At 45.9% G+C, this 57,671-nt stretch carries 50 protein-coding genes and 1 riboswitch (2 of these 51 running past the window's edge); of the genes, 35 read left to right on the top strand and 15 right to left on the bottom strand.

The annotated features are described in order from the left end of the window. Positions 1 to 458: the 5' portion of a ZIP family metal transporter gene (locus MHB43_RS27735; protein ID WP_221820769.1), read on the bottom strand. Its footprint begins 274 nt before the window's first position; the window shows 458 of its 732 coding nt (coding positions 1-458); its start codon is at positions 456 to 458; its stop codon lies beyond the left edge, outside the window. A 256-nt stretch (positions 459 to 714) separates the two neighbouring features. Between MHB43_RS27735 and trxB the strand changes: the two genes are divergently transcribed. Together trxB and MHB43_RS27725 are read left to right on the top strand one after the other, a co-directional pair. Then, the gene (gene trxB, locus MHB43_RS27730) at positions 715 to 1,656 is read left to right on the top strand and encodes a thioredoxin-disulfide reductase (RefSeq protein ID WP_036668032.1); all 942 of its coding nucleotides are present in this window, start codon (positions 715 to 717) and stop codon (positions 1,654 to 1,656) included. Between the two features lie 62 nt (positions 1,657 to 1,718). Next, positions 1,719 to 1,949 (top strand): glutaredoxin family protein, encoded by a 231-nt coding sequence (locus MHB43_RS27725; protein ID WP_076212704.1) that lies wholly within the window; start codon positions 1,719 to 1,721, stop codon positions 1,947 to 1,949. 139 nt (positions 1,950 to 2,088) lie between these two features. Here the strand turns inward: MHB43_RS27725 and MHB43_RS27720 are convergent, their stop codons facing one another. After that, entirely contained in the window at positions 2,089 to 2,286 is a 198-nt protein-coding gene (locus MHB43_RS27720; RefSeq protein ID WP_017692236.1) for a hypothetical protein, read from the bottom strand. A gap of 147 nt (positions 2,287 to 2,433) precedes the next feature. After that, positions 2,434 to 3,600 (bottom strand): ROK family protein, encoded by a 1,167-nt coding sequence (locus MHB43_RS27715; RefSeq protein ID WP_339179462.1) that lies wholly within the window; start codon positions 3,598 to 3,600, stop codon positions 2,434 to 2,436. Between the two features lie 198 nt (positions 3,601 to 3,798). Between MHB43_RS27715 and xylA the strand changes: the two genes are divergently transcribed. The 9 genes from xylA to MHB43_RS27670 all read left to right on the top strand — a co-directional run bounded on the left by xylA (position 3,799) and on the right by MHB43_RS27670 (position 21,199). Beyond that, on the top strand, positions 3,799 to 5,115 hold the full coding sequence (xylA, locus tag MHB43_RS27710) for a xylose isomerase (protein WP_036606941.1): 1,317 nt from the start codon (positions 3,799 to 3,801) through the stop codon (positions 5,113 to 5,115). 692 nt (positions 5,116 to 5,807) lie between these two features. Further along, complete coding sequence (gene xylB / locus MHB43_RS27705) at positions 5,808 to 7,301, top strand: xylulokinase (protein ID WP_339179459.1); 1,494 nt, start codon at positions 5,808 to 5,810, stop codon at positions 7,299 to 7,301. A 221-nt stretch (positions 7,302 to 7,522) separates the two neighbouring features. Then, on the top strand, positions 7,523 to 8,239 hold the full coding sequence (locus tag MHB43_RS27700) for a glycosyltransferase family 2 protein (protein WP_339179457.1): 717 nt from the start codon (positions 7,523 to 7,525) through the stop codon (positions 8,237 to 8,239). A gap of 1,082 nt (positions 8,240 to 9,321) precedes the next feature. Then, positions 9,322 to 10,392 carry a glycosyltransferase gene (locus MHB43_RS27695; RefSeq protein ID WP_405132478.1) on the top strand — a complete coding sequence of 357 codons (1,071 nt, stop codon included), beginning with the start codon at positions 9,322 to 9,324 and terminating at the stop codon, positions 10,390 to 10,392. A 247-nt stretch (positions 10,393 to 10,639) separates the two neighbouring features. Next, positions 10,640 to 11,266, top strand: a complete 627-nt coding sequence (locus tag MHB43_RS27690; RefSeq protein ID WP_339185455.1) for a bifunctional 4-hydroxy-2-oxoglutarate aldolase/2-dehydro-3-deoxy-phosphogluconate aldolase — start codon at positions 10,640 to 10,642, stop codon at positions 11,264 to 11,266. A gap of 169 nt (positions 11,267 to 11,435) precedes the next feature. Further along, positions 11,436 to 12,362: an alpha/beta fold hydrolase gene (locus tag MHB43_RS27685; protein WP_339179452.1), complete on the top strand. Its 927-nt coding sequence runs from the start codon at positions 11,436 to 11,438 to the stop codon at positions 12,360 to 12,362. 228 nt (positions 12,363 to 12,590) lie between these two features. Further along, complete coding sequence (locus MHB43_RS27680; RefSeq protein WP_339179450.1) at positions 12,591 to 14,984, top strand: S-layer homology domain-containing protein; 2,394 nt, start codon at positions 12,591 to 12,593, stop codon at positions 14,982 to 14,984. Between the two features lie 392 nt (positions 14,985 to 15,376). Then, positions 15,377 to 16,504: a transglutaminase domain-containing protein gene (locus MHB43_RS27675; RefSeq protein WP_339179448.1), complete on the top strand. Its 1,128-nt coding sequence runs from the start codon at positions 15,377 to 15,379 to the stop codon at positions 16,502 to 16,504. A gap of 162 nt (positions 16,505 to 16,666) precedes the next feature. Then, positions 16,667 to 21,199: a collagen binding domain-containing protein gene (locus tag MHB43_RS27670; protein ID WP_405130838.1), complete on the top strand. Its 4,533-nt coding sequence runs from the start codon at positions 16,667 to 16,669 to the stop codon at positions 21,197 to 21,199. Positions 21,200 to 21,325: 126 nt separating this feature from the next. Here the strand turns inward: MHB43_RS27670 and MHB43_RS27665 are convergent, their stop codons facing one another. From MHB43_RS27665 to MHB43_RS27655, 3 genes are all read right to left on the bottom strand, one after another. Then, a complete protein-coding gene (locus tag MHB43_RS27665) occupies positions 21,326 to 21,967 on the bottom strand; it encodes a class D sortase (protein ID WP_339179439.1) in 642 nt (213 codons plus the stop codon). A 269-nt stretch (positions 21,968 to 22,236) separates the two neighbouring features. Continuing rightward, a complete protein-coding gene (locus MHB43_RS27660; RefSeq protein ID WP_192135801.1) occupies positions 22,237 to 23,718 on the bottom strand; it encodes an amino acid permease in 1,482 nt (493 codons plus the stop codon). Positions 23,719 to 23,835: 117 nt separating this feature from the next. Further along, positions 23,836 to 24,051: riboswitch (Lysine riboswitch) on the bottom strand. A 147-nt stretch (positions 24,052 to 24,198) separates the two neighbouring features. Then, a complete protein-coding gene (locus MHB43_RS27655; RefSeq protein WP_047841582.1) occupies positions 24,199 to 25,341 on the bottom strand; it encodes a virulence factor in 1,143 nt (380 codons plus the stop codon). 242 nt (positions 25,342 to 25,583) lie between these two features. On the opposite strand from MHB43_RS27655, the gene MHB43_RS27650 reads away from it, so the two are divergent. Next, positions 25,584 to 26,003 carry a hypothetical protein gene (locus MHB43_RS27650; protein ID WP_339179435.1) on the top strand — a complete coding sequence of 140 codons (420 nt, stop codon included), beginning with the start codon at positions 25,584 to 25,586 and terminating at the stop codon, positions 26,001 to 26,003. A 47-nt stretch (positions 26,004 to 26,050) separates the two neighbouring features. Here the strand turns inward: MHB43_RS27650 and MHB43_RS27645 are convergent, their stop codons facing one another. Next, on the bottom strand, positions 26,051 to 26,749 hold the full coding sequence (locus tag MHB43_RS27645; protein WP_036668013.1) for a response regulator transcription factor: 699 nt from the start codon (positions 26,747 to 26,749) through the stop codon (positions 26,051 to 26,053). Positions 26,750 to 27,094: 345 nt separating this feature from the next. On the opposite strand from MHB43_RS27645, the gene MHB43_RS27640 reads away from it, so the two are divergent. The 6 genes from MHB43_RS27640 to MHB43_RS27615 all read left to right on the top strand — a co-directional run bounded on the left by MHB43_RS27640 (position 27,095) and on the right by MHB43_RS27615 (position 35,864). Further along, positions 27,095 to 29,941 (top strand): ATP-binding protein, encoded by a 2,847-nt coding sequence (locus MHB43_RS27640; RefSeq protein WP_339179432.1) that lies wholly within the window; start codon positions 27,095 to 27,097, stop codon positions 29,939 to 29,941. Between the two features lie 384 nt (positions 29,942 to 30,325). Beyond that, on the top strand, positions 30,326 to 31,672 hold the full coding sequence (locus MHB43_RS27635) for a cytochrome ubiquinol oxidase subunit I (protein WP_124118119.1): 1,347 nt from the start codon (positions 30,326 to 30,328) through the stop codon (positions 31,670 to 31,672). Further along, positions 31,669 to 32,703, top strand: a complete 1,035-nt coding sequence (locus MHB43_RS27630) for a cytochrome d ubiquinol oxidase subunit II (RefSeq protein WP_339179429.1) — start codon at positions 31,669 to 31,671, stop codon at positions 32,701 to 32,703. Before MHB43_RS27635 ends, MHB43_RS27630 begins: the two co-directional genes overlap by 4 nt. Next, entirely contained in the window at positions 32,700 to 32,909 is a 210-nt protein-coding gene (gene cydS / locus MHB43_RS27625; RefSeq protein WP_405130837.1) for a cytochrome bd oxidase small subunit CydS, read from the top strand. The genes MHB43_RS27630 and cydS overlap by 4 nt, the downstream gene beginning before the upstream one ends. Before the next feature lie 67 nt (positions 32,910 to 32,976). After that, the gene (locus MHB43_RS27620; RefSeq protein ID WP_221820792.1) at positions 32,977 to 34,023 is read left to right on the top strand and encodes an MBL fold metallo-hydrolase; all 1,047 of its coding nucleotides are present in this window, start codon (positions 32,977 to 32,979) and stop codon (positions 34,021 to 34,023) included. A 215-nt stretch (positions 34,024 to 34,238) separates the two neighbouring features. Further along, on the top strand, positions 34,239 to 35,864 hold the full coding sequence (locus MHB43_RS27615) for an ABC-F family ATP-binding cassette domain-containing protein (protein ID WP_062836460.1): 1,626 nt from the start codon (positions 34,239 to 34,241) through the stop codon (positions 35,862 to 35,864). Positions 35,865 to 35,978: 114 nt separating this feature from the next. On the opposite strand, the gene MHB43_RS27610 is transcribed toward MHB43_RS27615, so the two are convergent. Next, a complete protein-coding gene (locus tag MHB43_RS27610) occupies positions 35,979 to 36,167 on the bottom strand; it encodes a hypothetical protein (RefSeq protein WP_017692261.1) in 189 nt (62 codons plus the stop codon). A 290-nt stretch (positions 36,168 to 36,457) separates the two neighbouring features. On the opposite strand from MHB43_RS27610, the gene MHB43_RS27605 reads away from it, so the two are divergent. Beyond that, on the top strand, positions 36,458 to 37,345 hold the full coding sequence (locus tag MHB43_RS27605; protein WP_076212666.1) for a cation diffusion facilitator family transporter: 888 nt from the start codon (positions 36,458 to 36,460) through the stop codon (positions 37,343 to 37,345). A 91-nt stretch (positions 37,346 to 37,436) separates the two neighbouring features. Here MHB43_RS27605 and MHB43_RS27600 read toward each other — a convergent pair whose 3' ends face one another. Together MHB43_RS27600 and MHB43_RS27595 are read right to left on the bottom strand one after the other, a co-directional pair. Continuing rightward, complete coding sequence (locus MHB43_RS27600; protein ID WP_339179422.1) at positions 37,437 to 37,955, bottom strand: hypothetical protein; 519 nt, start codon at positions 37,953 to 37,955, stop codon at positions 37,437 to 37,439. Positions 37,956 to 38,328: 373 nt separating this feature from the next. After that, the gene (locus tag MHB43_RS27595) at positions 38,329 to 38,493 is read right to left on the bottom strand and encodes a DUF1328 domain-containing protein (protein ID WP_017692264.1); all 165 of its coding nucleotides are present in this window, start codon (positions 38,491 to 38,493) and stop codon (positions 38,329 to 38,331) included. 219 nt (positions 38,494 to 38,712) lie between these two features. On the opposite strand from MHB43_RS27595, the gene MHB43_RS27590 reads away from it, so the two are divergent. The 11 genes from MHB43_RS27590 (at position 38,713) to MHB43_RS27540 (ending at position 51,165) form a co-directional block, all read left to right on the top strand. Next, complete coding sequence (locus tag MHB43_RS27590) at positions 38,713 to 39,222, top strand: DUF948 domain-containing protein (RefSeq protein ID WP_076212664.1); 510 nt, start codon at positions 38,713 to 38,715, stop codon at positions 39,220 to 39,222. Positions 39,223 to 39,290: 68 nt separating this feature from the next. After that, positions 39,291 to 39,824, top strand: a complete 534-nt coding sequence (locus tag MHB43_RS27585; protein ID WP_221820798.1) for a hypothetical protein — start codon at positions 39,291 to 39,293, stop codon at positions 39,822 to 39,824. 94 nt (positions 39,825 to 39,918) lie between these two features. Beyond that, positions 39,919 to 40,263 (top strand): general stress protein, encoded by a 345-nt coding sequence (locus MHB43_RS27580; protein WP_076212661.1) that lies wholly within the window; start codon positions 39,919 to 39,921, stop codon positions 40,261 to 40,263. 533 nt (positions 40,264 to 40,796) lie between these two features. Next, positions 40,797 to 41,966 carry a PP2C family protein-serine/threonine phosphatase gene (locus MHB43_RS27575; RefSeq protein ID WP_221820800.1) on the top strand — a complete coding sequence of 390 codons (1,170 nt, stop codon included), beginning with the start codon at positions 40,797 to 40,799 and terminating at the stop codon, positions 41,964 to 41,966. Further along, positions 41,963 to 45,688 (top strand): response regulator, encoded by a 3,726-nt coding sequence (locus tag MHB43_RS27570; protein ID WP_339179413.1) that lies wholly within the window; start codon positions 41,963 to 41,965, stop codon positions 45,686 to 45,688. The genes MHB43_RS27575 and MHB43_RS27570 overlap by 4 nt, the downstream gene beginning before the upstream one ends. 86 nt (positions 45,689 to 45,774) lie before the next feature. Next, positions 45,775 to 46,647: a protein-glutamate O-methyltransferase CheR gene (locus MHB43_RS27565; RefSeq protein ID WP_074096446.1), complete on the top strand. Its 873-nt coding sequence runs from the start codon at positions 45,775 to 45,777 to the stop codon at positions 46,645 to 46,647. 16 nt (positions 46,648 to 46,663) lie between these two features. Next, positions 46,664 to 48,340: a response regulator gene (locus tag MHB43_RS27560; protein ID WP_339179410.1), complete on the top strand. Its 1,677-nt coding sequence runs from the start codon at positions 46,664 to 46,666 to the stop codon at positions 48,338 to 48,340. A gap of 86 nt (positions 48,341 to 48,426) precedes the next feature. After that, on the top strand, positions 48,427 to 48,765 hold the full coding sequence (locus MHB43_RS27555) for an STAS domain-containing protein (RefSeq protein ID WP_036606989.1): 339 nt from the start codon (positions 48,427 to 48,429) through the stop codon (positions 48,763 to 48,765). An 18-nt stretch (positions 48,766 to 48,783) separates the two neighbouring features. Further along, positions 48,784 to 49,236, top strand: a complete 453-nt coding sequence (gene rsbW, locus MHB43_RS27550) for an anti-sigma B factor RsbW (RefSeq protein ID WP_076212654.1) — start codon at positions 48,784 to 48,786, stop codon at positions 49,234 to 49,236. After that, on the top strand, positions 49,233 to 50,006 hold the full coding sequence (locus MHB43_RS27545) for a sigma-70 family RNA polymerase sigma factor (RefSeq protein WP_047841571.1): 774 nt from the start codon (positions 49,233 to 49,235) through the stop codon (positions 50,004 to 50,006). Before rsbW ends, MHB43_RS27545 begins: the two co-directional genes overlap by 4 nt. 130 nt (positions 50,007 to 50,136) lie before the next feature. Then, positions 50,137 to 51,165, top strand: coding sequence for a magnesium transporter CorA family protein (locus MHB43_RS27540; RefSeq protein ID WP_405132477.1), 1,029 nt, complete (start codon positions 50,137 to 50,139; stop codon positions 51,163 to 51,165). Positions 51,166 to 51,182: 17 nt separating this feature from the next. Here MHB43_RS27540 and MHB43_RS27535 read toward each other — a convergent pair whose 3' ends face one another. The 4 genes from MHB43_RS27535 to MHB43_RS27520 form a co-directional block, all read right to left on the bottom strand. Next, the gene (locus MHB43_RS27535; protein WP_221820807.1) at positions 51,183 to 51,548 is read right to left on the bottom strand and encodes a DUF5665 domain-containing protein; all 366 of its coding nucleotides are present in this window, start codon (positions 51,546 to 51,548) and stop codon (positions 51,183 to 51,185) included. A gap of 84 nt (positions 51,549 to 51,632) precedes the next feature. Continuing rightward, positions 51,633 to 52,040, bottom strand: a complete 408-nt coding sequence (locus MHB43_RS27530) for a YtxH domain-containing protein (protein ID WP_076212649.1) — start codon at positions 52,038 to 52,040, stop codon at positions 51,633 to 51,635. A gap of 64 nt (positions 52,041 to 52,104) precedes the next feature. After that, on the bottom strand, positions 52,105 to 52,362 hold the full coding sequence (locus tag MHB43_RS27525; protein WP_017692278.1) for a GlsB/YeaQ/YmgE family stress response membrane protein: 258 nt from the start codon (positions 52,360 to 52,362) through the stop codon (positions 52,105 to 52,107). 134 nt (positions 52,363 to 52,496) lie between these two features. After that, the gene (locus tag MHB43_RS27520; protein WP_221820809.1) at positions 52,497 to 53,198 is read right to left on the bottom strand and encodes a phosphatase PAP2 family protein; all 702 of its coding nucleotides are present in this window, start codon (positions 53,196 to 53,198) and stop codon (positions 52,497 to 52,499) included. Positions 53,199 to 53,375: 177 nt separating this feature from the next. On the opposite strand from MHB43_RS27520, the gene MHB43_RS27515 reads away from it, so the two are divergent. Beyond that, positions 53,376 to 54,395 carry an asparaginase gene (locus tag MHB43_RS27515; protein ID WP_339179405.1) on the top strand — a complete coding sequence of 340 codons (1,020 nt, stop codon included), beginning with the start codon at positions 53,376 to 53,378 and terminating at the stop codon, positions 54,393 to 54,395. A gap of 138 nt (positions 54,396 to 54,533) precedes the next feature. Further along, the gene (locus MHB43_RS27510; protein ID WP_036607001.1) at positions 54,534 to 55,259 is read left to right on the top strand and encodes a pirin family protein; all 726 of its coding nucleotides are present in this window, start codon (positions 54,534 to 54,536) and stop codon (positions 55,257 to 55,259) included. Positions 55,260 to 55,407: 148 nt separating this feature from the next. Here the strand turns inward: MHB43_RS27510 and MHB43_RS27505 are convergent, their stop codons facing one another. Then, positions 55,408 to 55,632, bottom strand: coding sequence for a DUF1128 domain-containing protein (locus MHB43_RS27505; RefSeq protein WP_017692283.1), 225 nt, complete (start codon positions 55,630 to 55,632; stop codon positions 55,408 to 55,410). A gap of 158 nt (positions 55,633 to 55,790) precedes the next feature. Here MHB43_RS27505 and yyaC point away from each other — a divergent pair, with 158 nt between their 5' ends. The 3 genes from yyaC to MHB43_RS27490 all read left to right on the top strand — a co-directional run. After that, positions 55,791 to 56,348 carry a spore protease YyaC gene (gene yyaC / locus MHB43_RS27500; RefSeq protein WP_405130836.1) on the top strand — a complete coding sequence of 186 codons (558 nt, stop codon included), beginning with the start codon at positions 55,791 to 55,793 and terminating at the stop codon, positions 56,346 to 56,348. A gap of 60 nt (positions 56,349 to 56,408) precedes the next feature. Continuing rightward, entirely contained in the window at positions 56,409 to 57,200 is a 792-nt protein-coding gene (locus MHB43_RS27495) for an alpha/beta hydrolase (protein ID WP_339179400.1), read from the top strand. A gap of 434 nt (positions 57,201 to 57,634) precedes the next feature. Next, positions 57,635 to 57,671: the 5' portion of a DUF6483 family protein gene (locus MHB43_RS27490; RefSeq protein WP_339179396.1), read on the top strand. It continues 668 nt past the right edge of the window; 37 of the gene's 705 nt are visible here — the first part of the coding sequence; its start codon is at positions 57,635 to 57,637; its stop codon lies beyond the right edge, outside the window.

Genomic DNA, 57,671 nt, shown 5'->3' with positions numbered 1-57,671 from the left:
AAGAGGGCCACCAAGAATCCTTCCGGTGCATTCTGCAATCCGATGGAAAAGGCAATGAGATTGCCCAGGCTCTCATCTGAGCTTGCATAGCTGACACCAACGGATAACCCTTCCGGCAGGTTATGCATGGTGATGGCTGCAATAATCATGAAGGCTTTGGTTTCAATTTTAAAAGGCATTTTCTCGGGATTCTCCAGATCGACGTGTGGAATCTTCATCTCCAGCACCAGTAGAACCAGGCTACCAAGCAAAATACCAAATGCGAGTACAAAAAGATTTGATTGGCCAAGTGCTTCCGGAATGAGGTTATACACTGAAGCCGAGGTCATAATACCTGCAGCGTAGGCCAGCAAGATATCACGCAGACGGTGTGATATTTTGCGCATAAATAAAATCGGTACGGCCCCTAGGCCGGTAGACATGGCTGATATAAAACTGCCAATGAGTGCATCGTTCATGCTTCCATTTTCCCTCCTGATGAAGACTTCTTCATAATCGCTGCCGAGCATTGACACCGTACATAAAAGAGATCATAATGAACAACAGATTAGAATGATTATAAATTAGAATTCCGTTTCTGCATAGGATAATTCTCATTTCGCAGGCAGGACTTGTGGACATGATATGGGCTTTTCGTTCTAGTGTATGCAAAAGCCTAAGCTTTTGATGCTCGAGGGCCTAACCTTTTTGCAGAACCCGGGGGAGGAACTATACATGTATAAATCAATTATTATTGGAACAGGCCCTGCAGGGCTGACAGCAGCAATCTATCTGGCACGTGCCAACTTGAACCCACTCGTTATTGAAGGACCACAACCTGGTGGCCAACTGACAACAACGACTGAAGTGGAGAACTTCCCAGGTTTCCCTGATGGGATTATGGGTCCTGAACTGATGGACAACATGCGTAAACAAGCTGAGCGCTTCGGTGCTGAATTCCGCACAGGCTGGGTGAACAACATCGACATGAGCGAGCGTCCATTCAAGATTCAAGTTGAAGGTATGGGTGAACTCGTATCGGAAACATTGATCCTGTCTACAGGCGCATCTGCTAAATACCTCGGTATCCCTGGCGAAGAAACAAATGTAGGCCGCGGTGTCAGCACATGTGCAACATGTGATGGATTCTTCTTCCGTAACAAAGAAATCATCGTCATCGGCGGTGGTGACTCTGCTCTTGAGGAAGCAAGCTTCCTGTCCCGTTTCGGTTCCAAAGTAACGTTGGTACACCGTCGTGAAGAACTGCGTGGCTCCAAAATCATGCAGGATCGTGCACGCAGCAACGAAAAAGTAGAAATGGCTTTGAACCGTACACCACTCGAAGTACTTGCTGGCGACAACGGCGTAACCGGACTGAAAGTGTTGAACAATGAAACAGGTGAAGAAGAAGTGATTCCGGCAAGCGGCGTATTCGTAGCGATCGGTCACACACCAAACACTGGTTTCCTTGGCGGACAGATCACTACGGACGAACACGGTTATATCCTGACTACACCAGGTACATCCGAGACAAACATCCCAGGCGTGTTCGCATGTGGTGACGTACAGGATACACGTTACAAACAAGCGATTACAGCTGCAGGTAGCGGATGTATGGCTGCCATGGACACAGAGAAATACATTGAGAGCTTGGAGCACAGCGCAGTTGTTCTGTAATAGAATGAGCTGATCCCAACCAAACTATAGATTAATATAAAACCATATGAGGTGAATTAAACATGGAAAACGTAATTGTATATACATCAACGAACTGCCCGAACTGCAAATCCGTAAAAACGTTCCTGGCTGACAAAGGTATCTCTTATGAAGAGCGCAACATCGAAACTAGCGATGAATATGCACAACAAGTATGGGATATGGGCGTACGCGCCGTGCCATTGACTGTCATTGGTGAACATCGCATTCTGGGTATGAACAAAACCCAATTTGCCAAAGCATTGGACGCTTAAATCAGGCTGATTATCTGAATCATCATGTGTTGAAAGAAATTTTCGATTCATATGCAATTCCGGTTTTCGCGAGCCGTTAGGATATAGAAAGAACCGTACCCGGAAGGGTACGGTTTTTTGTGCAAACGCAGAATATGATCTAGAAAAAAATACTCATGAAAGTCTGAAATACAACATACACCAGCAATCCTGACAGCATGTACATGAAACCAGCCTTCTTTTTGCTCTGGAACAATCGGAGTATGCCAAGGCTGAACAAGGGCGCAAGCACAATCAGGAACAGGAGTACGGTGACAAACATTTGCGCCGAGATATCTGAAGTATCCACGTAGGTCACGCTTTTTTTCACTCCGTTTCGTTATCGGAATTAACACAGCTTGATTCACACAGCCATGACAAAAATCACATAACCCCATTATACATCTGGATTTCTTTAACAAAAAGGGAGGAAATGGGGCGAAATGATGTCAATTTTCATCTGTTATTAGACAGACACCCTAATTTTTCCTAAAAACTGGGATATCGCAGAGTAAGCGGCACCAACGCGGGTGGAACGGCTGCCCAGAGCTGCCCATTCAATCTGCAAACTGCGGCGGTGATAAGGTAATGTACGTTCCTCGACAACTTGTTTTAACGCTGTTTCAATCCAGGGACCTGCTTCAGAGAGCGGACCGCCAATGATAATACGTTCCGGGTTGAAACTGTTAACGATATTGGTAATGCCAATCCCCAGTTTGCGCCCAATCGTGTTGTATAATTCCTGAACAGCCTCGTGGCCTTGCTCGGCATAATGAATAAGATCGCGTGTAGTATGAGCAGGTAATTTTAGCTGATGATCCGGGTGCTCGTAAGCTTTTTCCGATGCGTATAACTCCCAGCAACCACGATTACCACAGGAGCAGGGCAGACCTTCCGCTTCAATGGACATATGGCCTGTTTCTCCTGCGTAGCCCCACGCGCCTTTGTATAATTCACCATCTACCATGATGCCTGAACCAATCCCCATGCCTGCACTGATGTAGATCATGTGACGGACACCGATACCTGCCCCAAAATTCAACTCTCCATGGGCACCAGCATTGGCTTCATTATCGATGGTTACTGGTAGTCTAAATTCTTCTTCAAGAGTGGAGCGAAGAGCTACCTTCTCCCACCCCAGATTGGGTGCAAACAGGACCGTCCCTGCCTCATCGACCATGCCGGGTACTCCGATGCCAATGCCAATGACACCGTGAGGCGAAGGAGGAGCTGCTTCAATGAGCTGTTTTGCTGCCAATTTCAATTGCTCCAGTACAGAGGACACGTCATGATGTTCCAAGGTCATTGCGTACTCTGTCATGATGTGTCCTTCCAGATCTGTTAGCACGCCTTTCAAATGAGTCACACTGAGTTCCAGACCGACTGCATAGCCTGATGTCCCTCGAAACAGCAGCATGAGTGGTTTACGTCCGCCGCTGGATTCACCAGGGCCAATCTCCTGCACCAGGTCATCACTGATCAGATCAGCAACCAGATTGGATACCGTTGCTTTGTTCAGCCCCGTAACCTCGGACACTCGCGCACGAGAAAGAGGGGCATGGCGCCGGATCGTATCCAGAACGATCGACTTGTTTATTTTTTTGACCAGCATCTGGTCTCCGGTAATTTTCATATGGTTAAGGCACTCCTATTCTTCTGATAAAAGGGTTCTGACCCACATCCGAAACAAGTTATTCGACTATTATAGCGTAAACAAACATGTAAAAAACAATTTTATTTTACTTTGTTTAACCAATAGACAAAGTAAATTCGATGTGATAGGATAACGGTGTAAACGATTTCTTAAAACTATTGAGGAGGCATTTTACACATGGCCTATTTTGAATCCGTTAATAAAATTGCATTTGAAGGTAAAGATTCCAAGAATCCTTTTGCTTTTAAACATTATAATCCGGAAGAAGTGGTAGCCGGCAAATCGATGGAAGAACATTTCCGTTTTGGCATGGCTTACTGGCATACATTAACTGCAGGCGGCAGTGACCCGTTCGGTGCGGAGACAGCTGTTCGTTCGTGGGATAAATACTCGGGTCTGGACCTCGCGAAAGTACGCGTGGAAGCGGCATTTGAATTTTTGGAAAAAATGAATCTCCCGTTCTTCTGTTTCCACGATGTGGACATTGCACCAGAAGGCAACAACCTGCGTGAGTTCTACAGCAACATTGATACAATCGTTGATCTGATTGAAGATCATATGAAATCCAGCGGCAAAAAACTGCTCTGGAACACGGCAAACATGTTCTCGAACCCACGCTTCATGTTTGGTGCAGCATCCACTTGCAACGCAGACGTGTATGCTCACGCTGCAGCACAGATCAAAAAAGGTCTGGAAGTGGGTAAACGCCTGGGCGCTGAAAACTATGTATTCTGGGGCGGTCGTGAAGGTTACGACACATTGCTGAACACAGACATGCAACTGGAGCAAGACAACATTGCTCGCATGTTCCACATGGCTGTAGACTACGCGAAGGAAATTGGCTTTGACGCACAATTCCTGATCGAGCCTAAACCAAAAGAGCCAACAAAACACCAATATGATTATGATGCAGCAACTTCCATTGCTTTCTTGCAAAAATACGGTTTGGACAAACACTTCAAACTTAACCTGGAAGCGAACCATGCTACACTGGCTGGTCATACATTCGATCACGAAATCCGCGTTGCTCGTACAAACGGCATGCTCGGTTCCCTCGATGCGAACCAAGGCGACATGTTGATCGGTTGGGATACGGATGAGTTCCCGGTTGATATGTACGATGCTACGTTGACAATGTATGAAGTATTGAAAAACGGCGGTATCGGCCGTGGTGGTGTGAACTTTGACGCGAAAGTACGTCGTGGTTCCTTCGAAGCAGACGATCTGTTCCTGGCACACATCGCAGGTATGGACACGTATGCAAAAGGTCTGAAAGTAGCAGCGAAGTTGATTGAAGATCGTGTATTCGATGACTTCATCGAAAAACGTTACAGCAGCTTCAGCGAAGGTATTGGCGCAGATGTGGTTGCAGGTAAAGCGACACTGGCTTCCCTTGCTGAGTATGCACTCAACAACGAAAGCCCACGCAAAAATCAATCCGGACGTCAGGAATTGCTGAGAGCACAACTTAACCAGTACATCCTGGCTGACTAATAGCGCATAAGGCAGGGTTGGTGCACGTCGGCCACCGATGGTTATTCAACTCATATGTGTTGGACATTAGTATCCAAGCTTGCCTATGCACAAGATTAGCTTGTACCATGGAACGCCTGAACAAGCATGACATTCGGACCGTCCCCGACTTTCCCTTGGGAAGACGGGGGCGGTTTTTTGGTTAAACAAACAACACGATTTTTAAGATTTTTGATATAAATGTTTCTTTAAGATGGTGCATGCAGAACGAAGTGAGCAGAAAGGACCCGAGGAAGCGGAGCGTGCGCATTTATCACCGGATTTCTCCCTTGCTAAAGGGTATAAAGGAAATCCGGGGGTAACGGCGATCTGAGGGTTTTCTGATCACGAAGTGACCATATGAGCATCAAGGATTTCATTTATAACCAATGACGAATCAAGGTCATTGGATCAATCTTTTCGCTATAAGAACGAGTACGTTTTACTCGTTTCATATCCATGTGTGTCCAGTATCATGCATGCAAAACGGAGTGAGCAGAAAGGACCCGAGGAAGCAAAGCGGTCGCATTTATCCCCGGATTTCACCCTTGTTAAAGGATATAAAGGAAATCTGGGGGTAACGGCGATCTGAGGGTTTTCTGATCACGGAGTGACCACATGAGCATCAAGGGTTTCATTTATACAGTCCTGTTACAAACGAGAGGAGTTAACCTATGAGTTACGTAATCGGCGTCGATCTTGGAACCAGTGCGGTCAAAACCGTGTTGGTCAATCGTGAAGGTAAAGTGGCATTTGAAGCATCCGAGGCATACCCGTTGTACCAGCCCAAGGCTGGATACAGCGAACAAAATCCCGAAGATTGGGTAGAGCAGACGATTGTTTCCTTGCGCAAGTTGCTGGAAGTGTCTGGCGTGCAGCCTTCGGAAATCGAGGGGTTGAGCTTCTCCGGTCAGATGCACGGACTGGTGTTGGTGGATGCAGAAGGTAAACCGCTGCGAAATGCAATCCTGTGGAACGATACACGCACAACGGCGCAGTGCCGCCGGATCGAAAAAGTACTGGACGGCAAGCTGTTAAGCATTGCCCGGAACCGTGCACTGGAAGGCTTTACCTTGCCGAAAATTCTGTGGGTTCAGGAGAACGAGCCTGAATTGTTACAGCAAGCATCCTTGTTCCTGCTGCCAAAAGACTATGTGCGTTATCGCCTGACGGGTGATTATGCTATGGATTATTCCGATGCAGCGGGAACTTTGCTGCTGGACGTTGCAGGCAAGCAGTGGAGCAACGAGATTGCAGATGCATTCGACCTGCCAATCTCCCTATGTCCACGTCTTGTGGAATCGTTTGAGGAAGTGGGCACGTTGCTACCTGAGATTGCGGATCAAACGGGTCTGGCGGCTGCGACGAAAGTATACGCAGGTGGTGCGGATAATGCTTGCGGTGCGATTGGCGCAGGTATTCTGAGTGAAGGACAGACGATGTGCAGCATCGGAACTTCCGGGGTTGTGCTTTCCTACGAAGAGCGTAAAGATCTCGACTTCGAAGGCAAAGTACACTTTTTTAATCACGGGGAGAAAGATGCCTTCTATATTATGGGTGTAACACTTGCCGCAGGATACAGCTTGTCCTGGTTCAAGGATACGTTTGCAGCGGACAAATCGTTTGATGTGCTCTTGCAGGGCATTGATCAGATTCCGGCGGGCAGCAACGGATTGTTGTTCACACCATATATCGTTGGGGAGCGTACACCTCATCCGGATGCGAATATCCGTGGCAGCTTCATCGGTATGGATGCAGGACATAAGCTGGAGCACTTTGGACATGCGGTGATGGAGGGCATTACCTTCTCGCTGCGCGAGTCCATTGATATTCTGCGTGGTGCAGGCAAAACCGTCAATGAAGTCATCTCCATTGGTGGTGGTGCTAAGAACGAAGCCTGGTTGCAAATGCAGGCTGATGTCTTTAACGCCACGATTGTGAAGCTGGAGAGCGAACAGGGTCCTGCGATGGGTGCAGCGATGCTGGCTGCCTATGGCTGTGGCTGGTTCCCGTCCTTGCAAGAATGTGCAACAGCGTTTATTCGTCCAGCGAAGTCCTATGAGCCGAACCCGGAAACGGTTGCCGTCTATGATGGACTGTTCGCACTGTACCAGGAAGTCTATGGACAGACTCGTAGTCTCAATGATCGTTTGGCTGAATACCGTTAATTCATTTATTTCACTACATTAATCTTATGATTACATTTACAAGCATCCGCGAAGGCGGGTGCTTTTTTGTCGTTCATCAAGATTAACCCCATGAAAGGTTTCTTTGGCCTGCATATCCGCATTCCGGCTCTGCATAGATTGGAAATAGAGGATTGTGATTCGTCCAGGCATCGTGTGTCCGACATTTTAATAGGTAGAAGCTTGAGCATGGGGGTGAAGTTTTGGATGGACATGAGGAACATGGAAGACCACATATTACCTTGTCGATGATCGTTCGTAATGAAGAGAATCGTTATCTCAGGCAGGCACTGGAGAGACATCGTCCCTGGATTGATCGCGCAGTAATCATTGATGACGGAAGCACGGATGGAACGGTCGCGCTGTGCAGGGAACTTCTGGACGGTATTCCACTCGTATTAGTGGAGAACGCTGCTTCACGTTTTGCAGACGAGGTAAGCCTAAGAAAACAACAATGGGAAGAGACGGTGGGAACCGATCCGGAGTGGATTTTGAATTTGGATGCAGATGAGATTCTAACCAGTGACTTTGGGGTGGTACGGGATCTGCTGCTCAGTGGCAATGAAGATGCGATCTATTTCAGATTGTTTGATATGTGGAGTGAGACGCATTACCGGGAAGATGAGTTCTGGCAGGCGCATGCCTATTATCGGCCATTTCTGATTCGATATCACCCGGGGATGAGCTATGAATGGAAGGAGACACCCCAGCACTGTGGTCGTTTTCCGTTAACGATCCAGCATTGGTCCTATGGATGTCATGCTCCCCGGGTGAAGCACTTTGGTTGGGCGCGGGAAGAAGACCGTATACGTAAGTATGAACGCTATCAAGCACTGGACCCTGAAGCAAGATACGGTTGGAAGGAACAGTACGAATCGATATTGGATCAAGAGCCACGACTGTTGGCATGGTTCGAATAAGGAGAGGGGGAGTGAGTACATTGAAGAAAGACCCTTTACGCAAATCGCAAGAAGAATCCCAACCTCAAATAGAGCCGAATTCACATGAGAAAGATAATCAGAAAGAGAATCAAAGAGAGGAGCAACCTGAGAGCCAGAAAGAGAGCCAGAGTAATCATCGACCGCCCAGACGTTCTGATCAATCGCAGGAAACCCATCAATCGGAAAAGCTTGAAGAGCTTAGCCAGGAAAGAATACTGATCGCCAGCCCGGTTCGCCAGACCACTCCGGTGCTCCGTGAATTTCTGGATTCACTGCATGCACTGGAACGAACCACAGTGAAGACGGATTATCTGTTTGTTGACGATAACGTGGAAGAAGCCGCATCGAATATATTGCGTGAATTTGTGCTTCAGCATGAAGGGACGGTTATTCAAGCAGATGAACAGGGCAGTGGTAGTTCTGACAACAAAGGGGTGTACAGCAAAGATGAGGGGGGACACTATTGGCAGGATGAGCAGATTTGGCGTGTAGCCGGTTTGAAAAATCGCATATTGCAATATGCACGCGACAATCACTACGATGCGGTTTTCCTGATTGATTCTGACTTGGTGCTGCATCCGCGGACGCTGGAGCAACTTGTATCGAGTGGCAAAGACATTGTATCCAATATCTTTTGGACCCGCTGGCAGCCGGATGCCAGGGAAATGCCGCAGGTATGGCTGCAAGATGAGTATGCTTTGTTTCGCCGCGGTGGCAAAACATTAGACGGAACCGAGACGGAGGACGAGGGCACGCAAACGACTGCTTTTCTAACTCAGCTACGGATCCCGGGTTGTTATGAAGTTGGAGGGCTGGGGGCATGTACCCTTATTCGCAAAAATGTTCTGGCAGCTGGAGTTTCATATGACCAGATTCCCAATGTATCCTTCTGGGGCGAAGATCGTCATTTCTGCATCCGTGCTCAGGCACTGGGTTTTCGTTTATTCGTCGATACTCATCTCCCGGCGTACCACATCTATCGTTTGTCCGAACTGCCGGGGGTATCTGCATTTAATCGCAGGGCCAGACGAGGGGAGGAGACGATCAGTATTACCTTGTGTATGATTGTGAAAAATGAAGAAGCTTCCCTCGCCAGATGTCTGGACTCGGTCAACGGCATTGCCGATGAGATTGTAATCGTGGATACCGGTTCGACGGATCGTACTCGTCAGATCGCTTCCAGATATACGGATCGTATCGTTGATTTTGAATGGGTGGATGACTTTGCAGCAGCACGAAACTTTGCCTTCGATCAGGCGAAGAGTGAATATATTCTGTGGCTGGATGCCGACGATGTGTTCGAACCGGAAGATCGGGCGAAACTGATCGCCTTGAAACGTTCGCTCGACCCGGATGTTGATAGTGTCACAATGGATTATAATCTGTCATTCACAGCAGATGGCAAGGTAGCCTACAGCCTGCGCCGGAATCGTCTGGTCCGTCGGGATCGGCAATTTCGCTGGATTGGCGCGGTCCATGAATATCTGGCTGTAGCGGGCAATCTGCTGCATAGTGATATAGCGGTTACCCACAAGAAAGATAAGGTGTATACCGATCGTAATCTGCGGATTTATCGCAAAAGGGAACAGGCCGGAGAGGAATTCGGGCCGCGTGACTTGTACTATTTCGGTAATGAGCTGAAGGACCATGGACAGCATGAGGATGCGGTGAAGTACTATGAGAAGTTTCTGGATACCGGACTGGGCTGGGTGGAAGATCAGATTGCTGCTTGCCAGAAAATTGCGGATTGTGAAGCTGCACTTGAACGTCCGGAGCAGGAAGTCACGGCGTTGTTCCGATCATTTGCCTATGATTTGCCAAGAGCCGAGATTTGCTGTCGATTGGGTGGTTATTTTGCCGACCGTGAAGATTATCGCAAGGCCTTGTTCTGGTATGAACAGGCGACTTGTGCTGTACGTCCTGATGATCCTATGGTAGTGCTGAATGAAGCAGCCTGGACCTGGATGCCGCATCTGCAACTATGTGTGTGTTATGACCGGATGGGTAACCGTGCCAAGGCCCGGGAACATAATGATATCGCACTCGCCTATCATCCAACACATCCGAGCATGTTATATAACGATCGATACTTTAAAGATTTGGAGAAGGATAACGTGTTGGAAAATGCCTAGTATTTTCGGCCGAAATCTGCCTCTTTCGTGGAGTTAATGGGTGAATCAGCCCATGTTCCATGGAGAGGTTTTTTGCATTGTGATAAAAGTACATCATAGAGTTGGTGACAGACGCATTCACATTGAAAAATGGATTAATGTATTTCATCCAGGGGAGGATATGCTTTACAATAATGAATAACGGAAAAGCGGTGACCATGATTGCCTGTCTTCGGCTGCCGAATTGATGAAGCAAGGGGAACTGGATATGAATCTGACAGAAGTTCTATTGGAGTCGAGGCTGGTCGCGATTGTACGCGGTATAAGCCGTGAAGCGGCAGTAACAGCTGGACAAGGTATGACAGGTGGTGGAATCCGACTGATGGAAGTCACACTGAATACACCTGGAGCACATGATATTATTGCAGACTGGCGTGGGCGGCATGAAGGAAAAGCTTTTGTTGGAGCGGGTACGGTACTAAATGTGCAGATGGCGAAGGAAGCAGTTGCTGCAGGAGCACAATTTCTGGTGTCTCCCAATGTCGATCTGTCTGTCGTTGAATATGCTGTAGAACATGGTGTCGAGATCTGGCCTGGAGCCATGACACCTACGGAGATTGTCGCTGCCCATGAAGCGGGAGCACGAGTTGTAAAGCTGTTTCCGATGGCGAGTCTGGGCATACCGTATCTGCGGGAGATAAAAGCTCCACTGAATCATATTCCACTGCTGGCAACAGGTGGTGCCACACTGGAGAATATTGCTGACTACTATGCAGCAGGCGCTGCTGCAGTGGGTCTGGGAAGTGCACTTTTACCACGAGAAGCTCTTGTAGCAGGAGATCATGAGCAGCTTGCAGCATGTGCACGAAGATTTGTGGAAGCAGCTAAAGCCTAGAATTTTAACGTCAGATGAAGGATATGTATATTTGGGTATATATATGATGGTTCCTTTAAATTAGTTGTTGGATCAATCTTTATCATAAAAACCCATGTCGTTTAACGTGCCGTTCACTCTATTGTTTTATGATGGATGTATGCCAGAATTCGGAGAGGAGAGATGCCCTGTGAAAGCTAAAACAATGATAGGCGGCATGCTCGCCGTGGCCGCAGTAACGGCAGGTGGATTATGGAAGGCAGCGGTAAAGAGCCAGACACCTAAGAAGATTCCAATCACACTAACACCCCCAATGCCATTTGAGGATGTGACCTTTGACAGTGGGGGTGGTCGCGTGCATGGCTGGTTCATTCCGGCCAGAGCGGACATTCCGAAGCCATGGCCGCTCGTTATTATTGCACATGGCTGGGGCTCCAATCGCTCCCGTGTTCTTCGTTATGCACGGCCGATCTGGGAAGCAGGATATGCCCTGTTTATGTATGATGTCCGCAGCCACGGAGCCAGTGATCCGGTTCGTGCTGCATCTGCCTATTTGTTCCGGGATGATCTGCTGGCGGCATTGCAGTATACGACCGCACGACCGGAGATCGATCCGGATGCCATCGGTGTGCTTGGACATTCTTTGGGCGGACTGGGCACGATTCTTGCGGTGACGGAAGGCATTCCTGTATCAGCAGTGATTACGGACTCGATGCCATCGCAATTTGAAGTAATCGTCAGTTCAGAGTTGAGACGCCGACGTCTGCCCTTGTTTCCACTGGCCCAGTTAATTCCGAGAATCTGGTTCTGGCGACTGGGTGAATCTCTGAAATCTTATCGTCAGCGTGATCCGGTGATGATGCTGAACGAACGGCGCAGGGGGATGCAACTGCCAATGCTTATGGTGCACTCCAAGGGGGATAATTTCATTCCCCCGAGTGAGCTTGAATATTTTATGTCCAAAGCCGATCCGCCTGTTGAACATCTATGGGTCAACAGCGGAGGACACAGTTGTTCCGAGGAAGATCCCGCCTTCTGGGACAACGTTATTCCCTTTTTGAAAACCCATGTCCAAGGTCGGTCAAAGTCAAACGATTCCACTATTGCGAGCAGTTAAACCAGGTAGAATCAGGCCTACATAAGAGTGCAGGCTAACAAAGAGAACGCCAACGTGGTTGGCGTTTTTTTGCTGTTATGAGCAATATGCAGAAATTCACATTTGTAAAATTGCCCCGAAAACGACCATTAAAAAGGAAGCTTATGGTATCATAGGATAGACTGGCAATATTCATGCGAGGTTATTTGCTATGCATCTTTGTATGAAATTGAAGGGAGAGGTCCAGATTTGAGTTTGAATTGGAAGTTTAATGTACGTTTCAAAATGTTCACAGCGAAAGCTGCAACGGCAGCGATGGCAACACTGTTACTTGCTTCGCAAACACCAGGTTTTGCAGGCAGTGCATCAGCCGCGCAAGCAGAACAGTTGACTGAAGCGACAACGGGGGAAAATGAACAACTAGACGCAACGAGCAATGACGTGCCCGAGGGAGCAAAAATCTCATCCAGGCAAGCCAGTGAAAATATACTGAAGCTATTTCCTTTGTTAAAGAAAGCAACGATCTCATCTGCACGATTCGATTCACCTAATTCTTATCCACCGCCAGACTACAAGGCATGGGAGATCGGGTTCCAGATTACGCAAGGCAATCATACGTCAGGATTCAATGCAACCGTACATGCAGGCACAGGGGAAGTGTTAAGTGTACATTTGCCGTCGGATGTCATGGATAAATATGTCACGGCATCGGATGTTAAGCTAACCAAAGCTGAAGCCGAAGAGAAGGCCGTGAACCTGTTGTACCAAGCCATTCCAGGTCTGAAAGATACAGAGTATGCTCCGCTTGGAGATCTGTATTCTTCTATTGAACAACAGTCATTATTCGGCAGAACAGAGTATCGATACGGTTACCAGTTGAAGCATGACGGGTTATTATCTGACGCAGAGACAGTCTACATAAATGTGGATGAAAGTGGTTTGGTGACAGGTTACTCACGAGGTACTACCTCAGCTAAGTATCCTTCATCGAAACCGGCAGCTTCGGAAGAGAAGGCGAGACAGCAGTTTGAAGAACAGTTCGATGTGGAGCTGGCCTATATCTCCAAAGATCGTCTGTCTTCCAAACAAGGTCAGCAGTATTATCTTGGCTACACACCAAAGACTATCAGTATCGTTCCGATTGAAGCCAATACGTTGGAACGGATTAATACATTAACCGGTAAAGCTGTAGATGAAGATTCTTTGCAGCAGGATACGAAGCTGAAAGGCGATGTAACTCCGTTTGTCCCGGCCAATGGTACGAGGTTAAATGTACAGCAGGCCGCCAATCGGGTGGCTACGAACTTTGATATTCCCAAGGGTTACAAGCTGGAGCACAGCCAGTTAAGCAAGGGATTATATGCAAGCCCGAACAATCAGGTATGGAGTCTTAGCTGGAGCGATCGAAGTGCCAATATGTCCTATATGTTCATGCGGGATATCTCAGCACAGGTAGATGCAGTTACTGGACAGATCTACAGTTATACGATGATGCAACGAATGGGACCACAGATGGAGCAGGAGAAGACAACTGAAGAGAAGGCAGGCAAAGGGGTAACCCGAAAGCAGGCTGAGAAACTGGCGATGGACACGGTCATTGCGTTAGTTCCAGATGCAACGGAACAGTTCCACCTATCTAACGTTATTGAGGTAGATGATGCGCGTACCTTTATGTTCCAGCGTTATCTGAACGGAATTCCGGTTAAGGATGATACGGCACAAGTACAGGTGCTGAACAACGGAACGATTAACGAATTCTATACGCGTATTGCCGCAACGCCTGAACAACTGCCAGCAGAGAAAGAGCCAGCCATTAGTTACGAAGAGGCAAGGGCAATCTATCTGAAAGAGTTCAAGCTGGTTCTGGCGTACTCTCGTTACGGTGGATGGGGTATGAACAGCGGTGAAGTCATCCCGGTGGGAGTTAACCTAGCTTATATGCCTACACGAGATGAAAATTCGATCTATGGCAACTATGAAGTGCTGGATGCTAACACAGGAAAATGGATGTTGTTATACGGGGATACAAGCTCTGCAACCAAGGCGGATCCTACGGATATTTCCGGTCATGTCGCCGAAGCAGCTCTACGCAATATGACACAGCATGGCGTATTGCTTGCGGATGAACAGGGACGCGTATTCCCGGATCGTGTGATCACCCGGGGAGATTGGTTTAACTATCTGGCAAGAGCGATTAATCCAAATATGGATCTGTACTACAGTGGTGACGGAGATGACAAGTTATACGCTGATGTGACACCTGACAGCCCGTATTATAAGGCAGTTCGGGCATTAATCGATCAGCGCTGGCTTGCCGGAGCGGACCCTGAACAGAATTTGAATCCGCAGGAAGAGATGACACGTGAAGAATTGGCAGTGCTGCTTGTACGTATTTTACGCTATGAGAAGCTGGCCGGATTCTATACGTTGCCATCAGATCTTCCCAACATTGCGGATGCCAGTGCCATTACGAGTAAGGGAGCGGTTTCCCTGAGTCTGAAGCTGGGATTGCTTCCTTCGATTGAAGGACGATTCATGCCTGCACGAAAAGTGACGGTAGCTGAAGCGTCACAGGTATTGGAACGGCTGGCGAAGCTTCAAGGTAAAACAGATACGTTTATGAGTGGTAATCGCCTGTATTAGACGAGGAATTACTCATATCGTGCCCAAGCGGATCATAGGATGAAAATAACGGGTAATCGTGATTGATTGAACTGAAGATCAAAGGGACCTTCCATAGAAGGTCTCTTTTGATTTAATTTTTACAAAAATTATATCATTTTAACTAACATTTACACGATAACGGAGAGGTCAGAAATAACTTGAGGAAGCGAAGCGTGCGCCTTTATCACCGGATTTTTCCTTTTGAACAAAGGATCAAAAAAATCTGGGGATAACAGCGATCGGAAAGTTGTTCTGACCTCGGAGTGTTAGTGTAAATATTCTTTAGTTGAAATGATATAGAAGAATGACGACAGAGCCTTTTGTGATACAATAGGGCGTGAGAACTTTGCAAAGAAGGGTGGGTTCCTTTCATGGGTAAGAACGGGAAACGAATTATCACCATACTGCTGGCAGGCTGTCTGATTGCTGTAGCATTACCACGTACGGTTGATCTGGATCAACTATACGCTGCATCAGGAACATCAGATATATCCACGGCAACAGATTTGCGCCAGACCTTGCTTACCGCAATGTCACAGCGAACGGAGGAACTTGTTTTTACATACAAAGGCAATGTGAAAGGCCTCAAAAAACAATTACAAACCTCCATCGATGAGGCAATGAAGAGTGACCCTTATATCCAATATACCGTTAAAAGTTATGCATTCAATTATAAAGGCTCCAATGTGTCGGCCGAGGTGCATGTGACGCTCTCCTATCGGGAGACCAAGGAGCAGACCGATTATGTGAATCGTAAAGTCACAAACGTGTTGAAAGAAATCATCAAACCCGGCATGACGGATCATGAGAAGGTCAAGGTCATTCATGACTGGATTGTGCTTAACCTTTCCTACGATACCTCTCTGAAGAAATATACGGCCTATGACGGGCTTGTTACAGGCAGTACCGTCTGTCAGGGATATTCACTGTTGGCATATCGGATGCTGGAGCGAGTAGGTATCGATAACCGGATTGTGGAAGGTACAGCGGGCGGGCAGCTTCATGCCTGGAATATTGTGAACCTGGACGGCAAGTGGTATCACATGGACACCACCTGGGATGATCCTACCCCTGACCGCAAAGGTAAGGTGAGCCACAGCTATTATTTGCTGAGTGATGATGAGATGGCACGTGACCATATCTGGACAGGCAAAAGCAAGTACCCCGCTGCGCCAGCCCCATATCGAGAAGCTTTATTAAAGCTGGTGAAGGCCGGAGATAGCAAAAAAGCCGCATATCAGAAGCTGTACCACGCTCTGGACTATTCCCTGTATGATGAACAGGATGCCGTCAAAGGCCATGCTGCGCTGAGGACCAAAGTTCAGAGTAAGCTGAAGGAAGGCGGAACCTCGCTGACATTCAGGTACAAGGGTACGGAGGCTGGACTGATTGAAGATTTGCAGGATTTGTACCAGCTTGGCATGAAATCGATATCTTATTATGTGTCCAAAATGGAAGGTACTACGGATTTGCGCGTCAAAATTAACTGGACACTATAACAACCGTTTGAACAGGATGCTCCGCTTGAGGAGTGTCCTTTTTTTGTCGTGTTTTGTCTAAAATAACGATAATTTGGAGAATGTCTATTTTTTATATATGTCTCTTTGCTATTCTAATCTTCGGCGTATGCCAACACTACGTACGAGGAGGATATGCAAACAATGAGGAAAAAAGTGAGCATAGTGATCATTGCTCTGTTACTGGTCACGCAAATGATGCAGGGTTGGATATTTACACCAACAATGCATGCTCAGGATGAATTAACTAATTTGCCAGCCAGTGCAATCAGCGATACAGCATCAGAAGAAGGTTTGGCAGGTTCGGAAGAGGTCAACAACGTTGACGTTGCTGCCACTCCGGAAGAAGAGGGGGAGGGAAACCTCAACCAGAGCAGTTTAGCAGTGGCAGCTGCAGGTCCGGTAATTACAGATCAATTGATTACCAGTGTGCAGATGTACAATCAGGAGCCAGAATATGATGAAGTAACTGGAGCGATCATAACGAAAGGTGATCCAGTCGAGGATACTAGGCCGAGCATCAAGGATGAGGTAGCCGTTATCTTTTCTTGGGCTTTCCAAGATGATACTCATTCTTATGGAGCGGGTTCTACGTATACATTTGACCTTCCAGATAAACTCAAGATTGAGTCACCATTAACAGGGTATCTGGATGGTGGAGTTGGCGAATACATTGTGAATCCCGATGGTCAGGTTACCTTTACGTTCAACGATCAGATCGTTGGTTCCCAATTAACAGGTAACTTCTATGTGTGGATTAACTACGATGAGAGCAAAATGGACGGTGGGTTGAAACAACCGATAGTATTTGATTTCATTCGGGATGGTGATGTTACATTTAACGTGCATTTTGCGAATACAGCCAAGGATGAACTCACGAAATCAGGAGTTGCGAATAAAAGAAATTTCAACTCAGATGGAATTAATTGGACAGTGGATTTCAATCAAGGTGAAAAGCAGATCACTAATGCCGTACTGACGGATACGCTCTCGGCAGGACCTCTGAAAGGGACTATTGAGATTCATGAATTGGAGGTTCAATTAGACGGATCTCTAAAATTGGGAGTTCTATCTGATACAAAACTCGAATTCCCGATTATACTGGGAGATATTGATAAGGCATACCGGGTGACGTACACAACAAGTATTAAAGCGCCAACGAAAGAACCTTTTACGAACGTTCCTTATGAAAATACTGTGGAACTTACTGGTGATCAGAATTATAAAGAAACCGATATAGGTAGAGTAAATGTCAGTTTTAATGAGCCTTTGAACAAGTCAGGGCAAGATAGCGGATATAATCCGGTGACCCAGACGATCACCTGGAAAGTGCAATATAATTATAATCAACAAGAGATTACACAGGCGAATGCCTGGATAGAAGACCGTTTTGACACAGCCAAACAGGAATTGGTTCCTGGATCGGTAAAAGTCTATCAGGTAAACATCAATGATAGCGGGAACGCTACAAGGGCGAATCAAGTAAACTCCAATGAGTATGCACTTACACAGTTGGTTACAGGGGATGGTTTCAGATTACAATTCATCAATGACATCAACATGGCATATGAGATTGGATATGAAACGAAGTCGATAGCTCGTGTCTATGAGAACGATACAATAACGAATACAGTAAGTATGTATGATGGAACAACAAAAGAGGGCAGTAAGGGCATACAGGAAGTCATATTTGCGAAGAGCGCTAAAAGTGAAAATTTCAACAGTAAGGAAATCGAGTGGCAGATTGTACTGAATCGTGACTCGAAGCGAATGACGAACATCGTCATTACGGACAATTACGAAGAAAGAAATATGAAGTTGATTCCAGGCAGTCTTCAAATTAGTGGCCTTCAGCAGGATCAGTTTGAACTTGTACCAGTTGCTGATCCAAGTGATACGAGCTTTGAAAAAGGGTTTACTGTTCAAATGGTGCCTAACGGTATGATCAACACAGAGCATGTGATTACCTATAAAACCAGCTTTGACCCAACGGCGGGTATGCCAATTAACGATGAATACCGTAATACGGCGACTTTGAATTGGAACGAAGCGAATGGAGAACAGACTCCGATTACCAAGTCAGCTGTGGTCAAACCACAAAATTATACAATAGATAATGGTAATAAGAACGGTGAATATAGCGCCAAGGACAAAATGATCACCTGGACGATTGATATGAATTATAATTTGTATGATATCCAGAATGCAATTCTTAAGGATAATTATGAGGGTAATCAATCTTTTGTAGAAGGTTCTCTGCAAGTAAACAAACTCTTATTAGAGGGAGATAACAATATCACGGGGATTGGTGCACCGGTTACACTGGAAACAGGGCAATTCCAATTGAACTCGGACGGAAAAGGCTTCATCTTAAACCTTGGCAACATCGGAAAAGAGGCCTACCGTGTCGTGTATAAGACAAGTTTGGATGGAGAATTCGCTGTTAATGGTACGTACTCTAATCATGCGATCCTGACTGATGGTGAGGGTGGTATAGAACGATTTAATAAAATAGCGCAAATCACACCGGCCCACGGTGGAAAATACGTTCAAAAAACAGGTCGGCAAATCGGTTCAACAGATAAGGCTTCCTGGACGGTAAATATCAACCCAAGTCAATCTTATGTAGCACCAGGTTCTATCTTAACCGACACGTTATCAGATAACCAGATTTTGCTTGTAGATACGCTGAAGTTATATGCGACTAATCTACCTGAGGACAATTCAGGGAACGTATCCGTTAAGGCTGGATTGGTTAATCCTGATGAGTATGAACTGGTTGTGCAAGGCAATACATTTACATTCAACTTTAAGAATGAGATAAGAACTGCCTACATATTGGAGTATCAATCCTTTATTGATGCCAATAGTGGGGATAGAATCGAAAATAAAGTTGAATTTGCGGGTAAATCTGACTCGGTTAAGGGGTCAGACCAGCAGGACGGGATTCGTGTTTACATGGCAGGAGCTGGAGGTGGAGCATCTACTGGTAGCGGCCAAATTACAATCCACAAAGTAGATGATGAAGGTCTACCACTTGAGGGAGCGATTTTCACCATTTATAACGCTTCTGGAACCACACTTCTGGAAACGTTGAAACCGACAGATGAGAAGGGCGAAGCTGTAACCTCCCGAAAATACAGATTAAACAACCAAACTGGGATTCCTTATAGGTTGAAAGAAGTATCTGCACCAACGGGTTATTTGGTTGATGCTGACTACGGTGCTTCTACAGGACAAACGATCCAATTCAGAGATGCCAGGGAACCATTTGAAGTGATGAACCAAAAAATTCGTCAAGGTTTCCAATTAACCAAGGTGGATGCTGTGGACAACACAAAAACACTAAAAGGTGCAACATTTGAATTGTATCTGAAAACAGGGCAAACCAGAAAGTTGAAAGATACGATAACTTCGGGTGAGGATGGAAAGATCGGAGCAACCGATCTGGAGCCAGGAGATTATGAGTTGGAAGAGATCAAAGCACCTGAATTCTATCAACTGGATTCAACGCCTATTCCTCTTACAATTGTAGCCAATCAAACACAGATTGTTACGCTCACACAAACCAATACGCAGGGTACGAATGCTAAGCTGTTGGTAACTAAAGTGAACGCTAAGGATCAATCCGTGTTAGCTGGAATTGAATTCGAACTGCATGACAGTACAAATGCGGTGGTTGACACACGGGTTACGGATATAAACGGGGTTATTGAATTTGATAACTTGGCCTATGGTTCATATACATTGGTAGAAACCAAGGCAGAAGGCTTTGTGATTGAACAGCCCGAGACGGTTGTATCTATTACCAAACCGGAAACCCAATTGACCATTGCAAATAAAGAAAATGATCGTTCCGTGAAATTGATTAAAACCAATGCGGGTAGAACACAGCACCTGCAAGGAGCTGTGTTTGAATTACGGGCCCAAACTGCATTAATGGATGCAAATGGAAATTGGGAGTTCCACAAGGTAACAGGTCTAGATGAAGCTACACTGACAACCAATCAACAAGGTGAAATTGTACTTGAAGGCTTGGATATCAATAAATATCAGTTGGTTGAAATAAAAGCGCCCAACGGATACATGTTGGAAACAACACCGGTACTATTTGAAATTACGAACATACAAACCGAAGCCGTAGTTGTGGAAAAAACAAATCAGGCTATCCCGGTATCGGGTGGTGGGTCTAGTGGACCTTATAATCCGGGAACACCTAATACGGGGGTAACGCCGCCAGATCCGGATAAACCAACAACACCGGAACCGGAAACACCAGGAACGTCTATCCCAGGCACTGTTGTTACTGAACCTACTGAACCTACTGAACCTACAGAACCTGGAGGCGGAACCGAAATTCCAACAGATGAAGATAACGGAGTAGCTCCTCCTTCACCAGGCGTTTCCAACGGTGACGACATTGCATCTCCAGTAGGGGATACAGACGCACCGGATGGGGATGGTGCACTTGCACCTCCTGCTGGAACGGATACAGATGGATCCCAGGGCAATGGAAATTCTGCATCACAGCCAAACGGAAATTCTGGATCTCAGGGAATGCTGCCACAAACAGGTGAAGAGAGCACAATGGCTTACACTGCTGTGGGCATGATGCTGATGGCGCTAGGTAGCGCGGGATTCATGTACTTCCGCCGCAGACAACAGCTTCATCGCTAGATCAAAACACGCAGTATCTAAAATTTATCGTGTGTAGATAGAAATACCCTCTAGCATTCACTACGAAGACTTAGCGTCGACGTGTGAATATGCTAGAGGGTATTTTTTGGTGATATTTAGGGAGAATCAGGTCCCCGCAACATTCGGTTTCACTTCAATAGCTCTTACAATTAGGCGATGTGTTGGATTGACGAGTGGATCACAGGTAATCAAGGTAAGGACCTGTCCAAGTCCGGGATCCTCCAACACAGATAAGTCATTTGGCTCCACAACGGATATCTGATCTACCTTATATTGGATAATCGTTCGATCTGCCAAGGTGACTTCCATTGAATCACCAATCTGGAGTTCTCCCAGACGATTGAACAGTCGACCTTTTTTGTGGGCGCGATGAGCGGCTATGGCGGCATTACCTTTTTTACCGATACTAGTGGTTTCGACAAGATGGGTTGCAGCTACCTTCATGTTGTCCTCCGTTGCACCTTCCAGAATCGGTAAGCGGACATCAATCTTGTCAATCGAGAGTACCCCCAACGTATCCGAAGAGGCGTCTTGCACTGTATCTGTACTATCCGTAGTCGGCTCGGCGGAAGCTGCATCCTGCCTGCCTTGTTCGAAGGAGTGATTAAGCTTAGACAAGCCGTTTTGCAATTGCTCCAGATCGTTCATGACACGGGTTTGCTGCCAGTCATAATACGTTTCCCGCAGGAAAGGAAAGCTGATGATCAGGATGCCCAGTAGAACGAGCAGAATAGAGAATTTTTTCATTATACATCAACTCCCGTTGTCCAAGAAAAATAGTATACCCTTCTCTATTCTACTTACGGATCTATACAAAATATGGACAGGGACGAAAGGACGTACAGAAATGTTCGAAGGGGGAGCCGATCCAACACAAAACCTCCCCGTTTCGCTACAGTAGGAAGACTGCAACGCCACGGGGAGGTTTTATTATATGGTGTCAGATTGTATCGTTGTATAAGTTGAACTAACCATTTACATGAGAACGTAGAGGACAGAAATAGCGTGATTCTTCGTTAGTGCTTGTCACTTGGTGAATCAGTAGGTGTGAAATCACATTCCTGCAGTGGCACCACTTTGGTCTTTTTGATCCATTTGTAACCAAGCCATAATACCAAGAACAGGGGTACGCTCAGGTAGGCAACGATGGCTCCACTCCAGTCGATCTGATCACCCGTGAATGCCTGGTAGTTCTGCCCGATGATCACGATGATACACAGGACAAAAGCAAAGATGGGCCCAAACGGGAACCAGCGTGCACGGTAAGGCAGATCGCTCAGATCCCTGCCTTGTGCAACGTATGCACGACGGAAGCGATAATGACTGATAGCGATACCCAGCCAAGTGATAAAACCACACATACCGGATGCATTCAACAACCAGGTATACACAATCCCATCGCCGAACAGGGAGGCAAGGAACGCCAACATGCCAACAGCTGTTGTAAGCAGCAAGGCATTCATGGGAATCCCCTTTTTGTTCAACTTGCCTAGGAAACGAGGGGCTTTACCGTCTCGGGCTAGGGCATAGAGAACCCGGCTCGAAGCGTACATGCCTGAGTTACCGGCTGAGAGTACAGAGGTTAAAATAACGGCATTCATGACGGAAGCCGCAATGGCGAGTCCTGCTTTCTCAAACACCAGTGTGAACGGGCTAACACCGATATTTTCCAGATCACCCTTGAGCAGATTTGGATGCGTATACGGGATGATCAGACTGATCACGGTAATTGCCAAAATGTAAAAAATCAGTATGCGCCAGAATACCTGACGAATTGCACGAGGGACATTTTCGCGCGGGTTTTCACTTTCACCGGCGGCTACCCCGATAAGCTCGGTACCTTGGAATGAGAATCCCGCAGCCATGAACACACCAAGCACAGCGAAGAATCCGCCATGGATGGGCGCATCACCGATGGTGAAGTTGCTGAAACCAACCGCTTCTCCGCCCATAATACCAAAGATCATGAGCACACCAACGGCGAGGAAGATGATGACAGTAGCGACTTTGATAATGGCGAACCAGTACTCGGACTCTCCATAACCTTTAACGGACAACACGTTCAAGGCAAAGATCAGCACGAGGAATAATAAGCTCCATAACATGGACGAACTGTCAGGGAACCAGTATTTAATGAGTACTGTAGCGGCAGCAAGCTCTGCTGCAATGGTTACCGCCCAGTTGTACCAGAAGTTCCAGCCCATGGCGAACCCGAGAGCAGGATCGACAAAACGTGCGGCATACGTATTAAATGAACCGGAGTCCGGCATAAAGGTAGCAAGCTCACCAAGGCTGGTCATTAGGAAATAAACCATGATGCCAACGGCCGCATAGGCAATTAATGCTCCACCAGGGCCTGCGGTTGAGATGGCGGTACCACTTGCGAGAAACAGCCCGGTACCAATCGAGCCACCGAGGGCGATCATCGTCATATGGCGTGCGCGTAATCCTTTTTTCAGGGAAGGTCCAGTTGTGGTTGGGTTACTGCGGTCTTGCATGGAAACACTCCTTCATTCGATATACTGATGTTTGCGATACTTGAATTCATAAACAAAAAGACCACAGGCATCAGCCTGCGGTCTTTAATATTTCAATGTCCGCACCATGTCCCAGATGATTAAGATAGCTCAACACAGAAGAATTCATACCTTTATATAAAGGAAATGTGCTTCCGTGACAGTTCTGCGCCTTTCGACAGCAGCCCCAGCTCACCGGACCGTATAAGGAACGTCCAGCAAGCTTCGGCGGGTACACCTTTCGGCTGATCTCATAAGCGGCTCCTTAGCGCCTCCATCAGCGTACTGATCGCACCCGCGACCTCTACCTCACCATCAATGGATGAGGTGTATCTATTGTCTATGAAATTATGAACAACACAACTTAACACCGTGTGTCCTGTTTAGTAAACAGACAATCAGTATAACGCGCATGGTTTTCCAGTGCAATAACAATTGTTGGATGTGAGGTCTGAGAGACGACTATTCCTCTTTTTTGTTACGACCAGCCATCTGCTGCCATACCGTTCCAGCGGCCTGTTCGCCCGATTCGATCCGCTCCAGAGCCATCTTGGCCTGCAGGCTGACTTCAAATTCAGGATCATCGGCTGCCACTCGCAACGCTTGCTCTGCTTCTTCGGTTCCGACCTCATAGAGAAAACGTGCTGCACGCCAGCGTACAAGTTTACTTTTATCGGATAACGTGGCTGTCATGGCTGGGGTTGCGGCAGGGTCACCGATATCAGACAAGGTATCCCCGGCAGTCCGGCGTACCGCAGGAGAACTGTCCTGAAGCGCTTCATACAGCAATTCCATCGCTTCCGGTGTACGAATGTCACCCAGGTATACGACAGCCAAGCGGCGAATCTGCATTTTGTTGTCATGCAAGGCATGGGCTACGAGAGGCAGTCTTTCTGCCGTAGGCTCCATGCCGTCAAATGCCGCATAGCGAACATTCCAGTCCTCGTTTCGCAGAGCCTCTTCAAGTTCGGCTCCATCCAATTCACGGCGGCGCTCGACGAACTCTTCGGATTTGGTACCATGTTCAATGGCCTGTTTGATGACCTGCTCCAATCGTTCCGGCGGGTAAGCGGCTTCCAATTCCTGCTCGACTTCACGTGCAATATCAGGCAATTCACCATATCGAACACCATAATCACTCAGTTTGCGTTCTTTGATCATCGTTGCACTGGCGACTTCTGTTACGGCTTTGACAAAACGATCTGACAACGAGATTCGTTCTTCCTTGACCCCGGCCTTGACCCTAATTTGCATCGGTACGCCTCGGAAGAATTGTACAAATACCTGTGCTTCTCCGAAGTGCTCGCCTGAACCATCTTCAGATTCTATCCAGTCCAGATCGATACCTTGCTGTCCAAGGCGATTTTGGACTTCACCCAAGATAACGGACCAGTCGGCATTCCCTTTACGATCAAGTGCTACAAAGTCTGTTGTGTGGAACACACTCTTTACACCGGGAATATGAAGCATCTGGCGAATGAACGCCGGTGCAGATCGTTCGTTGTCCAGTGTATATGTTTTGCGAATTCCGTCCTCCAGACGTTCATCGAGATGTAACATCATCGTATTTGGACTCGGTGTTGGTTCAATGGAAACAATATTCATCAATGTAACCTCCTATAGTACCAGATTCATCTATAACTTCCCGTAAATTAAATCACACGGGTATTTCTCTATTTTACATCAATGTGAGGAATCTGCGAAATCATCCAGAAGTGAAGGGGACCTTTCTAACACTTAATGTGAAGAAGTACGAAATTTGTTAACACTTCTTTCATGTTCACGCACAAACATTTTTAAACGAAAATTGGCACAATAAAGATAAGAATCAACTGGAGGTTATACCTATGGAACCCATTACCGTGCTCTCGGATGGAAAACGTCGTATTGCATATGAGAATATTATTCAAGTGTTCAGGAACTGGTTTGAGGACTCAGCATCTGGTTCTGCGATAGAAACACATCGTGGAAGTTGGGAAAATGCCCGTTACTGTATTGTTGATTATCAGGTTGCCGAAGAAGCGGTGTCAGCAGCAAATGCCATTCGGGCTTTTATGCCACAACTTCCATTACTGGTCATTACGGATTTCAAATCCCTTATTCGGAAGCGCCATCTTCAACAGATTACAGGTACAGGTGAGATGAAGATGATTCTCTGGAATGAGCAAGAGCCGGATCAACTAATCAAGGATATGGAAAATTGGTTACGTTTGTCGTCTGTCCATAAATCAGAAATAGCCATACCGCCCATCTTATCCATGAGATAAAAGAGGGATATGGCAGAGGGTTTTTAACTTCAAGCGTTACGGTCCTATTAGATCACATATTTATAGCCTGTTCCCCAAACCGTCTTAATATAACGTGGGTTCTTGGGGTCAGGCTCTATTTTTTTACGCAGACTTGAGATGTGAACATCAATGGTACGATCCAGATAGGCGCGTTCGGAGCCTTTGATCCGATCCATCAGTTCATTGCGGGTGAACACTTTACCCGGATTTCGGTACAATTCCTTCATAATCTCAAACTCAATATGAGTGACCTCGATCTCAACGCCATCCACAAATAGGGTTCTTCTGTACTCATTCACATTCACATGTCCAGTAACCTCTGCCTGCTTGTCTTCTTTTACCGGTTTATCTTTATAGGAAATGATTGATCTTCGCAGCAGTGCTTTAATCCGGGCATCCAACTCTTTCAAACTAAATGGTTTGCACAGAAAGTCATCCGCACCATTATGCAATGCGCGAAGTCGATCATTCAGCATGGTGCTTGCCGAGATCATCAGAATGGGCACGGTGGAGTGCTGACGAAAGGCTTCTACGAGATCATTTCCATCCATTTCAGGAAGCATGAGATCCGTTACAACAATATCCGGCTGGAATTGTGGAAACAGTTGAAGTGCCTCGCGGGCATGATGAACCCGTTCAGTGATGTATCCTTCCTCCTCAAGAAAGAAAGCAATCATGTCGGCCAGATTTTTCTCATCTTCTATAAGAAGTACTTTGATAGTCATAGGGTCACACTCCTGGTGAAAATAATATGTTAAGAAAATGCTAAAAAAACAAGGTGAATTGCGAATAAATGCCGCAAATTTTTTAATGTTTCTATCCCAAAATATAGGATGTATATGTAGAGAAAAAAATAAGTTTTTGAAATGAACTTCAATATTCTAGCATGAATGCAGTTTGGTTGCCGATCAATCAAAATTTCCCAAAGCTACACCAAGTACTAATTACAGTATAATGGATCAGAACGATTTGAGGGGAAAAAAGTAAGATTGTATCCGCTTAAGTTTATAGGGGGAACCAACGTTGTTGTTGAAAACAGAAGAAAAAATGATCCATGAGGGCAATTGCTTATGGATCTTATAAAGGCAAAACAGCTGCTGGAGTGGGTCGTGCTGAAGCTAAGGATACCATGGTTTGGAACCAGCATACTGATCATTCTTGGCTCACTAAGTACTATTTTTCCACTTACCTTATTCTATGGCGTGCAGTTTATGGTTGGCAGCGCAGCAGCACTCATCGCTCTTCGTTTGCATGGGACTATCTATGGATTTGTCACCATTACATTCATCTATCTGTTAAATACCACCGTTGTCGGCTTCGAGCCGCGGAACTTAACGGTAATGATTGCGCATTTCATTGAGCTGATCTGGATGATCGGTTGGCAATTGCGTTGGAAGAATGGCAGCCTAATCAAGGCTAATGCTGTCTTTTGGGTAGTGATGCTGCTTCCCGTCATCTATTGCGGACATTATTTATTGGGACTGAATATAGAAGATTTGAAGTATGAGTATATGTATATTGCCGTGATTGGTATGGTGAATGCGTTGATCGCGGGTATTGTGGTGGACTTCTGGATTACTACGGGTGAGCACAAATCAAAACGTACAGGAACTATTCCTATCACCAGAATCGCATTTAAATACGTAGTCGCCTTTGTGGTGTTTGTTTCTCTCCTATTGTTATCCGCAGATAGCCGCAGACAATTAAGTCAAATGAATGATGCCATTATACTTGATATGAAACATGCAGCAAGTGCTGTTGTTCAGGATCTGGACGAACAGTATGTTACCTCGGAGAATATGGATCAGAACATGGCACGGTATCATCATTTATTGGGTGTGAATGTGATTCTGCTGAATCGGAATGATACAGTCGTTACTTCTGGTTTGAATACACTACAGGCTGGTGAGTATCTGGACATGGATAGATACAGTCTCCTTAAGTCGAAAGATAACCTTATGCTATTAAGCTCTGAGAATATTCATTACAGTGCTGTATTGAATCACTGGAAACAGGCATCTTTCATCTATGAAGCGGAGATGACAGCTGTAACACCTTATCGGGTATTCATTGAGACCAGCTCAACCAAGTATTATCCTCGAATAGAATCGATCTATCTTACCACATTGCAATACCTGTTCCTCATCATCGTGGCTTCCATGATTGTAGCGGCTCCTCTGAGCAGTAAGGTCGTTAGTCCACTCTTAAGACTAACCAGAATGACAGGTTCTCTTCCGAGGTTGCTGTTTCGAAATGGGAAGATGGAGTGGCCAACGAGCCATGTAACTGAAGTACAGATTCTTATTGGTAATTTGCGTAAAATGGCTGATGTACTGCTGGAACAATTCGAACAGATTCGTCACGATAAGTTAACTCTGGAGGACAGGGTCATAGAGCGGACCAAGGAACTCAAGAATAGTGAAGAAGTCAAACGTGCAATTATTGAATCGTCAATAGATGCGATTATCGCTGTAGACTCGAATGGAATCATCGTTGAGTTTAATCCGGAGGCCGAAAGAATGTTTGGATTGCTTCGGGAAGAAGTGATCCTGCACAAGGAAGCACCATCTCTTTTTCAAGGGGCCAGCTGCAGTGAGATCAAGAATTTGCTGGAGCGATTTGAATATGTTGAAGGTAAAAGATACACCATTGTTGAAGAAATTTCAGGTATCCGACGGGATGGTTCCGTATTTCCGATCGAGTACAAAATTGTTGAGATCCAGTTGGGCAAAAATGAGACATTATATAATCTATTCATTAAGGATATTACCGAGCGGACCAGAGCAGAAGAAGATCGTGTACGTCATGCCCTTGCGCTGGAGAAGCTGAACTCGGAGTTGTTCAATGAGAAGATTGCCATTCAAGAACAGCGAGATATCAGTGAGCAATTCATTGAATCCGTACGGGAAGGGCTCGTGATGTCTGATCGATCAGGGACCATAACCATCGTCAACCGAAGAATAGAAGAGATGTTTGGTTTGGGTGATTTTATGGGCAGATCCATTGAAGATTTGGCGCAGGCGATTGATACGATGGTATTAACGGACAACTTCAATCTGATGGAACAGACGAGAGCATTCCTGAATGGAGAAACGGCGTTTATCGAGACTGAATTTATATTCAATAATGTGGATAAAAGTGTATTTTCCTTGTACATGAAGCAGATGGATGTCCCGGGTAAAAACCATGGGTTTCTGCTGGTGTTCCGTGACCGAACAGGAGAAGAACGGCTGGATCGGATGAAAAATGAGCTCATCAGTGTGGTATCTCATGAGCTTCGGACGCCTGTAGCCACCATTATGGGATATGTGGAACTCATGATGATGTATGACCTTCCGGCAGCTCAACAGCGGGAATTCATGCAAACCATCTCTTCGGAGGGCAAGCGGCTGAGCAGTTTGCTCGATGATGTACTCGATATTCAGCGCCTCGACAACGAAGGTATGACTTACCACATGACATATGTACCGCTGGTTGAGTTGGTAGAAGGGGTTGCCGAACAGTGGAATATGAAGTCTGCCCAACGGATCTACGTGCATACGTTTAATGGAGACTTCTTTGCTTATGCTGACCAGAACAGGATGGTTCAGGTTCTGCATAATCTGGTGGGCAATGCAGTCAAGTATTCTCCGGGAGCCGATCGTATTGATGTTACGTTATGGGAAGAAGAGGAATGGTTATGTCTTGATGTGCGTGACTACGGAATAGGTATTGCGGAGCAAGAGAAGGACATGCTGTTCAACAAATTCTATCGGGTTGATAATTCGGATCATCGGCAGATTGGTGGAACAGGAATCGGGTTGTACATTTCCCGTAAAATTGTAGAGGATCACAAGGGTACGCTGACCTTTATATCTGCACCGGACAAAGGAAGTACGTTCAAGGTTCGACTGCCCAAACAGGACGTATTGGTGTGAATTTAATGAAGGATGAAGAAATGTATTTCACTTTTTTATGAATAATGTTTATGTACGAGAACTACGGATAGAGCCTTTACCCTTCAACGCGTGAGCGTGATAAGGGGAAAGGCTTTTTTTGTTTTTCAATTTCCCCGGATAAAAAAACAACTTCTTTTGCAAACTGTCTATAGAGCCATAATTTGCATCCCATGCAAAAGGAGGACGGCAGGTATATGTTCCGTAAACAAGAGAAAACACTCATTATCGTCTGTCTGGTTGCAGCTGTGGTTGTGCTGTATGCCGTTGTGAAGAGCATCATCCGAATCATGAGTTATTGAGATACACGTTCAAGCAGAATAACTGCTGTCGTACATAACGATTATGTGAAAGAGGAGTGTAACCATGTCATCCCTGGACCCTGTTTTGCTCAGCCGGATACTAACCGGTCTTACCCTGTTTGTGCACATTATTTTTGCCTCTATTGGTGTAGGCGTGCCACTTATGATTGCCTTGGCCGAGTGGCGAGGACTACGAACCAATGATATGCATTACACCTTGCTGGCACGCCGGTGGGCGCGAGGTTTTGTCATCACCGTTGCTGTTGGTGTCGTTACAGGCACCTCGATCGGATTACAGCTCAGTCTGTTGTGGCCGATGTTTATGCGGGTAGCGGGTCAGGCAATCGCCCTGCCGCTGTTCATGGAGACGTTTGCCTTTTTTATAGAGGCGATCTTTCTTGGAATTTACCTCTATACGTGGGATCGTTTCAAAAAGAAATATACGCATATGCTGCTGTTGATTCCGGTAGCTCTCGGCTCATCTGCATCTGCGATCTTCATTACAACGGTGAACTCCTTCATGAACCAGCCTCAGGGATTCACCCTGATTAATGGCATTATGAAGGACATTCATCCGATTGCTGCCATGTTGAATCCGGCAACGCCAACCAAAGTGTCCCATGTACTCGCCTCATCCTACACCTTGAGTGCAGGTATCCTGGCGGGGATAGCCGCCTTCAGTTTGCTTCGGGGACGGGATCATGTGTATTACAAAAAAGCACTGAAACTCACGACGGTATCTGCACTCGTATTTGCCATCAGTACCGTCATGATCGGTGATTCCTCCGGTAAATTCCTGGCGAAATATCAGCCGGAGAAGCTGGCTGCCGCAGAATGGCATTTCAAGACGATGAAAGAGGCACCGCTCGTCTATGGGGGGATTTTGGATGAGAACAATGAGGTGAAATATGCGATTGAGATTCCCTATGCGCTTAGCATTTTGGCAGGTAATCGTCCCGATACGGAAGTGAAAGGTCTCGAAGAGTATCCTGCGGATCTGAGGCCACCATTGTCTATTCACTATATGTTCGACCTGAAGGTCACAACCGGAGTGATCATCCTGATGATTCCTGTGTTATATGTACTGCGTCGGTGGTTACCAGGGCGCAAGCCATATCCCAAATGGCTGCTGCTCGGCATTGTCTTGCTGGGGCCTCTGGCCATGATTGCCATCGAGCTGGGGTGGATGTTCGCCGAAGTTGGCAGGCAGCCTTGGATCTTACGCGGATATATGAAGGTGGCGGAAGCAGCCACGACGTCAACTTCGGTTGGATGGATGTTAGTGTTGTTCATCTTGCTGTATCTGATCCTGTGTTTCTCGTGCATTCGGGTACTCAGCAAGCTGTTCCGCAACAAGGAAGCAGAGAAGGAACTGGAGTCTCTGGGGCTTGAAGGAGGGATCGTGCATTGAGTTTCGAAATTGCAGGCATCGCAATATTGTGGACGTTTTTGTTCGGTTACCTGATCGTTGCTTCAATTGATTTTGGCGCCGGGTTTTTCAGCTTTTACAGCATATTGACCGGACACGAGAACAAAATTCATAACATCATTCAGCGCTATCTGTCTCCCGTGTGGGAAGTGACGAATGTGTTTTTGATCTTTTTTGTGGTTGGACTGGTCGGATTTTATCCGGATAGCGCCTTTTATTACGGGACAGCTCTGCTGGTGCCGGGTTCCTTGGCCATTGTACTACTTGCAATCCGGGGCGTATATTACGCCTACAATACCTATGGTAACCATGGGCAGAACAGCCGGATCTACATGGCATTGTACGGGGCGACGGGATTGCTGATTCCGGCGGTATTTTCCACCATTTTGGCGATATCCGAAGGCGGGATCATTGAGCAGGTGGGCGATCAGGTGTTTTTTCGCTGGCGTGAATTTTTGACGAATCCCTATACCTGGTCGGTTGTTTTGCTTGCACTGGTCAGTGTGCTGTACATCTCGGCGATGTTTCTATCTTATTATGCGAAGCGGGCAGGGGATGAGCCGGCATATGAGGTGCTTCGAGAGTACGCGCTCCTATGGAGTTTGCCTACCATTTTTGCAAGTTTTCTGGCTTTTCTGCAGATTAACAAACAGAATCCCGCACACTTTGAGCAGATGGTGAATATTTCGTGGATGTTTATCGCTTCGTTTATTTGTTTTGTCATTGCCGTGTCGCTGGTGTGGAAAAGTAAATATCTGGGTTGGTGTTTTGTCGCTGTCATGCTTCAGTTTGCCTTTGCCTGGTATGGTTACGGGCGATCCCACCTTCCGTACATTCTGTATCCTTACATCAATATTTACGACAGCTTTACGAATCGGACGATGGGGATTGCACTTATTACAGCGTTTAGTCTGGGGCTACTCGTGCTCATTCCTTCGCTTGTGCTGATTATGAAGTTGTTCTTGTTTAATGCGAATTATGTGCGCGGTAATTCTGGTAAAAAGAAAGGATGAGTCTGTCCATGCACCCAAACATGTTCTTACTCATGACTCCCTTGCTGAATCCACTATCTACTGAGGGAGTCACGGGGATACCCGGTATAACCGGATTGAGCTTTTTTGAGACATTCACCATTATGTACGCCCCTCCACTGATCATAGCGGCTGCTATTGTCTTTCTGTTTGTATATCTGGCCGTATATAAGAACCCAAAGGATTGATTGGTACGTCCATTCCCGTTTGGGGTAATCTCTTGTTAAGAAATGAGGAAGGGAGGAGGGCCCTTTCATGCCGAAAATCCGTTATAACAATATCGATAATGTAAGTACGGACAAAACGCTGAAGGAATTCAAACAATGGAGGGAGCAGCGGCGGAGCAAAGTGAAGGACTACTCCTACACCGTGCCCAAACACCCGCCTGAACTGGATTATCTGCATGCCAACCGGGATGACACAAGTATTACCTGGATTGGTCACTCCACGTTTTTCATTCAATATTATGGATTGAACATCGTGACTGACCCGGTGTGGGCCGAAAAAATGGGATTTCAACGAAGGCTCGGTGCCCCCGGCATTCCGATTCAGGATATTCCACCGTTGGATGTCATTCTGATATCTCATTCCCACTATGATCATCTGCATCTCGCTTCCTTGCGTAAGCTGATTACAGCCAAGACATTGCTGATCGTACCCGATGGTCTGAAACGCAAGATGATTCGCAAAGGATTCCATCGATGCCAGGAGATGAAGTGGTGGGATCATATGACACTTGGCGGAGTCAAAATAACTTTTGTCCCTGCACAGCACTGGACGCGCCGAACATTGTTTGATACCAATACGTCCCATTGGGGCGGTTATGTATTGGAATTGAACCATCCGGCAACGACTTCAGCAGCGGAAAGTGCTGCAACAACGAGCAATCAGGATGAATCATCCACGGAATCAGGGAAGAACGAAACATCCAAAACATCAGACGGTCCGCCTGTGTTGTATTTTGTGGGTGATACAGGTTACTTCCAGGGTTTCAAAACGATTGGAGAACGCTTTGACATTGGTGTTACCCTCATGCCCATCGGTGCCTACGATCCGGAGTGGTTCATGACTTCTCAACATGTGACACCCGAAGAAGCGCTGCAGGGGTTCGTTGAATCCGGTTCACAGCTCATGGTGCCCATGCATTACGGCACATTCAAGCTGGCGGATGATACGCCCAAGGAAGCGCTGGATCGGCTGGAAGTTGAACGTGAACGGCTAGGCATTGGCAAAGAGCGGATTCGGGTGCTTGGTCATGGCGAGACACTCCGCATTCACCACGAGGAAGGCAAACAGGGCTAACAAAAAAGAGTCAAATATGTTAATGTAGGGATATGCCTGCATGAACAGTGTATTTACCAAATCTTTAATAAGTAAAAAGCGGCCAATTTTCGAATTTGCCGCTTTTTTGTGTTATAATATGGTGCCAGAATAGGCATCGGGATATTGAATCCATGATTTACGCAACTTGCTATTCATGCAGTATGCAGATTAACCAATAAAGGATGGTATGCTTAATGATCAGTACAAGCGGCATCACGCTCCGCTACGGAAAACGTGCACTTTTTGAAGATGTAAATATCAAATTCACACCAGGAAACTGTTACGGCCTCATCGGTGCCAATGGAGCCGGTAAATCAACATTCTTGAAAATTTTGTCCGGTGAAATTGAATCAAACTCGGGAGAGGTGCACATCACCCCGGGCGAACGTATGGCCGTTTTGAAGCAAAACCACTTTGAATATGATGAGTATCCGGTTCTTGAAACGGTAATTATGGGTCATAGTCGTCTCTATGCCATTATGAAAGAAAAAGATACGCTGTATGCCAAAGCGGACTTCACGGAAGAAGACGGCCTGCGTGCAGGTGAGCTTGAAGGTGAATTTGCCGAGTTGAATGGCTGGGATGCTGAGCCGGATGCAGCGGCACTCCTGATCGGTCTGGGTATCGACCGTGACATGCACGATAAAAAAATGAATGAACTAAGTGGTAACGAAAAAGTTCGTGTCCTGCTTGCACAAGCATTGTTTGGTCGTCCAAACAACCTGTTGCTCGATGAGCCTACCAACCACTTGGATCTCGAATCCATTCAATGGCTTGAGAACTTCTTGATGGACTATGAAGGTACTGTTATTGTGGTATCCCATGACCGTCACTTCCTGAACAAAGTATGTACACACATTGCGGATATCGACTTTGGTAAAATCCAGCTGTACGTAGGTAACTATGACTTCTGGTACGAATCCAGCCAATTGGCACTTGCGTTGCAACGTGATGCCAACAAGAAAAAAGAAGAGAAGATTAAAGAGCTTCAAGCCTTTATTCAACGTTTCTCGGCGAACGCCTCGAAATCGAAACAGGCAACTTCTCGGAAGAAACAACTCGACAAAATCACGCTGGATGACCTTCGTCCATCGAACCGTAAATATCCGTTTATCAACTTCAAACCTGAGCGTGAAGCTGGTAAACAATTGTTGACCGTAGATCGTATCAGCAAATCCATTGATGGTGTGAACATGCTGAATGATATCAGCTTTGTCGTGAACAAAGGGGATAAAATCGCATTTGTTGGCCCGAACGGGAATGCCAAGTCACTCTTGTTTGATATTCTTATGGGTGAAACGGAGTTGGATAGCGGCGAATATACTTGGGGGGTAACTACAACTCAAGCTTATTTCCCGAAAGACAACTCCAAATATTTTGACGGTGTAGACATGACTCTTGTGGATTGGCTCCGTCAATATTCCAAAGATCAGGATGAAACGTATCTGCGTGGATTCTTGGGACGTATGTTGTTCTCAGGTGAGGAATCCTTGAAAAAGGCAAGTGTACTCTCCGGGGGCGAGAAAGTTCGTTGTATGCTGGCGAAAATGATGCAGACTGGTGCTAACGCATTGATTCTGGATGAGCCTACGAACCACTTGGATCTCGAATCCATTACAGCGCTGAACAATGGTATGATTGATTTTGACGGCACCATGCTGTTCACTTCCCATGACCATCAGTTCATTCAAACCATTGCTAACCGGATTATCGAAATTACGCCGAATGGCATCATTGATCGCCAAATGAGCTATGACGAATATCTGGAAAGTGATGAAATCAAAGAACTGCGCAATAAAATGTATCCGGTAGAAGCTTAAACCAAGCATCATCTACGGCACATTATTATAGGAACACCAAAGAACCGCAAGCCTCTGTGAAGAAGGCTTGCGGTTCTTTTTGTAATTCAATGGGTTTCTCTTCGGCTTTAAGACCTAAGATCCACCAGTACGGCGACGTTGGTTGTTAGGCTTCTTGTTGTTTTGACTCTTCATCGCTTTAGGTCCGCCTTCAAAGTAGGCGCTGGATTGGTTACCGGAATTTGCTTGTTCTTTCTTTTGCGCCAGCTTTTGGCGTATAGCATCCTGCAAACTGACCTTTTTCGGTTCGTTATTTTCGCTCATCGTTATTTCCCTCCCGGTCTTACAGTGAGCCGTCCAAATTGGACGGGATGTACCTATTTTATACGTTTTACAAAAGCCCTACAAGGGCAACCTGATAAAATGCTCAAAACCTTTGGTTTTACCCGGGCCAACATTTTTTCTCATTAACTACAGCCCTGCCGTCTGGCAACTTTTTTTCGGCTTGCCTACAGCAATGCAGCTTGGCAACACTGTTTCTGTAGACCCACACGCTCCACATTTGTTAACATGGAAAAACCGTAATACGAAACGTTAAAGGGGTGTCGCCCGGTTTGAACGCTTATGAAGAAATTCGAAAAGGGGAGCGAGGGGCTTGGGTTAGTATTGCAGCCTATCTCGTCTTGTCCGCTTTTAAGCTGATCTGTGGATATTTATTTGCTTCCAGCGCCTTGCTGGCCGATGGTTTTAATAACCTTACGGATATTGTGGCATCCGTTGCTGTATTGATCGGGCTTCGGATCTCCCAGAAACCACCTGATTCGGATCATGCCTATGGTCATTTTAGAGCGGAGACGGTTGCTGCCTTGGTGGCTTCGTTTATTATGGCTATGGTTGGGCTGCAAGTATTGGTTGAAGCCGTTCGCTCCTGGTATGAAGGAGCCTTTGTTGCTCCAAATCTGTGGGCGGCAGCGGTGGCTGTAGTCTGTGCCGTTGTGATGTTAGGTGTATATCGTTACAATAACCGTCTGGCTAAACAAATTAATAGTCAGGCTCTGATGGCTGCGGCGAAAGATAATCGATCGGATGCCTGGGTCAGCATAGGTGCTGCAATTGGAATTATAGGTGCGCAGTTCGGACTTCCATGGCTGGATAAAGTAGCTGCCATTGCTGTAGGTCTGTTGATCTGCAAGACGGCTTGGGAGATTTTCCGGGATTCTACACATCGTCTTACGGATGGATTTGACCAGAAGGAACTGACGGATCTCAGATCCTCCGTAGCACGCGTTCCCGGTGTTGAGATGATCAAGGATGTGAAGGCACGTGTGCATGGCAGTCATGTACTTGTGGATGTAGTCATTGAAGTGGACGGAGGCCTAAGCTTGATTGAAGGCCATCAGATCTGTGACCGTGTTGAAGAGCGGTTGAAGCGATCGCATAACATCATGCATGTACATGTTCATGTGGAACCAAAGACGGAAGAAGTCACAAGGAACTCATGAACAGGGAGTGAACATCTTGGAAAATCAAAAGAGGACAGCCGCGATTGTGCGTGCTGTCCTCTTTACTTATCATTAGAACGATTATACGATGTTATTGAATGGCAACGTGGATCCACGCTTTGCCTTTCCACGTGTATACTTGTACCCACTCGCCGCCATCGAATCCATCAACAACTTCACCTGTTGTATCGATGACTTGGGAGCCTAATGCACCGATTGGTTTACCGTTAGGAGCATCATAGAACCAAGTGCGCTCCAGAAGGTTCAGCAACATCGTTGGTGCCAGTACTTCATCGCCTGGTTTGACGAGTGGCTCTTCAAACATTTTGTCATCTGTAGTTGTAGCTGGCGTTTCAGTTGTAGTTGAAGTACCTTCTGCACCTGTAGTGTCTGTTGTTGTACCTGTTACAGTCTCAGCAGTACCTTCTACTGTTTCTACAGCAGGTTTGTTCACTTCAACAGCTGGAGTTGTTGTGGTCGTTGTCGTTGTTGTAGCTTCTGTTCCTTTTTCCGGATTCACCGTTCCAGTAACCGCTTCCTCAGCACCCGCAGCAGCAGCCATCGAACCCATCAACGTTAAAGCAGCGGCAAAACTTACGATTTTTTTCATTTTGTTTTTCCTCCTCGGTAGGTATGTAAAATGTTGTCCTGATTACAAGTAACCAAGCAAGCACCCTTATGAATCACAAATTATAACAATATTTTCTTGCATTCTCCAGTGTCAACTGGCTCATATGTGGGTATATAGCAAGCCTGTAAATATCATACTTCGGTGGGATAAAACCGGGTTGGCTATCTCAAAAAGGTCCTGATTTTTTTGGGATTCATACGAGAGCGGATTGGAATAAAGCAGAAGGGAGTGCAATACATAGTATAGAAAAGTTGAACTATGCCTGAACGCACAAAAGCCAATCGGCTTGGTAGCACGATCGGCTTTTGTATGTATTCGTTTAGTAAACACTCAGTCATATCAGAGCCTGAGGTTATCGCATTCGGCTGCGTCCCGTAATCAGGGAGATTACGAACAGTACAACAAAGATGAAGAAGAGTACTTTCGCGATTGAAGCAGCTGCTTCAACAATACCGAAGAATCCAAAAATACCTGCTACCAGTGCAATAATTAGAAATAATACAGACCATTTCAACATAAGTATTCATCCTTTCGTTACTTGATTGTGCAGTGAGTTGTGTTCACCTCACCGCCTTGTGTAGTCTAACTTTAACCGAGTGCTAACCGCTTGAAACATTGGTTTTTTTTCCAAGCGAAGGCATATATGAAGGGATATATAATATTGTTTCGTCCGGGAAATCGCCGGGTAACTATAGCAATAACAAACTGATGCACATATGGAAAGAGAGGTTCTTCTATGATCTATCAAATTAGCGTGGCCCTGATTGCAGTGGCATTTGCAGTACTGGTATTCTTTTTAATTCGTACCTTGAAATCCGCTCAGGGTTCTCTGGACAATGTCTCACAAACATTGCAGGAGGTACAGAAAACCATTGATGAACTTAGTTATGAAGTGAAGCAGACGGTAAGACATGCCAATGATATTACGGTGGATGTACAGCACAAAATGAAAAAAATTGATCCTGTTATGGAATCTGTTGAGAATCTGGGTGAAGTGTTGAATGAAGTGACGGCAGCAGCCAAACAAGTCTCCACAACACTGATGGCGAAATTTCAGACCAAACGTAACAACGCTGAACAGACCAAGCATGCTGAATCGGTTCATGTAACTGCACCGCCTGCTACATCAACGGATCGTACCCTGCAATCCTATGAAGCTACATATAATGGTGAAGCTAAGGGCGGGAAAAACTGGATGAAGTATATTGATCTTGCAGCGAATGTATGGCAACGGATGCGCAAGTAACATGACCGCTTTGTAACCCATGAAGAAGCCTTCAGAGCGGTGATGAACCTGATGAAAGGGTGAGAATCATGATGAAACTACTGCTTGTGATGTTTAGCGTAATTTCTCCCTTTTCCGTTCAACCGGCAGCGGTACCCGCTGCTCACGATATGCAATGGACGGCAATGGAAGAGAAGGCGTCAGAGGTAACTCTGGCTGTTAATCGATCCGAGACTTTCCAGCATTTTCGGACTCTGAATGGTATTTCTTTGGATGACACTATGGATGATTTGTTGGCCAAGAAGGGCCAACCGGGGCATAAACAGGAAGATCCTTATCTGGGGTGTCCTGAATATCACTTTCATGATGTGAAGGTTGGCTTGTGTGAAGATACGGATGTCATTCAATATGTGCATATCGATGCATCTGAGAATCACATCATGTTAAACGGAAAGAGAATTGAGATGAATATTGAAGCGTTCCATCATGCTCTTGGGAAACCTTATTATGTGGCAGAGGACGGAGAAGTGTTTCTCCGTGGAGACCAGGCTCTGAAAGTATATATGAAGTCAGGATCTCAGCAGATTGAAGGCATTGATCTTTTTGATGATACAGTTTCCTAGGATTGGTTATTACCGAATCGTTTCAACCCCATATAGTATGGTTATATACTAAGTAGCGCGATACAGAAGATTAAATCAGAGGAGAGTGGAAACGATGAATTCAACCAATGAGCAAGCTTATGCAAAAGTGGTAGAAAACGGAGTCCAGGCGGTAGAAGCGGTGAAAGAATTGCAGATTACCGGATACCTTCCTGATCAAATCTTTGTTCTCGCCCATGAGAAGGATCGTACAGATCGAATTGCCGATACAGCAGATGCCAAAGAAATTGGCATTAAGGAAGAAGGAGTATTTGATTCCTTGGCGAATCTGTTCCGCTCACGTGGTGATGAACTCCGGGCCAAAATTGTTTCGATGGGCTTTACCGAAGCCGAAGCGGACTTCTATGAGAGTGAACTCGACAAAGGTAAAGTACTCGTTATTGCTAAAAAGAAAGATTAACCCGATATACTTGCAAGTTGAAGTTTGCTGAACATGGACAAGCTTCTGAATCATTTATGTAAAATGCTTAATCAAAAACATAGATAAGGAATGGGGCTTTCCCCATTCCTTATCTATGTTTTTGCAAGTTTGGAAGCGGGATCAGGACGCTGCAAAAACAGGGTAACGAGCGGGGGTTTTCCCCTGCGATGGTGCCATTTACTGATAAAGGATGTTCATAAAGTCCGCTTTTGATTACGAAGGATGCCTATCGGCATCATCAGCATCGAATATGGAATTCAGCCGAAATGTCCGTTGCTCACGTAGTTTTCCCTACGCTCCGCTACTCCATTTCTAGCTTTATCCCATCTTCTCGGTACTGAAAACAGGTCTTTTTGAACACGTATTAATAGAAGTTTTTTGTTTTTACGATTATAGTTATACTAGGAATTATTATGTCTACTGCCGTTTTGTATGCAAAATTTGTATAATCAACGTTCGTTTTAACTTAATAAGAATCGACAAACCCGGACGCCACAGATAAGGAGATATCAATGAGAATACTTATTGTTGACGACAATCCGACGAATGTCATTATCATTCGAGAAATTCTGAAAAAAGAAAACTATCGTGACATTGCAACGGCGAGTTCCGCCATGGAAATGTTTGAAGTGTTGGGAATTGGGGAGGAAAGCAACGAACTTCGTCCAAAACCGTCGGATATTGACCTGATTTTGCTAGATATGATGATGCCCGAGATGGACGGCATCGAAGCCTGCAGTATTGTGCAGAAATTTGAGAATCTGAAGGATATACCGATTATTATGGTGACTGCCATCGGGGACTCCAAGAAACTTGCCGAAGCATTGGATGCAGGTGCATCTGACTATGTGACCAAACCGATTAATAAAGTCGAACTGATGGCCAGAATTCGACTCGCACTTCGTCTGAAACAGGAGAAGGATTGGCATAAAGAGCGTGATCAACGTATTCAGGATGAGCTCAAGTTGGCAGCGATGGTCCAAAATGCTGTTTTAAGTCCGGCAATTAGGGACCCGCTGTTCCAAGTGCATGCCATCTATAAACCATCCTTTGAGCTTGCGGGTGATCTGTATTCTTGGTACCCCCTTGGGGAAGGCCGTTACGGAGTACTGCTGCTCGACATGATGGGACACGGGATATCTTCATCCCTGTTTACCATGTTTATCGCTTCTGTGTTGAAAGATACGGTTACCACTTATGTGGATCCAGAGAAGGTCATTCAGGAGTTGAACCGTCGTTTTAACCAGCTCCATCTGGAAAAACAATTGGTGCAGTATTATTTCACGGCCATTTATCTGGTCGTTGATACACGGATGAAGCGCATTGATTATGTTAATGCAGGGCATCCACCTGCTTTATTTTTCCGAAACGACGGCAGTGTCACCACATTTGACAGTGTCTGCTGTCCTGTTGGTTTATTTGACAAAATGGATATTGAACCACAAACGATCCATTACGAGGGTGACGGGCATATTGCACTCTATACGGATGGATTATTGGAAGCTGTTCAGGGCGGGCAGGAAGAACAACATGAATTCCTGATTGAAAAACTGACCGGGTCACATCAGTGGAATGAAGCTGCCATGCAGGCCATGTTTTTTGATGACGAAATTCCCCAGGAGCGGGATGATGATAAATGTCTGGTCTGGATTACTTTGGATAAAGGGGCGGGGGATGAATGAAGATCAGGAATAAACTGCTGATTGGTTTTACCGCTCTGATGGCCATTTTGATCGTGCTCACGTTTGTGAGTTATGAACGGCTGAACAGCAGTAATCAACAGATAGATCAGATGTATCAGGAACGTTATCTCAAAGTAAGATTCACTTCTGCTGCACGCGGAGAGGTTAATGACATCGCTAAAGTGCTGGCTAACTTGTTATTGAATCCAAACAACTCGACTGCAGCAGCAGACGCTGACCTGAAGGAGATGAAGGATCGAGGCGATCGCAACCTCGTTGAAGTAAGAGACCGAGCAGACAGTGCACCTGAACATCAACTGGTGGATCGTGTGAATACTGCGTGGACGGCTTATACCTCCTATGCAACGAGACAGATCAACCTGATGTCCCAAAGCAGGGTAGAAGATGCGAATAACTACCGCAATTCAACAGGACTTGCGGTGCAAAAAGAAGCTGTGGATAGTTTGAATGCTCTGTCCCGTTATCAGGACCAAGAGATTGATGCCGAGATCAAGAACGCTAATGCAGCGTATACGAGAGCTGTACAGATCACGATAAGTATCATGATTGCAGGGTTGTTGCTTGCATTGGGTGTCATTATGTGGGTGCTGCCGAGTATTACACGGGGTCTGAACACTGTATCTATGATGATTACCAGCTTTGGTAAAGGGCGTTACCGAACCATTCGGCGCATTCAGGTCAAATCCAAGGATGAAATTGGTCAGATTGCCAGTGTGTTCAAAGATGTATCCAATGATCTGGAAGAAAAACTGGAAATCGAGAAGGCTTATGTACAGGCTCAGCAGGATCAAAACTGGATGAGTTCAAACATCGCAAGAGTCCCGGAGCTGCTTCGGGGGATTGGCTCCATTCGCCAAATTTCACAGATGTTTATCAGTGAGTTCACACCTGTGCTTGGCGCTCAGTTGGGTGTCGTCTATCTGATCGATGAGGAGAAACATCCCGACGAATTGAGACGTTACGGTGCATACGCATTTGAAGAGAACGAAGATGTTGGTAAAGAAATGTATCGCATCGGTGAAGGCCTGATTGGTCAAGCCGCGCTGGATATGACACCGATTATTCTGGAAAATACGCCTGAAGATTACGTGCATATTGGTTCAGCTTCAGGCTCAACACGTGCTGCGGGTATCATGATCTATCCTGTCGTGTTTGAAGATGAACTGATTGGTGTAGTTGAAGTGGCTTCCTTTGAAGGTTTCAATGAACTTCACAAGCAGTTGTTCACACAACTGATTATGAACCTGGGCGTAATTTTGAACAACGTTCGACGTCGTTTGCGTGTGGAGGAGCTGCTCCGTGAATCCCAGGCACTGACTGAGGAACTGCAGGTTCAATCGGAAGAATTGCAGACACAGCAAGAAGAACTTCGTCGTTCCAATGAGAATCTGGAGGAGCAGACAGAGGCACTTAAACGTTCCGAGGAATTGCTGCAGCGTCAGCAGGAAGAACTGGAGCATTTCAATACGGAGCTCATTGCCAAGACGCGGGCGCTTGAAGAGCAGGTACGTGAAGTTGAAGAGAAGAATGACGAAATTGAGAAAACGAAGACACAGTTGGAACAGCAAGCTACACAGCTGTCGATGACAAGTAAGTACAAGTCCGAATTTTTAGCGAATATGTCACATGAACTCCGTACACCATTGAACAGTCTACTCATTTTGTCCCAGTTATTGTCGGAGAACAAGGGTGGAAATCTGACTGACAAACAGCAGGAATATGCGCAAACCATCTACATGTCGGGCGCGGATCTGCTGAAGATGATTGATGAGATTCTGGATCTGTCCAAGGTGGACGCAGGCAAGATGGATATCAATTATGAGACAGTTCGAATGGAAGAACTGACCAGCTTTGTTCAGCAGAACTTTGGACCGATGGCGAATAAAAAGGAACTGAACTTGAATATTGAGTTCGACAGCGATCTACCGGAATGGGTATACACTGACAGTCATCGCGTGAAACAGATTTTACGGAATTTGTTGTCAAACGCATTTAAGTTTACCAATCGAGGTTCGGTTAGTCTGATTGGACGACGGATGAAACCGGAAGAGCTGCCGGGTTATATGAACACCAATCAGGAATATCTCGGATTCAGTGTGAAAGATACGGGCATTGGCATTCCATCGGACAAGACGGATCTGATCTTTGAAGCGTTCCAGCAAGTAGACGGGACCACAAGTCGGAAATACGGTGGAACTGGCCTGGGATTGTCCATTAGCAGGGAACTGGCACGTTTGCTTGGTGGCGCAATCCAGGTGGAATCATCCGAAGGGGAAGGTAGCTGCTTTACCTTGTACCTGCCGGATAATCATGAAGAGGAAGCCTTGGCAGAGGAAGGTGCTTCAAGAGAAGCGGCTGTTTCCTCAGAGGATCTTTATGAACAGTCCATCGAAGCACGGACCATGTTTTCAAGTCATCAGTCCATTCTCTCTCCTGATCCGGAGCGTAGCGTGGGTACAGATCTGTCTCCTACCCATACTCCAGATGTCACACAGATCGAAGATGATCGGGAGAATATCATGGAGAGTGACAAAATCCTCCTCATCATTGAGGATGATGTGAACTTTGCACATATTTTGATGGATATGGCGAGAGGAAGAGGCTTCAAAGCACTTGTTGCCCTTCAAGGTGATAAAGGACTTGAAATGGCACGTCAATATCTGCCGGATGCCATTATCCTGGATATTCAATTGCCGGTGATGGATGGTTGGACCATTCTGGGCGAGCTGAAGAGCAGTTCGGCAACACGCCACATTCCGGTTCATGTGATTTCAGTCATTGATGATATGAAGCAAGGTCTGATGATGGGCGCCATTGCGTATCTGAAAAAACCTTCGAGCAAGGATTCACTGGATAAAGCATTCTCGCATATCAAATCATACACCGAGAATCAATTGAAACGACTGTTGATCGTCGAAGATGATGAAATTCAGCGTAAAGCCATTATTGAATTGATTGGTCATGATGATGTTGCAATCACCGCTGTATCGACAGGTAGTGAGGCTTTGAATGAATTACACAGCCAGCGTTATGACTGTATGGTACTTGATCTGATGTTAACGGATATGACCGGGTTTGAGTTGCTTGACCAGATTCGCGATGATGAATATCTGAACGATCTGCCGATTATAATTTATACAGGCAAAGAACTGGATTCCAAGGAAGAAATGAAGCTGCGCAAATATGCGGAATCCATCATTATCAAAGATGTGAAGTCACCGGAACGTTTGCTGGATGAAACTACATTGTTCCTGCATCGGGTAGAAGCCAATTTGCCGGAAGACAAGCGTCGAATCTTGCAGAAACTACACAACAAGGAAACGTTGTTTGAAGGCAAGAAAATATTGCTTGTAGATGACGATATTCGTAATGTATTTGCCCTTTCAAGTGTTCTTGAAGGCTATCGGATGGATGTGACGTTTGCTGAGAACGGACGAGAGGCTTTGGAGATTTTGGACAAAAATCCGGAGTTTGATCTGGTACTGATGGATATGATGATGCCAGAGATGGACGGTTATGAAGCGATGACACGAATCAGACAGATCCCGCAGTTTGAAAAGTTGCCGATTATTGCGCTTACGGCCAAAGCCATGAAAGAGGATCGCGGCAAATGTATTGAGGCCGGAGCATCTGATTATGTGAAAAAACCGATCCAGACAGATCAATTGTTATCCTTAATGCGCGTTTGGCTGTATTCGTAAGTTCATTATTCGTATGTTCATTGTTTGGGTAATGAAAGACAATACAACGAATACGCAAGTAACAAATGAAGAAGTGGAGAGAACTTATGACACCGTGGGAACCTACCGAGACGGGGGCAGATTTGGTCCGTATGCCGCAAGATGAAGAGCGCGAGCTGATCGAGATTGAGTTGCTGCTGGAAGGCATGCACCGTTTATATGGATATGATTTTAGAAACTATGCACTGCCATCCCTGAAACGAAGAATCTGGCATCATGCACATGCTGAAGGTGTTAAGAGCATATCCGGCTTACAGGAACGTGTTCTTCATGACCGTTCCGCGTTTGACCGTTTTGTACAGAACTTATCCATCCCTGTAACGGAAATGTTTCGAGATCCTTCGCTTTTCCGAATGTTTCGGGAGCAGATTATTCCTATCCTGAGAACCTATCCGTATATCCGAATATGGCATGCGGGATGCTCTACGGGAGAGGAAGTTTATTCCATGGCCATCATGTTGCATGAGGAAGGACTGTATGACAAGGCGAGAATCTACGCAACGGATATGAATGATCGCTCTTTGCAACAGGCCAAAGAAGGCGTATACGGTATTGAAAAAATGAAACTATTTACTACAAATTATTTGGAGGCAGGGGGTACCAGAGCCTTCTCCGAGTACTATACAGCGAAATACAATTCGGTGATATTTCATCCTTTTCTACGGAAGAACATCATTTTCGCCGAGCACAACCTGGCAACAGATCGGTCATTTAACGAGTTCAATGTTATCTTTTGCCGTAATGTCATGATTTATTTTAATGATGAACTGCGGAACCATGTGCATGGGCTGTTTCATGAGAGCTTGAGCCACTTTGGTATTCTGGTTCTGGGGTCGAAAGAATCGATACATTTTACAGAGTTCAGTGATACCTATGAGCCGTTAGACCGGACCGAAAAAATATACCGGAAGATCAAATAGGGGGTTAGGGTTAGCCATGGGGCTCAATGAACCAATCCACATATTATTGGTAGATGACCGCCCTGAGAACTTGCTTGCTCTTGAAGCAGTTCTGGAATCGGAACAATATAAACTCGTTAAGGCAACTTCCGGAGAAGAGGCACTCCGCTGTCTGCTAAAAGACGAATTTGCGGTTATCGTTCTCGATGTGCAGATGCCTGGAATGGACGGAATTGAGACAGCAAAGTTAATTAAGGCACGGGACAAGTCCAAGGATGTGCCGATTATATTCATCTCTGCCAATAGCAGAGAAGCGGAGCACTTGTTTGCCGGATATTCAGCCGGGGCCATTGATTACATGGTTAAACCATTTATTCCTCAGATTTTGAAATCCAAAATCGAGGGCTTTGTGGAGATGTTTATCACCAATAAACGTTTGAAGACACAGACCATGCTTCTTCACCAGAAGACACAGGAACTGGAGAAAATGAACCAACAACTCATTCAGGCCAAGGAAGAAGCAGAAATTGCAGCCAATGCAAAGACCGAGTTCCTGGCAATGATGAGTCATGAGATTCGTACACCGATGAACGGAGTTATCGGCATGGTTGATCTGCTGATGGAAACGGAACTGAGGGAAGACCAGAAGGAATATGCAGATATCGTTCGTCGCAGCGCAGATGCACTTGTCACGGTCATCAACGACATTCTTGATTTTACCAAGATGGAATCCGGCAAAATGGAACTTGAAGAGCATCCTTTTGAAATTGTCTCCTGTATTCGGGAAGTGCTGGGATTGTTTGCTGCAGAAGCAGGCAAAAAGAACCTGGAACTGGATTATTTCCTGGAAGATTCTGTCCCTGAATTAATCTATGGAGACATGGCAAGGCTCCGCCAGGTTCTCTTGAATCTTATTGCAAATGCGATCAAATTTACCGATCAGGGTGGAGTGTATTTGATCGTGTCGGTTAAGGAAGAAAAGGATGGGCAAATGGCATTGGAGTTTGCCGTTAAAGACACTGGGATAGGTATCGCTTCAGACAAAGTGGATCGCCTGTTCCAGCCGTTTTCCCAGTTGGATACATCCATGACACGTAAATACGGTGGAACTGGCTTAGGACTGGCAATATGCAAGACTCTGGTTGAAATGATGGGTGGACAGATCTACCTGGATACAACAGAGCAACGGGGAGCAACGTTTGTATTCACAATTCAGGCGAAACGTTATGTAGAAACTGAACTGGTCCAGAGGAACGGGGAAGAGAAACCAACGGATGTGAAAAATGAGAATAAATATCCTACGGTATTAATCGTGGATGATCATCCTATTAACCAGAAGTTGATGGCGATTATGCTCGGTAAACTTGGGTTGCTCTCAGACATTGCTGAAGATGGGCAGACCGCACTCGATATGGTAAACGGCAGCCGTTATCCCTATGACTATGTGTTTATGGATCTGCAGATGCCTGTTATGGACGGTTTGGAATGTACACGACGGATTCGAGAGAGCCTGTCCCAGTCCAATCAGCCAATCATTATAGCGATGACTGCTAACGTGATGGAAGGTATTCAGCAACGCTGTATTGCTGCCGGCATGGATGATTATATTAGTAAACCGGTAAAAATGGGCAATGTAAAACAAAAAATAGCCCAGTTTCAGAAACAACGACAAATGTTAGACCCAGGTCCCTCAGCCATGAATCAGGCCAATTGAAACATTTTCCAAACTCCTTTCTGTTTCACTTGTGCTGAAGTTGGGTTATTAGGTAAGGAAACCATTGATCAGGAGAGAGATGTCTAATGAATACAAATAAAAATGAAAAATTCAATGCAAGAACTGAAACTCAGGACGGCGTGTGCACGGTGTATCTGACTGGCGAACTGGATTTGTCGGTTGCTCCTGACTTCCGCTTGGTGATGGAGCCGCTCGTGGATAACAAGGAACAGGATCTTGTGATTAACATGAAAGAATTGAAGTATATCGATAGTACAGGGATTGGTATCCTGTTATCTGTTCTGAAGGCAAGACATGGAATGGAAGCTCGCTTTGAAGTACAGGAAGTTCCTGCGCAGATTCAGAAACTTTTTGACATGACGGGCATCGCCAAATTCTTTGTCACACAGAAGAATTCCCAATAGGAAAGGATCGAAAAAGGAATGAATGCAGAAGTTCAAAGAGTCACCCTTAATTTACCGGCGACAGCTGATTACGTTGATATTGTAAGACTTAATCTTTATGGAGTAGCATCCAAAATGGGATTTTCTTATGAAGACATTGAGGATATGAAAGTTGCTGTATCCGAGGCCTGTAATAACTCTGTACTGTATGCCTACTCACACGAAGGTGGCATGGTTGAAGTTGTATTCGAAGTGGAAGGCGAAACATTGTCCATTACTGTCAAGGACGAAGGTGCCAGCTTCGAGAACATGAATCCTGCTGTGTCACGTGCTGGTCTTCACGACAAAGAACTGACAGAAGCACAGATTGGCGGACTTGGGTTCTACCTGATGCAAGCCTTGATGGACGATGTCAGTGTGGAAAGTGAGACGGGCAAAGGTACGAAAGTAGTACTCGTAAAACGTCTTGCAAGAAGTGAGGAGAAAGTATGAATGAAAAAGTGACTCCCCCAGAGTCCATGTCTGAAGCTATAGGTTTGATCTGGGAATACCAGCAGACCCAAGATAATGAAATTGCAACAGTTCTCATCCGTAAATATGAACCAATGGTTAAGATGGCAGCAGGTAAAATCGCTCGGAATCGCCCCGATCTATACGAAGATTTGTATCAGACCGGGCAGATGGCCTTGATTCGATTGCTTAAGCAATACGATATCAACCTAGGTATTCCGTTTGAACCTTATGCCATGAAGAGTATGATCGGTCATATGAAGAACTACTTGCGTGACAAATCCTGGTATATTCAGGTGCCCCGGAGGATTAAGGAAAAGGGAGCCCTTGTGCAACATGCCATTGATGAGTTAACCGTCAAGTTGGAGCGCTCACCCGGTGTGAACGAAATTGCTGAATACCTTGATTTGACTGCAGAAGAGACGATTGAAGTTCTGGCTGGTCGGGAATGTTACCATTATGTATCACTCGATTCTCCTTTATCTCAGGATGACAGTGCAGCAACATTGGGAGAACTGATCAGTGCAGATGTTAATGACTATGATTCGGTCGAAAAACGGATGGACTTGCAACAGGCATTGGGACAATTGAAGGAACAAGAGCAGCAGGTACTTATTCTAGCATTCCAGGATGGCCAATCTCAGCGGGCAATTGCCCAGAAGCTTGGTGTTTCACAGATGAGTGTATCTCGGATTCAGAAGCGAGCTACAGAGAAATTGAAACAGATCATGTCCAATGCTTCAATGTTATGAAAGATGAATCCCTGATGTTGTTGAGTACGGCATAGAGAAGGACACGTAATTCCATTGGAATACATACGTGTCCTTTTTGGGATTAAAAAGGTTGTATGCAATAAACATATGTGCAGGAGTGGATATTGTGATTGTGAACCAAATCAAGCTGGAAGCCCGTCGCGACAAGTTATCTTGCTCAGACCATTGGCAATGGTGGGATTGGGTTGCACCTGATACGGATAGCATGAAAAATGCCTTGGAGGAGCTGGCAGAGTCATTTCCCGATATGCAGTATTGGCTTCATAAAATTCCGGAAGTGGAATCGAATTATCTATCCGTCCGTTTCGTGAATGGTACTGAGCCCGTCATATTTGGCTCCTTGTTGTACGCGATTAAAAATGAGAGAGATGACAAAAGAAAAGATAATCAGATGTTCTTTTATGTCGATCGCACCAACCTGGTTACCTTGAATATGGATGAAAATACAAGAGGTATTATGAAGACAGATGAACGTGCGAATATGTTGCAACAATGTACAGTGGCGAGGGATGGCATGTTCGTACTTTTTCGAGCAATACTGCATTACTATCATGTGGGTATGGATCACTTTGAGGTGAACCTGCGTGATCTGGAACGGAAGATGGAGTCTCGTAATGCACGTACCTTGATGGACCAGATTCTCGCAGCCCGATTTGAATTGTTATACTGGAGCAATCTGTTTATCCCGTACTCGGAACTCATGGCCGCTGCCCATGAAGCCTACCTGAGTGAGATGAAAGACAATCGTTTCTTTCTACAGCTTCAATATCGTGTGGAACGTATGGAGCGTCTGTTCAATCATTACGAGAAAGAGATCGATACGTTAATTTCCATTGATAATGCGATCTCAGGAGTTCGTGGGAATGAGATTATGAAGACGCTAACCATAGTTACCGCTGTGTTCATACCTGCCACGGCAGCTGGCGCGATATGGGGGATGAACTTTGAGAACCTGCCCTTTATCGACAAATCATGGGGAGTTGTACTGGTCCTTGTCGTTATTATCTTAAGCATGATCAGCATGTATGTATGGCTGATGATGAAAGGATGGACAGGAGACCTGCTCAAAGTGAAGTCTTCACAGCCTTCAGCTGAAGAGATCGAGAAAAAAGGAGCAACTGAAACGCGTAGGGGATAGCCTATTGGCTAGTCCTCTTAGTTTTTGTAATCTTCAATGTAACCAAGTAAATCAGCAATATATTGTCCAACAATCGGCATATTGACGAATTGACTGAGAATGAACGCCAGCAAACCCAGAACAACAAAGGTACCTACAGTTAGGCCGAGTCCTCTTGCCATTCCTGCTGTAAAGTTAGTAATGATCCGCTTCTTGGGACTGCTGTAATTCTCAATAATATCCTTGATCTGTGCTCTCTCCAGACTGTCCGCAATCTGGTCCAGACGGGTGTTCAATCGTTTTACCTCATGACGCAATTCAAAAGGATGCTCGCTTGTATCATACTGCTGTGTCGGTGTTCCTCCCGCAATTGGAGTATTACCATTGATTGTAACTTTACTCATATTATTCGTCCTCCTCAACTCGCATTGGATAAAAAATAGCCAGCTGAAGTGCAGCTGGCTATTGGTCTCTCGATCTGTATCGCCTTACAGGCTGGTCGAGTTAAGTTCTTTACGTGCATCTTCCTTCGCTTCAACGGAAGCGGCAGCCACTTCATCAGATGCACGGGATGCTTCGTTAGCCACATCAGCGGACGCTTTTCTCACAGAGTCCATTACATCATTGCGGCCTTGATTTACCGTTTTTGCAATGTCGGAAGTTTTGGAAGAGACCGTTTTAGCCAGTTCAGTTGCTTTGTCACTTACAACAGTTGCCACTTCTTTAGTGCGGTCAGTAACGATGCCCACTTTCTCGGAAAGGTCACCACGCAATTCACGTCCCGGTTTAGGCGCAAAGAGTAGTGCTGCTGCAGCTCCCAGCAAACCCCCGATGAAAATACCTTTTGCGAAAGTTGAACCCGTCTGTACAGGATATTGCTCTTCTGCTTTATTCATGTCTAATCACTCCTTCTTCAATTTAAGAAACAAATACGAAACAACGAACACCTTGTTGCCCGAATCAGGCAGCCTGTCTTAGCAGTCTGGACACAAGCCCCAGCAAGAAAACAAAGAGCGCTGTACCAATGATGGCAGGGATGATGGCAAAGTTACCGATAACTGGTCCCCAGTTACCAAGCAAAAGTGCTCCCAGCCAGGCTCCGGCAAATCCGGCAATCATTGCACCGATTATGCCTCCAGGCATGTTGTGACCGGCAAGTGCATCTCCGATCAAACCGATGATGACAGCCATCACAATGCTGATAATGATGCCCCACATAACAACCGCCTCCTTTAAACTTGATGTAGGATGTTGTCTGTTCGCGTTTGCTTACTTCGTATATAAACCCCGTGCAACCCTGTGAAACAATAAAGATCAGGATGAATGAACTGGAAATCAGAGGAATTCATTCTTTAGCGGCTTTGTTTAATGCCTTTAACCATGCAGAAGATCCATGCCAATCCAGCAGTAAATCCAGTAAATACATCGGTAGGATAATGAACGCCCAACATGATCCGGCTGAGACCAATCAAGAAAATAAAACTGATACCACATAGAACAGGAAGCCACACACTAGAAGAGTTATGTCGCTGTCGTTCAATGGCCCAGATTACAAAGAGCATGCCGTAGAAGCCCATGGAGATCATGGCATGTCCGCTGGGAAAGCTGTACCCGTGAACGACCAGCAGATGATCCAGTTCCGGTCTGCTTCGTCTGAAAAATTCCTTCAATAACGTGTTCAGAACCCACATCATGGCAAAACTCCCTGTGAGCGCATATCCATATATAACAAACCTTGGACTGCGTTGTATGAAGAAAAGAAGAGCAAAACCTCCTGCAGCCACAGCAGAGATTTTGAATGAGCCCAGTGAGGTTATGAATGCAGTGTAAGGGAACAGATGAAGACGTGAATCTGAATTCAGATAAAATAATTGCTGAATTTGATCATCCAGACGAATAATAACATCAGCACCCAACCAGGCACCCAGACCTGCCAGAATGAATACGACCGATGCGCTGAGGGCCAGACCAGCCAAACCCCAGTTGAGGAGTGGACGTAATAACGTACCGGAAGTTGAACTGAATGAGGCTGATGAATACGTTTTGCGCGGCATAATGAGTTTCTCCTTCAGTTATGGTAGTAGATGAACATAGATGATAAAGCTATACCCGAAATGCCTGTCGAAAAAACTGTAAAAACGTCGCTTTTGTACTATACTATTTAAGATATCCCATGCGGCGTCGTGACGCAAAGCAGAGATGAAATCGGGAGCACAAAGGAGAGAACTCGCATGGAGAGTGCCTTGTTAATTAAAGAATACCGTGCAGGCGTTATGGAATGCGCCCATTACGGACACATAAGTATTACGGATGAGTATGGCCGAATCGTATACTCGGCTGGTGACCCTCATTTTAGAGCGTTCACTCGCTCATCTGCCAAACCTTTTCAAGCCATTCCAGGTATTCGGGCAGGAATTGCCAGTCACTATGGCCTATCAGCACAGGAGATTGCCATTATGTCCTCCTCGCATCGTTCGGAACCGGAACACATTCGGGTGCTGGAGCAGTTATCCGGTAAGATCGGATTGGGAGAAGAATGCCTGATCTGTGCACCAAGCTATCCGCTTAATGAAGAAAGCCGTAATCAATGGTTACGTGCACAAGGAGAGAAACGGCGCATCTTGCACAACTGCTCCGGAAAACATCTGGGAATTCTGGGGTACAGTCAGATGAAGCAGGTTGATCTGGGCAGTTACGCTGAACCGGATCATCCGGTACAACGTGAAATTCTTGAAACCTTTGCCGACCTGGCAGGTATTGAGGAAAAAGAGATTGAGCTTGGGACGGATGGCTGCGGCTTTCCGGTATTTTCTTTGCCGTTGTTGGCATTGTCGAATGCTTATCTGAAGCTCGCTTGTCCGGATCTTATTGCTGATCCTTCCACAAGAACAGCTGTAGAGACCATAACATCAGCTATGAATGAACATCCGTTGATGGTAGGTGGCACGGAGCGTGTAGATTCAGTGCTGCTGGAAGACGATAACATTGTAGCGAAGGGTGGATTCAAGGGGGTATTCGGATTTGGTCTGAAAAAAGAAAGACTGGGAATCACCTTCAAGGTGCTTGATGGTTCCGAGGAAGAGTGGGCGTTCATTACCCAATCCATCCTGAAACAGATTGGTTATTCCAATGAGAGAACCATTGAACGATTGGCTGAAGTGTTCCCTTCGGACATCCGAAATGATGCGGGTACCCTTGTAGGTCATGCAGATAGTGAGTTCATTCTCCACTCACTTGAAGATAGCGTATAACCTTAAGAAGGGGCGTGATTAGAGTTGCCGGACCCCGGGTAAAGATGCATACCAACTGGTATTCATCTATACAATTCATATACACGCATGGACTGCCGCGGTAATGTGGCAGCTCTAAACCCTTGGAGGTGGATGAACATGATTAAAGTGGTGACATCGGAAGAAAGGCACACGTCGGATCGAGGTTGGATACACAGTGAATTCAGCTTTTCCTTTGCGGATTATGATGATCCAAGCAACGCCCATTTTGGCTGTCTGTTGGCTCATAATGAAAACACGCTGATGCCGCAAGAAGGCTTTAAGAAACATCCACATCATGATCTTGAACTTGTCAGTTATGTCATATCAGGTACACTCAAACATACGGATAGTATGGGAACAGAACAATTGCTTGAACCAGGTACGGTCCAGGTGATGAGTGCGGGTACGGGTGTTGAACACTCCGAGACCAATCCGTCAGCGGATGAACCGGTACGTTTCCTCCAGATGTGGTTTTTGCCATCGGAGCGTATGCTGAAACCTTCCTATACGAATCGGAGAATAGAGCCGCAGGAGCATTTGAATCGTCTATGTCCGATTGTATCCGGGCAAGGGGGCGAGGGAAGTGAAGGCGCATTGCCTATTTCTCAGGATGTAACCTGTTACCTGTCCCATTTGGAGTCCGGGAAAAAGTTGATGTACCCGCAACACGAAGATCGACGGACACATCTTTTTCTGATCAGTGGACATGTAGAGATTCATTGTTCAGATGGCAACTTCAACCTCAAGCCGGGGGATGCCGCACGAATTCGCAAAAGCTGTGATCTGCAAATCACAAGCACAGACAGTGAACCTGCCGAATTTGTTTTGGTTGACCTGCCCTAAGGATGAGATATATTCCGTAGAAGATAGCCTTCAAATATGAATATGTGAAAAAGGACCTGTTCCCACGGTGATGTGGAAACAGGTCCTTTTTAGGCTTGCTTTTGAAAGGACTTCATAGAAGTCGCAAATGATCAAAAGCAACACTTTGCTAAGATTTACGAAGGTTACCCAGTTCTGAAGCGACAGCTTCCACTTCAGAGATACTGAGATGTTCCTTGCTCAGAATCATTTCATACAGGTCAAACAGATCTTCGTATTTCTCAAGTGGGAATGAAGAAGCTTGCATGGCGGCACCGCTTGCCATACGAAGTTTGGTTTTGATCGCTTCAATCATATATTCCATATTGGCTGCTGTTGCTTGTGTTAAATCCATCGTTAAGTTCATCCCTTCCGTATCGGAAACTCTTGTTATTGTATCATGATTGGAAGCGCTCAGGCTAATGCTTTTGCGGGGAAACCAAGCATCGGTTACAATGATGGATACAACAACAGGGTTTCATGGAAACTTGAGTGTACTGGAGGGAATACAGCTTGGCAGCGTATAAGCGAGAAATGGTTCGCCATCAAGGAAGGGAAGTCCGCAAAGGCGTGCCTGCAGGGAATCTGGTCTTATTTTTCAAAAACATCATTCAACTTCATTCTCCAGCTGAAATCACGTTTGTCTGCATTGGTACGTATCGTTCCACCGGGGATGCTCTGGGTCCACTGACAGGAAGTTTACTGCAAGAGAGTGGAATGGAGAACGTGATTGGCACGCTGACTTCCCCTTGTGATGCAGATACGTTGGAAAAGAAATTGGCAATTATTCCTGCACACCATGCCATCATAGCGATTGATGCATGTCTGGGTCCAAAGCATGCGGTAGGTACATACTATCTCTCGAATAACCCACTCATTCCCGCCCAATCGGTCGGAGGCAAGCTACCCCCTGTTGGACAATACAGTGTAGCAGCTGTGGTTAATGCAAATGGACCAAGGCCCTATTCCATTTTGCAGATGACCTCGCTTCACTTGGTCATGGGGATGTCCCGAACGATTGCAGACGCCGCAATTGAAGCATGGAAATGGAGACAAACGTTTCATTCATGATATGTAGGCTTAATAATATACAACCTGAATTATATCATTCGCGCAGAGAGAGGGATTTATATGGAAAAAGTGATGTGTGATGGAACGACGATTTGTTATGCCGAACAAGGTAAGGGAGAAGCACTCATTTTGCTCCACGGATACTGTGGCAGTTCATCGTATTGGGATGAGGTCGTACCTGAACTGGCACGCAGCTATCGCTGTATCGTACCTGATCTGCGTGGACACGGAAAAACAGATGCACCTGTAGGAAGTTATACCATCGAACAGATGGGCAACGATGTATTACAGTTGATGGACGAGTTGAATGTGGAAAAAGCGGTCCTTCTGGGACACTCGATGGGGGGATACATTGCGCTCTCGATCGCACAGCGCCATCCAGAACGCCTGAATGCATTTGGTCTGATTCATTCCACAGCCTATCCGGACAGTGAAGAAGCCAAGGAGAAACGCCTTCGCGCTGTATCCACCATTCAGACCGAAGGTATCGTGAATTTTGTAGATGGACTCGTTCCCGGCCTATTCGCACCAGAACATGTGGAGACATTATCTACGCAAGTAACACGTGTGAAGGAAATTGGTTACCAGACTGCACCCCAAGGTGCTGTCGGCGCTGCACTTGCTATGCGGGAACGGCCGGATCGCCGCGATGTGTTATCGGCTACACCTTTACCTGTATTGCTGGTTGCAGGAGAGAAGGATGCTGTTATCCCGCCAGAACGTACATTTACAAGTGACAAGCCACATATCGTGCAAGCCGTGATTGCGGGTGCGGGTCATATGAGCATGTATGAAGCTCCTGAAGAGTTAATTCAGGTCATTAAACAATTTATGGCTGGATTATCGAAATAATTGATGAAGTGATTTATGTTGATATCATTAGGGCGTGTCTGAAAACTCCGAAGGAAGTAGATTTTACTGAATTTTCGTTCCAAGCAAGGAAGTTTTCCGCAGGCGTGCCGGGGCACGTCAAGGGGAAGTGACGTAGCATGGGGCGAAAAGGCGGTAAAAGATGCACTTCAGCGAGTTTTGAGACACGTCCTAGAATCATAGTTTGGTTTCTGGATGATTCTACCTCTTGTGGAGGAGGAGTAACCAGTTCCATTTCAACCGAGCCCCTGCCACGTCCCTTTGGGATAGGCAGGGGTTTAGTGTGTTCATGGCCAGAGCAAAGACACGCGTGTCTTGTTTTTGGCTTTTTGTCATGGCATGAATTAAAATAAATATAAAGGAACGATATGAGAACGATTGGATGTATAGGGTCGAAGGATGAGGGGGCATACAGCATGTTCAGAAAAGATTATCTGCTCCGCATGATGGAGG

This window comes from Paenibacillus sp. FSL H8-0317, assembly GCF_045040685.1.
Taxonomy (GTDB): Bacteria; Bacillota; Bacilli; order Paenibacillales; family Paenibacillaceae; genus Paenibacillus.
This window is presented reverse-complemented; position numbering and strand designations above follow the sequence as displayed.

Coding starts and splice junctions, on each gene's coding strand:
- trxB (WP_036668032.1), top strand. CDS start 715: ATGTATAAATCAATTATTATTGGAACAGGCCCTGCAGGGCTGACAGCA.
- MHB43_RS27725 (WP_076212704.1), top strand. CDS start 1,719: ATGGAAAACGTAATTGTATATACATCAACGAACTGCCCGAACTGCAAA.
- MHB43_RS27715 (WP_339179462.1), bottom strand. CDS start 3,600: ATGAAAATTACCGGAGACCAGATGCTGGTCAAAAAAATAAACAAGTCG.
- xylA (WP_036606941.1), top strand. CDS start 3,799: ATGGCCTATTTTGAATCCGTTAATAAAATTGCATTTGAAGGTAAAGAT.
- xylB (WP_339179459.1), top strand. CDS start 5,808: ATGAGTTACGTAATCGGCGTCGATCTTGGAACCAGTGCGGTCAAAACC.
- MHB43_RS27695 (WP_405132478.1), top strand. CDS start 9,322: ATGATTGTGAAAAATGAAGAAGCTTCCCTCGCCAGATGTCTGGACTCG.
- MHB43_RS27690 (WP_339185455.1), top strand. CDS start 10,640: ATGAATCTGACAGAAGTTCTATTGGAGTCGAGGCTGGTCGCGATTGTA.
- MHB43_RS27675 (WP_339179448.1), top strand. CDS start 15,377: ATGGGTAAGAACGGGAAACGAATTATCACCATACTGCTGGCAGGCTGT.
- MHB43_RS27670 (WP_405130838.1), top strand. CDS start 16,667: ATGAGGAAAAAAGTGAGCATAGTGATCATTGCTCTGTTACTGGTCACG.
- MHB43_RS27665 (WP_339179439.1), bottom strand. CDS start 21,967: ATGAAAAAATTCTCTATTCTGCTCGTTCTACTGGGCATCCTGATCATC.
- MHB43_RS27660 (WP_192135801.1), bottom strand. CDS start 23,718: ATGCAAGACCGCAGTAACCCAACCACAACTGGACCTTCCCTGAAAAAA.
- MHB43_RS27655 (WP_047841582.1), bottom strand. CDS start 25,341: ATGAATATTGTTTCCATTGAACCAACACCGAGTCCAAATACGATGATG.
- MHB43_RS27650 (WP_339179435.1), top strand. CDS start 25,584: ATGGAACCCATTACCGTGCTCTCGGATGGAAAACGTCGTATTGCATAT.
- MHB43_RS27645 (WP_036668013.1), bottom strand. CDS start 26,749: ATGACTATCAAAGTACTTCTTATAGAAGATGAGAAAAATCTGGCCGAC.
- MHB43_RS27640 (WP_339179432.1), top strand. CDS start 27,095: ATGGATCTTATAAAGGCAAAACAGCTGCTGGAGTGGGTCGTGCTGAAG.
- MHB43_RS27635 (WP_124118119.1), top strand. CDS start 30,326: ATGTCATCCCTGGACCCTGTTTTGCTCAGCCGGATACTAACCGGTCTT.
- cydS (WP_405130837.1), top strand. CDS start 32,700: ATGAGTCTGTCCATGCACCCAAACATGTTCTTACTCATGACTCCCTTG.
- MHB43_RS27620 (WP_221820792.1), top strand. CDS start 32,977: ATGCCGAAAATCCGTTATAACAATATCGATAATGTAAGTACGGACAAA.
- MHB43_RS27615 (WP_062836460.1), top strand. CDS start 34,239: ATGATCAGTACAAGCGGCATCACGCTCCGCTACGGAAAACGTGCACTT.
- MHB43_RS27610 (WP_017692261.1), bottom strand. CDS start 36,167: ATGAGCGAAAATAACGAACCGAAAAAGGTCAGTTTGCAGGATGCTATA.
- MHB43_RS27600 (WP_339179422.1), bottom strand. CDS start 37,955: ATGAAAAAAATCGTAAGTTTTGCCGCTGCTTTAACGTTGATGGGTTCG.
- MHB43_RS27595 (WP_017692264.1), bottom strand. CDS start 38,493: ATGTTGAAATGGTCTGTATTATTTCTAATTATTGCACTGGTAGCAGGT.
- MHB43_RS27590 (WP_076212664.1), top strand. CDS start 38,713: ATGATCTATCAAATTAGCGTGGCCCTGATTGCAGTGGCATTTGCAGTA.
- MHB43_RS27585 (WP_221820798.1), top strand. CDS start 39,291: ATGATGAAACTACTGCTTGTGATGTTTAGCGTAATTTCTCCCTTTTCC.
- MHB43_RS27580 (WP_076212661.1), top strand. CDS start 39,919: ATGAATTCAACCAATGAGCAAGCTTATGCAAAAGTGGTAGAAAACGGA.
- MHB43_RS27575 (WP_221820800.1), top strand. CDS start 40,797: ATGAGAATACTTATTGTTGACGACAATCCGACGAATGTCATTATCATT.
- MHB43_RS27570 (WP_339179413.1), top strand. CDS start 41,963: ATGAAGATCAGGAATAAACTGCTGATTGGTTTTACCGCTCTGATGGCC.
- MHB43_RS27565 (WP_074096446.1), top strand. CDS start 45,775: ATGACACCGTGGGAACCTACCGAGACGGGGGCAGATTTGGTCCGTATG.
- MHB43_RS27560 (WP_339179410.1), top strand. CDS start 46,664: ATGGGGCTCAATGAACCAATCCACATATTATTGGTAGATGACCGCCCT.
- MHB43_RS27555 (WP_036606989.1), top strand. CDS start 48,427: ATGAATACAAATAAAAATGAAAAATTCAATGCAAGAACTGAAACTCAG.
- rsbW (WP_076212654.1), top strand. CDS start 48,784: ATGAATGCAGAAGTTCAAAGAGTCACCCTTAATTTACCGGCGACAGCT.
- MHB43_RS27545 (WP_047841571.1), top strand. CDS start 49,233: ATGAATGAAAAAGTGACTCCCCCAGAGTCCATGTCTGAAGCTATAGGT.
- MHB43_RS27535 (WP_221820807.1), bottom strand. CDS start 51,548: ATGAGTAAAGTTACAATCAATGGTAATACTCCAATTGCGGGAGGAACA.
- MHB43_RS27530 (WP_076212649.1), bottom strand. CDS start 52,040: ATGAATAAAGCAGAAGAGCAATATCCTGTACAGACGGGTTCAACTTTC.
- MHB43_RS27525 (WP_017692278.1), bottom strand. CDS start 52,362: ATGTGGGGCATCATTATCAGCATTGTGATGGCTGTCATCATCGGTTTG.
- MHB43_RS27520 (WP_221820809.1), bottom strand. CDS start 53,198: ATGCCGCGCAAAACGTATTCATCAGCCTCATTCAGTTCAACTTCCGGT.
- MHB43_RS27515 (WP_339179405.1), top strand. CDS start 53,376: ATGGAGAGTGCCTTGTTAATTAAAGAATACCGTGCAGGCGTTATGGAA.
- MHB43_RS27510 (WP_036607001.1), top strand. CDS start 54,534: ATGATTAAAGTGGTGACATCGGAAGAAAGGCACACGTCGGATCGAGGT.
- MHB43_RS27505 (WP_017692283.1), bottom strand. CDS start 55,632: ATGGATTTAACACAAGCAACAGCAGCCAATATGGAATATATGATTGAA.
- MHB43_RS27495 (WP_339179400.1), top strand. CDS start 56,409: ATGGAAAAAGTGATGTGTGATGGAACGACGATTTGTTATGCCGAACAA.